48 protein-coding genes and 1 riboswitch (1 of these 49 running past the window's edge) are annotated in these 56,549 nt (G+C 74.3%); of the genes, 26 read left to right on the forward strand and 22 right to left on the reverse strand.

The annotated features are described in order from the left end of the window. Positions 1-121 precede the first annotated feature (121 nt). The 6 genes from ACFV8H_RS02865 to ACFV8H_RS02890 all read left to right on the forward strand — a co-directional run bounded on the left by ACFV8H_RS02865 (position 122) and on the right by ACFV8H_RS02890 (position 5,600). Positions 122-1,078 carry an SCO1860 family LAETG-anchored protein gene (locus tag ACFV8H_RS02865; protein ID WP_380396248.1) on the forward strand — a complete coding sequence of 319 codons (957 nt, stop codon included), beginning with the start codon at positions 122-124 and terminating at the stop codon, positions 1,076-1,078. A 162-nt stretch (positions 1,079-1,240) separates the two neighbouring features. Next, complete coding sequence (glnII, locus tag ACFV8H_RS02870; protein ID WP_375894540.1) at positions 1,241-2,263, forward strand: glutamine synthetase GlnII; 1,023 nt, start codon at positions 1,241-1,243, stop codon at positions 2,261-2,263. 274 nt (positions 2,264-2,537) lie between these two features. Continuing rightward, entirely contained in the window at positions 2,538-3,644 is a 1,107-nt protein-coding gene (locus tag ACFV8H_RS02875) for an LLM class flavin-dependent oxidoreductase (RefSeq protein WP_380396249.1), read from the forward strand. A 41-nt stretch (positions 3,645-3,685) separates the two neighbouring features. Continuing rightward, entirely contained in the window at positions 3,686-4,222 is a 537-nt protein-coding gene (locus tag ACFV8H_RS02880) for a hypothetical protein (RefSeq protein WP_375894546.1), read from the forward strand. Then, on the forward strand, positions 4,219-4,767 hold the full coding sequence (locus ACFV8H_RS02885) for a hypothetical protein (RefSeq protein WP_380396250.1): 549 nt from the start codon (positions 4,219-4,221) through the stop codon (positions 4,765-4,767). Before ACFV8H_RS02880 ends, ACFV8H_RS02885 begins: the two co-directional genes overlap by 4 nt. Next, positions 4,761-5,600, forward strand: a complete 840-nt coding sequence (locus ACFV8H_RS02890) for an MOSC domain-containing protein (RefSeq protein WP_380396251.1) — start codon at positions 4,761-4,763, stop codon at positions 5,598-5,600. The genes ACFV8H_RS02885 and ACFV8H_RS02890 overlap by 7 nt, the downstream gene beginning before the upstream one ends. Here the strand turns inward: ACFV8H_RS02890 and cobC are convergent. Beyond that, positions 5,566-6,657, reverse strand: coding sequence for an Rv2231c family pyridoxal phosphate-dependent protein CobC (cobC, locus tag ACFV8H_RS02895; RefSeq protein WP_380396252.1), 1,092 nt, complete (start codon positions 6,655-6,657; stop codon positions 5,566-5,568). The two genes, ACFV8H_RS02890 and cobC, sit on opposite strands and share 35 nt — an antisense overlap. Continuing rightward, complete coding sequence (locus tag ACFV8H_RS02900; protein ID WP_380396253.1) at positions 6,654-8,078, reverse strand: cobalamin biosynthesis protein; 1,425 nt, start codon at positions 8,076-8,078, stop codon at positions 6,654-6,656. Before ACFV8H_RS02900 ends, cobC begins: the two co-directional genes overlap by 4 nt. A gap of 274 nt (positions 8,079-8,352) precedes the next feature. Between ACFV8H_RS02900 and ACFV8H_RS02905 the strand changes: the two genes are divergently transcribed. From ACFV8H_RS02905 to ACFV8H_RS02920, 4 genes are all read left to right on the forward strand, one after another. Then, positions 8,353-9,288, forward strand: a complete 936-nt coding sequence (locus ACFV8H_RS02905; RefSeq protein WP_380396254.1) for an alkaline phosphatase family protein — start codon at positions 8,353-8,355, stop codon at positions 9,286-9,288. Positions 9,289-9,293: 5 nt separating this feature from the next. Next, a complete protein-coding gene (locus ACFV8H_RS02910) occupies positions 9,294-10,625 on the forward strand; it encodes an MFS transporter (protein WP_380396255.1) in 1,332 nt (443 codons plus the stop codon). Between the two features lie 41 nt (positions 10,626-10,666). Then, positions 10,667-11,701, forward strand: coding sequence for a TolB family protein (locus tag ACFV8H_RS02915; RefSeq protein WP_380396342.1), 1,035 nt, complete (start codon positions 10,667-10,669; stop codon positions 11,699-11,701). A gap of 96 nt (positions 11,702-11,797) precedes the next feature. Continuing rightward, positions 11,798-12,712, forward strand: a complete 915-nt coding sequence (locus ACFV8H_RS02920) for a hypothetical protein (protein ID WP_380396256.1) — start codon at positions 11,798-11,800, stop codon at positions 12,710-12,712. 71 nt (positions 12,713-12,783) lie between these two features. Here the strand turns inward: ACFV8H_RS02920 and ACFV8H_RS02925 are convergent, their stop codons facing one another. After that, on the reverse strand, positions 12,784-13,743 hold the full coding sequence (locus ACFV8H_RS02925; RefSeq protein ID WP_380396257.1) for an EamA family transporter: 960 nt from the start codon (positions 13,741-13,743) through the stop codon (positions 12,784-12,786). Positions 13,744-13,881: 138 nt separating this feature from the next. Between ACFV8H_RS02925 and ACFV8H_RS02930 the strand changes: the two genes are divergently transcribed. Further along, positions 13,882-14,391 (forward strand): MarR family winged helix-turn-helix transcriptional regulator, encoded by a 510-nt coding sequence (locus ACFV8H_RS02930; protein ID WP_380396258.1) that lies wholly within the window; start codon positions 13,882-13,884, stop codon positions 14,389-14,391. A 76-nt stretch (positions 14,392-14,467) separates the two neighbouring features. Then, positions 14,468-14,920 (forward strand): hypothetical protein, encoded by a 453-nt coding sequence (locus ACFV8H_RS02935; RefSeq protein WP_380396259.1) that lies wholly within the window; start codon positions 14,468-14,470, stop codon positions 14,918-14,920. Between the two features lie 7 nt (positions 14,921-14,927). On the opposite strand, the gene ACFV8H_RS02940 is transcribed toward ACFV8H_RS02935, so the two are convergent. Further along, on the reverse strand, positions 14,928-15,584 hold the full coding sequence (locus tag ACFV8H_RS02940) for a class I SAM-dependent methyltransferase (RefSeq protein ID WP_380396260.1): 657 nt from the start codon (positions 15,582-15,584) through the stop codon (positions 14,928-14,930). A gap of 231 nt (positions 15,585-15,815) precedes the next feature. Beyond that, on the reverse strand, positions 15,816-17,003 hold the full coding sequence (locus ACFV8H_RS02945; RefSeq protein ID WP_380396261.1) for an FAD-dependent monooxygenase: 1,188 nt from the start codon (positions 17,001-17,003) through the stop codon (positions 15,816-15,818). Positions 17,004-17,144: 141 nt separating this feature from the next. Here ACFV8H_RS02945 and ACFV8H_RS02950 point away from each other — a divergent pair, with 141 nt between their 5' ends. After that, entirely contained in the window at positions 17,145-17,762 is a 618-nt protein-coding gene (locus ACFV8H_RS02950) for a TetR/AcrR family transcriptional regulator (protein ID WP_380396262.1), read from the forward strand. A 59-nt stretch (positions 17,763-17,821) separates the two neighbouring features. Next, complete coding sequence (locus tag ACFV8H_RS02955) at positions 17,822-19,498, forward strand: serine/threonine-protein kinase (RefSeq protein WP_380396263.1); 1,677 nt, start codon at positions 17,822-17,824, stop codon at positions 19,496-19,498. A 7-nt stretch (positions 19,499-19,505) separates the two neighbouring features. Here ACFV8H_RS02955 and ACFV8H_RS02960 read toward each other — a convergent pair whose 3' ends face one another. After that, positions 19,506-19,982, reverse strand: coding sequence for an OsmC family protein (locus tag ACFV8H_RS02960; RefSeq protein ID WP_380396264.1), 477 nt, complete (start codon positions 19,980-19,982; stop codon positions 19,506-19,508). A 340-nt stretch (positions 19,983-20,322) separates the two neighbouring features. On the opposite strand from ACFV8H_RS02960, the gene ACFV8H_RS02965 reads away from it, so the two are divergent. Next, positions 20,323-20,838 (forward strand): hypothetical protein, encoded by a 516-nt coding sequence (locus ACFV8H_RS02965; protein ID WP_380396265.1) that lies wholly within the window; start codon positions 20,323-20,325, stop codon positions 20,836-20,838. 66 nt (positions 20,839-20,904) lie between these two features. Here the strand turns inward: ACFV8H_RS02965 and ACFV8H_RS02970 are convergent, their stop codons facing one another. The 6 genes from ACFV8H_RS02970 to ACFV8H_RS02995 are packed head-to-tail and all read right to left on the reverse strand — an operon-like array spanning position 20,905 to position 28,032. Beyond that, positions 20,905-21,447: a chloramphenicol phosphotransferase CPT family protein gene (locus ACFV8H_RS02970; RefSeq protein WP_380396266.1), complete on the reverse strand. Its 543-nt coding sequence runs from the start codon at positions 21,445-21,447 to the stop codon at positions 20,905-20,907. A gap of 25 nt (positions 21,448-21,472) precedes the next feature. Next, the gene (locus tag ACFV8H_RS02975; RefSeq protein WP_380396267.1) at positions 21,473-22,846 is read right to left on the reverse strand and encodes a cobyrinate a,c-diamide synthase; all 1,374 of its coding nucleotides are present in this window, start codon (positions 22,844-22,846) and stop codon (positions 21,473-21,475) included. Positions 22,847-22,850: 4 nt separating this feature from the next. After that, positions 22,851-23,456, reverse strand: coding sequence for a cob(I)yrinic acid a,c-diamide adenosyltransferase (gene cobO, locus ACFV8H_RS02980; RefSeq protein ID WP_380396268.1), 606 nt, complete (start codon positions 23,454-23,456; stop codon positions 22,851-22,853). A 6-nt stretch (positions 23,457-23,462) separates the two neighbouring features. Next, the gene (locus ACFV8H_RS02985; protein ID WP_380396269.1) at positions 23,463-25,559 is read right to left on the reverse strand and encodes a putative cobaltochelatase; all 2,097 of its coding nucleotides are present in this window, start codon (positions 25,557-25,559) and stop codon (positions 23,463-23,465) included. Continuing rightward, complete coding sequence (locus ACFV8H_RS02990) at positions 25,556-27,070, reverse strand: cobyric acid synthase (RefSeq protein ID WP_380396270.1); 1,515 nt, start codon at positions 27,068-27,070, stop codon at positions 25,556-25,558. The genes ACFV8H_RS02985 and ACFV8H_RS02990 overlap by 4 nt, the downstream gene beginning before the upstream one ends. Further along, the gene (locus ACFV8H_RS02995; protein ID WP_380396271.1) at positions 27,067-28,032 is read right to left on the reverse strand and encodes a cobalamin biosynthesis protein; all 966 of its coding nucleotides are present in this window, start codon (positions 28,030-28,032) and stop codon (positions 27,067-27,069) included. Before ACFV8H_RS02995 ends, ACFV8H_RS02990 begins: the two co-directional genes overlap by 4 nt. A gap of 98 nt (positions 28,033-28,130) precedes the next feature. Further along, positions 28,131-28,262, reverse strand: a riboswitch (cobalamin riboswitch). A 193-nt stretch (positions 28,263-28,455) separates the two neighbouring features. Here ACFV8H_RS02995 and ACFV8H_RS03000 point away from each other — a divergent pair. From ACFV8H_RS03000 to ACFV8H_RS03010, 3 genes are all read left to right on the forward strand, one after another. Next, complete coding sequence (locus ACFV8H_RS03000; RefSeq protein ID WP_380396272.1) at positions 28,456-29,148, forward strand: transcriptional regulator; 693 nt, start codon at positions 28,456-28,458, stop codon at positions 29,146-29,148. Positions 29,149-29,590: 442 nt separating this feature from the next. Further along, positions 29,591-30,709 (forward strand): alpha/beta hydrolase family protein, encoded by a 1,119-nt coding sequence (locus ACFV8H_RS03005; RefSeq protein WP_380396273.1) that lies wholly within the window; start codon positions 29,591-29,593, stop codon positions 30,707-30,709. 620 nt (positions 30,710-31,329) lie between these two features. Beyond that, positions 31,330-32,655 carry a hypothetical protein gene (locus tag ACFV8H_RS03010; protein ID WP_375897403.1) on the forward strand — a complete coding sequence of 442 codons (1,326 nt, stop codon included), beginning with the start codon at positions 31,330-31,332 and terminating at the stop codon, positions 32,653-32,655. 267 nt (positions 32,656-32,922) lie between these two features. On the opposite strand, the gene ACFV8H_RS03015 is transcribed toward ACFV8H_RS03010, so the two are convergent. The 9 genes from ACFV8H_RS03015 to ACFV8H_RS03055 form a co-directional block, all read right to left on the reverse strand. Next, the gene (locus ACFV8H_RS03015; RefSeq protein ID WP_375894011.1) at positions 32,923-33,801 is read right to left on the reverse strand and encodes a CDP-alcohol phosphatidyltransferase family protein; all 879 of its coding nucleotides are present in this window, start codon (positions 33,799-33,801) and stop codon (positions 32,923-32,925) included. Continuing rightward, positions 33,788-34,480, reverse strand: coding sequence for a phosphatidylserine decarboxylase (locus ACFV8H_RS03020; protein WP_375894008.1), 693 nt, complete (start codon positions 34,478-34,480; stop codon positions 33,788-33,790). The genes ACFV8H_RS03015 and ACFV8H_RS03020 overlap by 14 nt, the downstream gene beginning before the upstream one ends. Positions 34,481-34,999: 519 nt before the next feature. Then, positions 35,000-36,202 (reverse strand): acyl-CoA dehydrogenase family protein, encoded by a 1,203-nt coding sequence (locus tag ACFV8H_RS03025; RefSeq protein ID WP_380396274.1) that lies wholly within the window; start codon positions 36,200-36,202, stop codon positions 35,000-35,002. A gap of 147 nt (positions 36,203-36,349) precedes the next feature. Then, entirely contained in the window at positions 36,350-36,853 is a 504-nt protein-coding gene (locus ACFV8H_RS03030) for a MaoC family dehydratase (protein WP_380396275.1), read from the reverse strand. A 4-nt stretch (positions 36,854-36,857) separates the two neighbouring features. Next, on the reverse strand, positions 36,858-37,838 hold the full coding sequence (locus ACFV8H_RS03035; protein ID WP_380396276.1) for an HpcH/HpaI aldolase/citrate lyase family protein: 981 nt from the start codon (positions 37,836-37,838) through the stop codon (positions 36,858-36,860). Positions 37,839-37,880: 42 nt separating this feature from the next. Beyond that, entirely contained in the window at positions 37,881-39,929 is a 2,049-nt protein-coding gene (locus ACFV8H_RS03040; RefSeq protein WP_380396277.1) for a protein meaA, read from the reverse strand. Positions 39,930-39,939: 10 nt separating this feature from the next. Then, the gene (gene ccrA / locus ACFV8H_RS03045) at positions 39,940-41,277 is read right to left on the reverse strand and encodes a crotonyl-CoA carboxylase/reductase (RefSeq protein WP_375893996.1); all 1,338 of its coding nucleotides are present in this window, start codon (positions 41,275-41,277) and stop codon (positions 39,940-39,942) included. Between the two features lie 381 nt (positions 41,278-41,658). Next, on the reverse strand, positions 41,659-42,579 hold the full coding sequence (locus ACFV8H_RS03050) for a TetR family transcriptional regulator (RefSeq protein ID WP_380396278.1): 921 nt from the start codon (positions 42,577-42,579) through the stop codon (positions 41,659-41,661). A 257-nt stretch (positions 42,580-42,836) separates the two neighbouring features. Next, positions 42,837-44,612, reverse strand: coding sequence for a 3-hydroxyacyl-CoA dehydrogenase family protein (locus ACFV8H_RS03055; RefSeq protein WP_380396279.1), 1,776 nt, complete (start codon positions 44,610-44,612; stop codon positions 42,837-42,839). Positions 44,613-45,158: 546 nt separating this feature from the next. Between ACFV8H_RS03055 and ACFV8H_RS03060 the strand changes: the two genes are divergently transcribed. From ACFV8H_RS03060 to ACFV8H_RS03070, 3 genes are all read left to right on the forward strand, one after another. Beyond that, positions 45,159-46,598, forward strand: a complete 1,440-nt coding sequence (locus tag ACFV8H_RS03060; RefSeq protein ID WP_380396280.1) for a glutamine synthetase — start codon at positions 45,159-45,161, stop codon at positions 46,596-46,598. Between the two features lies 1 nt (position 46,599). Beyond that, the gene (locus ACFV8H_RS03065) at positions 46,600-47,796 is read left to right on the forward strand and encodes an amidohydrolase family protein (protein WP_380396281.1); all 1,197 of its coding nucleotides are present in this window, start codon (positions 46,600-46,602) and stop codon (positions 47,794-47,796) included. Positions 47,797-48,043: 247 nt separating this feature from the next. After that, positions 48,044-49,648, forward strand: a complete 1,605-nt coding sequence (locus tag ACFV8H_RS03070) for a S8 family serine peptidase (protein ID WP_380396282.1) — start codon at positions 48,044-48,046, stop codon at positions 49,646-49,648. A 43-nt stretch (positions 49,649-49,691) separates the two neighbouring features. Here the strand turns inward: ACFV8H_RS03070 and ACFV8H_RS03075 are convergent, their stop codons facing one another. Then, on the reverse strand, positions 49,692-50,594 hold the full coding sequence (locus ACFV8H_RS03075; protein WP_380396283.1) for a HipA family kinase: 903 nt from the start codon (positions 50,592-50,594) through the stop codon (positions 49,692-49,694). Between the two features lie 90 nt (positions 50,595-50,684). Here ACFV8H_RS03075 and ACFV8H_RS03080 point away from each other — a divergent pair, with 90 nt between their 5' ends. From ACFV8H_RS03080 to ACFV8H_RS03100, 5 genes are all read left to right on the forward strand, one after another. Continuing rightward, positions 50,685-51,125 carry an SRPBCC family protein gene (locus ACFV8H_RS03080; RefSeq protein ID WP_380396284.1) on the forward strand — a complete coding sequence of 147 codons (441 nt, stop codon included), beginning with the start codon at positions 50,685-50,687 and terminating at the stop codon, positions 51,123-51,125. A gap of 156 nt (positions 51,126-51,281) precedes the next feature. Continuing rightward, complete coding sequence (locus ACFV8H_RS03085; RefSeq protein ID WP_380396285.1) at positions 51,282-52,436, forward strand: glycosyltransferase; 1,155 nt, start codon at positions 51,282-51,284, stop codon at positions 52,434-52,436. A 393-nt stretch (positions 52,437-52,829) separates the two neighbouring features. Then, the gene (locus tag ACFV8H_RS03090; protein ID WP_380396286.1) at positions 52,830-54,353 is read left to right on the forward strand and encodes a sugar transferase; all 1,524 of its coding nucleotides are present in this window, start codon (positions 52,830-52,832) and stop codon (positions 54,351-54,353) included. 6 nt (positions 54,354-54,359) lie between these two features. Further along, positions 54,360-55,676 (forward strand): O-antigen ligase family protein, encoded by a 1,317-nt coding sequence (locus ACFV8H_RS03095; protein WP_380396287.1) that lies wholly within the window; start codon positions 54,360-54,362, stop codon positions 55,674-55,676. Beyond that, positions 55,673-56,549: the 5' portion of a lipid II flippase MurJ gene (locus tag ACFV8H_RS03100; RefSeq protein ID WP_380396288.1), read on the forward strand. It continues 890 nt past the right edge of the window; 877 of the gene's 1,767 nt are visible here — the first part of the coding sequence; the start codon lies at positions 55,673-55,675; its stop codon lies beyond the right edge, outside the window. The genes ACFV8H_RS03095 and ACFV8H_RS03100 overlap by 4 nt, the downstream gene beginning before the upstream one ends.

Raw genomic sequence — 56,549 nt, forward strand, 5'->3', positions numbered from 1 at the left:
CGTTCCGTGAGGCTCATGTGACGGATCGTTTGAGAAGACTGGCGGCTCATCGTTTCACCTGTGTGGGGGTTCCGCCATGTCTTCCCGGCCGTCTCGCCGAATCGTTTCCGCTTCCGCCGCCGTGGCGGTGAGCACACTGCTCACCGCCGGGCCCGTCCAGGCCGCGCCGGCCACGACCGGGTCGACCGCCTCCGCGCCGGCCACGACCGCGCCCTCGTCGGGCAGGGCCCGTGCCGTCACCGCCGAGGTCGCCCTGGACGTCAGCTTCCTGAACAAGGCGGTCGACGTCCCGGTGGACATCGCGCTCAACAAGGTGGAGACGCCCGAGCAGAGGGACGGCTCGGTGCTGACCGCCAAGGTCGCGGGCGTCGACCAGAACGGCCCGGTCGAGCTGGTCAAGGCGGACATCGGCAAGTCCGTCACCCGGGTCGACGCCAAGGGCGCCACTGCCTCCGTCAAGCTGGTCAACGCCGACGTGCACGCCCCCGGCCTGCCCGCCACCGCGCTGCTCGGCCTGGAGGCGATGAGCGCCGAGGCCACCTGCCCGGTCGACGGGCAGCCGACCGCGAACGTGGTCGCCCCCGCCAAGCTGACCGTGCTGGGCAAGCCCGTCACCGTCGGGCTGTACGGCCCGACCAAGGTGGACGTGCCGCTGGTCGGCAGCGTGTCGGTGGAGTTCTCCAAGAAGAGCACCACCACGACCACCGCCGCCGCCTCGGCCCTGGAGATGCAGGTGGAGGTGAACCCGCTCAACCTGAACGTCGCCAAGGTCACCGGGAAGATCACCGTCGCCTCGGTGAGCTGCGAGAAGCCGTCCGGCCCGGCCGCCACCGGCACCCCGAGTACGCCGAGCGCCGTGCCGACGTCCGCGCCCGCCGCCCAGCCGGTCGCGGACGCCGGCACCTCACGCGCCGCCGTGCCGCAGGCGGCGGTGGAGAAGCCCGAGCGGCTCGCCACCACCGGCGGCAGCAGCGCCACCGGGCCGCTGGCCGCCGGGGCCGCCGCCCTGGTCGCGGGCGGTGCGGCCGCGCTGTGGGCCACCCGGCGCCGCCGGGCCGCGCACGCCCGTCGCGGCTGAGCACCCGCAGCGGTGCGGGGTGCCACGCCCGGCACTCCCGCACCGTGACCGTGCCGATGCGGACGGTTGGTTCACATGCGCGTTACACGAGAGGAACAACCGGGAAACGGCGACTTGCGACGCTACGCGGGCATCCACCACCCAGCAATCGAGGGAAACGCCGTGGCAATCAAGGCCGAGTACATCTGGATCGACGGCACCAAGCCGACCGCGAAGCTCCGTTCCAAGACTCGCGTCCTGCCCAACGCCGACAAGATCCCGACCTGGGGCTTCGACGGTTCCTCGACCAACCAGGCCGAGGGCCACGCCTCGGACCGCGTGCTGGACCCGGTGAAGGTCACCAAGGACCCGATCCGTGGTGGCGACAACATCCTCGTCCTGTGCGAGGTCCTGGAGACGGACGGTACCCCGCACGAGTCCAACACCCGCGCCCTGCTGCGCGAGGTCGAGGAGAAGTACACCGTGCAGGAGTCGATCTTCGGCATCGAGCAGGAGTACACCTTCTTCAAGGGCTCCCGCCCGCTGGGCTTCCCCGAGGGCGGCTTCCCGGCCCCGCAGGGCGGCTACTACTGCGGCGTCGGCGCCGAGGAGGTCTTCGGCCGCGAGATCGTCGAGCTGCACCTGGACCGCTGCATGGACGCCGGCCTGGCGATCTGCGGCATCAACGCCGAGGTCATGCCCGGCCAGTGGGAGTTCCAGATCGGCCCGGTCGACGCCCTGACCGTCTCGGACGACCTGTGGATCGCCCGCTACCTGCTCTACCGCACCGCCGAGGAGTTCGGCATCGACGCCACCCTGGACGCCAAGCCGGCCCGGGGCGACTGGAACGGCGCGGGCGCCCACACCAACTTCTCCACCAAGGCGATGCGCGAGGGCTACGACGCCATCATCACCGCCTGCGAGTCGCTCGGCGCCTCCCAGGAGATCGTGATGGACCACGTCACCCAGTACGGCGCCGACATCGAGTCCCGCCTGACCGGCAAGCACGAGACCGCCCCGTGGAACGTCTACAGCTACGGCGTCTCCAACCGCGGCGCGTCCGTCCGCATCCCGTGGCAGGTCGAGGTGGAGCAGAAGGGCTACATCGAGGACCGTCGCCCGAACGCGAACGTCGACCCGTACGTCGTCACCCGCCTGCTGATCAACACCTGCTGCGCGGCCCTGGAGAAGGCCGGCCAGGTCTGATCCCCGCCCCTGGCGTGCACCGTCCGTAGGCCCTTCCCCGCCCGGGGGAGGGCCTACGGGCTTTGCTCTGCCCGGTGTTCGCCGGGTCGGGCATAATCGAGCGCATGACCGCTCCCCGCCCCCGCCTCCTCGTGCGCCGACTGCACGTGGACCTGGCGCGGGTGTGGGCGGCCGGCTGTCGTCGTCGGTGAGTTCTCAGCAGCAGGACCGAAGCAGGACCGAAGCAGGACCGACCGACCCCAGACCGCACCGGCCGCAGGAGTGTGTCCGTTCCATGGCTCTCACCTTCCACTGGTTCCTCCCCACCAACGGCGACAGCCGGCAGATCGTCGGCGGCGGGCACGGCTCGACGCCCGGTACGGCCGGCTCCGATCGGCCGCCGAGCATCGGCTACCTGGGCCAGATCGCCCGCAGCGCCGAGCAGTTGGGCTTCGAGGGGGCGCTCACGCCGACCGGTGCCTGGTGCGAGGACGCCTGGCTGACCACCGCGATGCTGACCCAGGTGACCGAGCGGTTGAAGTACCTGGTGGCGTTCCGGCCCGGGCAGCTCAGCCCCACCCTGGCGGCGCAGATGGCCGCGACCTACCAGCGGCAGTCCGGCGGGCGGCTGCTGCTCAACGTGGTGACCGGCGGCGAGTCCGCCGAGCAGCGCGCCTACGGGGACTTCCTGGACAAGGACGCCCGCTACGCCCGCACCGGGGAGTTCCTGGACCTCACCCGGCGGCTCTGGGCGGGGGAGACCGTCGACCACGACGGCCCCCACCTGCGGGTCGAGCGGGCGCGCCTGACCCGGCTGCCCGACCCGGTGCCACCGGTGTACTTCGGCGGCTCCTCCCCGGCGGCCGGCGAGGTCGCGGCCCGCTCCGCCGACGTCTACCTGACCTGGGGCGAACCGCCCGTCCAGGTCCGGGAGAAGATCCGGTGGATCCGTGAGCTGGCCGCCGCCCGGGGCAGGGCGGTGCGGTTCGGGATCCGCCTGCACGTGATCACCCGGGACAGCTCCGCCCAGGCCTGGGCGGAGACCGAACGGCTGCTCGCCGGCATGGACCCCGGGCGGGTCCGGGAGACCCAGCGGGCCCTCGCCGAGAGCGAGTCGGAGGGGCAGCGGCGGATGCTCGCGCTGCACGGCGGCTCGGCGCAGCGGCTGGAGGTGCACCCGGGGCTGTGGGCCGGCATCGGGCTGCTCCGCGGCGGGGCGGGCACCGCGCTGGTGGGCAGCCACCGGGAGGTCGCCGACCTGATCACCGAGTACCACGAGCTGGGGATCGACGAGTTCGTGCTGTCGGGCATGCCGCACCTGGAGGAGGCCTACTGGTTCGGCGAGGGGGTGCTGCCGCTGCTGGCCGCCCGCGGCCTGTGGCGCCGACCGCAGGCGGGGTAAACCACTGGTCAATCCCGGTCGCCCGCCGGAGAATTCACGGCATGACTCGACAGCCGCTGCTCCTCCTCGACGTGGACGGACCCCTCAACCCCTACGCCGCGCCGAGGCTGCGGCGGCCGGACGGCTACCGGACGCACGAGCTGATGCCCACCTGGTGGGCCGATCGGCAGACCCGGCGCTCCGCCGACGGCGAGGCGAAGCCGCTGCGGGTGTGGCTGAACCCGGCGCACGGGCCGGAACTGCTGGCGCTACCGTACGAGTTGGTGTGGGCGACGACCTGGATGGACGAGGCGAACGCCCTGATCGGCCCGCGCCTCGGGCTGCCCGAACTCCCCTACGTCCGCTGGACGGAGCTGTTCGGCGAGGACCCGGACGGGCTGCACTGGAAGACGAAGGACGTGGTGGCCTGGGCCGCCGGTCGGCCGTTCGTCTGGGTCGACGACGAACTCGGGCCGCAGGACGCCGAGTGGATCGCGGCGCACCACCCGGGCCCGGCGCTCACCCTGCACGTCAACCCCCGGGTCGGCATGCTCGCCGGCGACTTCGCGACCCTGCGGGACTGGGCGGCCGCCGCATGACCGGGTCGCCGTTGCTCCTGATCGACGTGGACGGGCCGCTCAACCCCTACGCCGCACCGGACTCCCGCTGCCCCGAGGGCTACGGCACCCACCGGCTGCTGCCCGAGTCCTGGGTCGCGCGGCACGCTCCGCAGCCGCGCGAGCAGGTCGAGCCGCTGCGGGTGTGGCTGAACCCGGCGCACGGGCCGGAACTGCTGTCGCTGCCGTACGAGTTGGTGTGGGCGACCACCTGGATGGACGAGGCGAACACCTTCATCGGCCCGTGCCTCGGACTGCCCGAACTCCCGTACATCCGCTGGAGCAACCTGTTCGGCGAGGACGGGGAGGACCCGGACGGGCTGCACTGGAAGACCAGGGACCTGGTGGCCTGGGCCGCCGGGCGGCCCTTCGTCTGGCTGGACGACGAACTCGGGCCCCAGGACATCGAGTGGATCGCGGCGCACCACCCGGCCGAGGCGCTGCCGCTCTGGGTCGACCCCCGGGCGGGGCTGCGGGAGCTGCACTTCGCGGCGCTGCGGGAGTGGGCGGAGGACGCGGCGTGCTGACCGGCGGATCCGCGGGCGAGCTGGTCGGCCGGGTCGAGCGGCTGCGGCGCTACCCGGTCAAGTCGCTGCTGGGGGAGGACCTCCCGGCGGCCGAGGTGTCCACGCGGGGGCTGGCCGGGGACCGGGCGCGCGCCCTGCTCGACCTGGAGACCGGACGGGTGGCCAGCGCCAAGAACCCCCACCGCTGGGCCGGACTGCTCGACTACTCGGCGACGGCCACGGCGGACGGCCGGGTGGCGGTGACCGGCCCGGACGGGCGCGCCGCGGGCGAGGCGGAGCTGTCCGAGGCCTTCGGCCGCAAGCTCGCCCTGATCGCCGAGCGCCCGCCCGGCGCGGAGGTCGAGCGGGCCGTCCCGGAGGAGGTGCTGGCGCGCGGGATCGAGGCGGAAGTGCCGGTGACCGTCAATGAGTTGGGGCGGGCCGCACCGGACGGCGGGTTCTTCGACTTCGCCCCGCTGCACCTGATCACCAGCTCCACACTGCTTGCCTTCGGCGTCGAGGCGGAGCGTTACCGGCCGAACCTGGTGCTCCGCACCGAGGGCGAGGGCTTCGTCGAGAACGCCTGGGTGGGGCGGGAGTTGACCGTCGGGGAGAGCCTGCGGCTGCGCATCGTGGCACCCACCCCGCGCTGCGCCGTCCCCACCCTGCGGCACGGCCCGCTGCCGCGCCGGACGGAGGCGCTGCGGGGCCCGGCCGCACGCAACCGGCTGGTCCCGCTGGCGGGCATGCCGGCCCTGCCCTGCGCGGGGGTGTACGCCCAGGTGCTGGCGCCGGGGGCGATCCGCACCGGCGACCCGGTCAGGCTGGACGCAGCGCCGCCTCCAGGGCGTTGAGGAAGCGGTCGGTGGTCTCCTCGTCCCGGACGGCGATCCGCAGCCAGTCCTCGCCCAGGCCGGGGAAGGTGTCCCCGCGCCGGACGGCGAAGCCGAGCTCGCGCAGCCGCGCCCGGACCGCCGCCGCGCCCGGCAGCCGGACCAGGACGAAGGAGGCGGCCGGCTCGCCGTGCAGCCGTACGGTCGGGAAGGCGGCCAGCCCCTTCACCAAGTAGTCGCGCCACAGGGTGAGTTCGGCGGCGGCCCGGTCCGCCTCGGCGAGCGCCGCCGGGCCGCTGCACACCTCGGCGGCGGCCAGCGCCGGGGTGGAGACCGGCCAGAGCGGCTGGGCGGCGCCGAGGGCGGCGATCAGCGGCGCCGGCCCGAGCGCGTAGCCGATCCGCAGTCCGGCCAGGCCCCAAGTCTTGGTGAGGCTGCGCAGGACGACGACCCGGCCGGGGAGGTCCCGGGCGGCGGCGAGGGACTCGCGCTCCCCGGGCACGGTGTCCATGAACGCCTCGTCCACCACCAGGGTGCGCCCGGGGCGGGCGAGTGCGGCGACGGCCCCGGCGGGGTGCAGGACGGAGGTCGGGTTGGTCGGGTTGCCGAGGACGACCAGGTCCGCCTGCTCGGGGACGGCGCCCAGCCGGAACCCGTCCCCGGGGGAGAGCAGCACCCGGTGCACCCGGTGCCCGGCGTCCCGCAGTGCGGCCTCCGGCTCGGTGAACTGGGGGTGCACCACGACGATGTGACGTGCCGTCAGGACCCGGGCGAGCAGTACGAAGGCCTCCGCGGCCCCCGAGGTGAGCAGCACCTCCTCGACCGGGCGCCCGTGCCGGGCGGCCACCGCCGCGCGGGCGGCGCCCTGGTCGGGGTAGGCGGCGAGGGTGCCGAGGGTGGCGGCCAGGTGCTCGCGCAGCCAGGCGGGCGGCGTGCCGGTGCGGACGTTCACGGCGAGGTCGATCAGGCCGCTCCCGTCGGCGCGCACCTCGGCGTCGCCGTGGTGGCGCAGGTCGGGCTCGGCGGCGTCCGGGTGCGTGGCGGCCGGGTGCGTGGCGGCCGGGTCGGTGGCGGTCATGCGGGGACCCCGTCCGTGTCGGCGGGCAGGCCGGGCACCCGTAGGAGCTCGTACGCCCCGGCGGGCACGGTGAGCCCGGCGCCGTCGCCCAGGGCGACCAGGGCGACGGCGTGCCCGTGCGCGGCGAGGGTGGCGGCCGCCCCGGCCGGGTCGACCACCCGGCCGGCCCGGTCGGTCGCCACCCCGGCCCGGTCCAGCACCGCGCCACGGGTGCTCCGCACCGTCCCGGGCTCCGGCAGCACGACCTGTCGCGTCCCCGGCCGGAGTAGCGCGGCCACCGCCTCGACGGCCTCCGGTCGGCCCACCACCACCGAGGCGCGACGCAGTTCGGTCAGCGCGCGCGGCACCAGCAGGTCGTGGGCGCCCGGCCCGAGGCCGATCAGCGCCAGCCGGCCGCGCACCGCCGCCCGGGCGATCGCGATCGTGGCCGTGGCCGACTTCCGCTTGGGGACGACGAGTTCGCCGCCGTCGGCGCCGGCCAGGGCCGCCGCCTCGGCGACGCTCGCGGTGCCGACGGCCGTGCCGACCGCCGCGGACGGATTCGGCACGGTGAGCCGGGCCAGGGCCTCGGCCGGGTGCTCGTCGACCGGCACGTTCAGGCAGCGCGCGGCCCAGAGCACCGCCGGGTGGTCGGCCTTGCCCGTCACGGTGGCGATCCGGGCGATCGCCGAGCGCAGGTAGCCGGTCTCCTTGAGCACGTCCGTCAGCAGGCGCATGGCGTCGGCCGATCCGGTGCCGCTGCCCGCGCCGATGCCGACGACCAGGGTGCGCGGGACGACCAGGAGGTCGTCGCCGTCCGGGTCCTCGCGGTCGGTGACCCGCAGGACGGGGGCGTCCTCGGGCGCGTCCGGCCGCACGTTCGGGGGCAGTGCGGGCAGCGGGTACGCCACCTCGGTGACCAGTCGGACCGGCCGTCCGTCCGCCGCCGCCTCCGCCGCCTCGCCGGCACCGGCCCGGCGGTACCGGACGGCGTGCGGGGTGAGCACGTCGAGCGGGTTCCCGGGGTCGGACGGGTTCCCGGAGTCGAGCGGGCTCCCGGGACCGGACGGGCTCCCGGGACCGGGCTGCGGGCCGGTGAACACCGGGGTGACGCCGAGGGCGCCGGCCACCTCCTCGGCCAGCTCCGCCGCGGAGTCGGAGTGGGTCAGCGGGATCACCCAGCGCCGGCCCGGGTCCACGCAGAGCACCTCGGCGCCGCGCGGGACGTCGACGCGGGGGTCGGTCAGCAGGCCGACGACGGCGGCGAGCGATCCGACGGCGATCACCTGGCGGTGGCGGTCGAGGGCGAACTGCATCGCCTCCGGCCCCTGGAAGCAGTTGCCGCGCGAGGCCCGGTAGGCGTGGCTGCTCTCCGGCCAGAGCTCCTGCAGCTCGTCGGTCAGCGGGCGGCCCGGCCCGTAGATGGCGACCAGTCCGATCACGTACCGCACTCCTTGCCGTCCCCGGCCCGGTGCTCGCGGGCCCCCGTGATCCCACCACGGGCGGTGGAGGGGGGTCAATCGCGGCGGGTGTGACCTGCGCCGTGGTTCCCGGCATCTGCCCTGCACGGTGTGGTCCGGCGTCCGGTTGCTCCGTACCGGGACCGCCTCGCAGCTGTTCGTCTGTTCTTCACTTCTCTTGTGCGGTACACGACACGCCGCGATCCTACTGTTCTCGGCGCTCCCGCCCCGGAAGCCCCGACCCCCGGAGGACCCCATGGCCTTCGCACGACCCCGCACCCCCGGCACCCCCACGGCCGGCCCGCGCCCCGCCCGTCGCCGCAGGCTCCGCCCGATCACCGCCCTCGCCACCGGCCTCGGCCTGGTCGCCGGCTCGCTCGGCCTGTGGGCCGCGAGCGGCGACGCGGCCGCCGACACCGCCGCCGCCCTGCCCTCGCCCGACCACATCGTGGTCGTGATGATGGAGAACCACGCCTACTCGCAGGTGATCGGCAGCTCCAACGCGCCGTACTTCAACACCACCCTGGCGGCCGGCGGCGCGACGCTGACCCAGTCCTACGCGCTCACCCACCCCAGCCAGCCCAACTACTACATGCTGTTCTCCGGCAGCGCCCAGGGCATCACGGACGACAGCTGCGTGGACGTCGGCGCGATGCAGCAGCCCAACCTCGCCTCCGAGCTGCTCGCCGCCAACCAGACCTGGGCCAGCTACAACGAGGGCCTGCCCTCGGTCGGCGCCACCGACTGCCGGGTCGACAACTACGCCCAGAAGCACAACCCGTGGTTCGGCTTCGGCAACGTGCCCACCTCCACCGCCTACGGCATGGACGCCTTCCCGACCGACTTCACCACCCTGCCGAAGGTCTCCTTCGTCACCCCGGACCTCTGCGACGACATGCACGACTGTTCGGTCGGCACCGGCGACACCTGGCTGCAGAACAACCTCGACGCCTACGCCCAGTGGGCCAAGAGCAACAACAGCCTGCTGGTGGTGACCTTCGACGAGGACAACAAGCTGTCGGGCAACCGCATCCCGACCGTCGTCTACGGCGCCCACGTCGCCCCCGGCAGCTCCACCGCCACCCGGTACAACCACTACGACGTGCTGCACACCCTGGAGGACCTGGCCGGCGTCAACGCCCACGCCGGCAACTCCGCCGGGGCCTCCGACATCACCGGCATCTGGAACTGACGCCCGTGTACGTCGCGGACTCCCGCAGCTCGAAGGCCCCCGTCGCACCGGCCACCGGCCAGGTGCGGCGGGGCGCCGCCCTGCGCTCGGTGCCGGGGGCGGTCCTCGCCCTCGGCGCGGTCAGCATGGTCACCGACGTCTCCTCGGAGATGGTCAACGCCGTGCTGCCGCTCTACCTGCTCACCGGACTCGGCCTCTCCCCGCTCGGCTTCGGCCTGCTCGACGGCATCCAGAACGGGTTCAGCGCCCTGGTCCGGCTGGTCGGCGGCCACCTCGCCGACCGCCGCGGCCGCGACGGGGCCGCCCGGCACAAGGCCGTCGCGGCCGTCGGCTACGGGCTCTCCGCGGCGTGCCGGCCCCTGCTGCTGTTCGTCCACACCGTGCCGCTGATCGGCGCCGTCATCGCCGTCGACCGCACCGGCAAGGGCCTGCGCACCGCCCCCCGGGACGCGATGATCTCGCTGGCCACCGAACCCGCCCACCGCGGCCGGGCGTTCGGCGTGCACCGGGCGATGGACACCGCGGGCGCCCTGCTCGGCCCGCTCACCGCCTTCCTGGTGCTGCGGCTGGCCGGCAGCCCGCTGCTCGCCGACGGCGGCGAACGGCACGGCTACGACGCGGTGTTCACGGTCAGCGCCTGCGTCGCGGCGCTCGGCGTGCTGATCCTGCTGCTGTTCGTGCCGAACCGGCAGACCGGCGAGGCGCCGTCGACCGCCACCCCCTCGCTGCGCAGCAGCCTCACCCTGCTGCGCCTGCCCGGACTGCGCAGGCTCACCCTGTGCGCCGTCCTGCTCGGGCTCACCACGGTCAGCGACTCCTTCCTCTACCTGCTGATCCAGCGCCGGCTCGGCCTGTCCGTCACCCTGTTCCCGCTGCTGCCGCTCGGCACCGCGGCCGCCTTCCTGCTGCTCGCCGTCCCGTTCGGCGCGCTCGCCGACCGGATCGGGCGCCGCCGCCTCTTCCTGCTCGGCCACGGGGTCCTGCTGCTCGGGTACGGGCTGCTGCTCTCGCCGCTGCGCGGACTGCCCGCCGTGCTCTGCGTACTGCTGCTGCACGGCTCCTTCTACGCGGCCACCGACGGCGTGCTCGCCGCCGCCGCGGCCGACGCCGTCCCCGCCGAACAGCGCGGCGCCGGGCTCGCCCTGGTCGGCACCGGGCAGGCGCTGGCCCGGTTCGCCTGCTCGCTGCTGTTCGGCGCGCTGTGGAGCGCGGTGGGCGGGTCGACCGCACTCGCCTGGTCCGCGGGCGCCCTGGCGCTGTGCGTGGCCGGCGCGGCGGTGGTGCTGCGCCGTTCGGAACCCGTCGTCGTGGAGCAGAGCGTGGAGGAGAGTCCGTGAACCCGCAGAACGTGAACCCGCAGAACGTGAACCCGCAGAACGTGAACCCGCAGAACAACCGCAGCCGGGTGCTCGTGCTGCTGATCGCCGTCCTGGTGCTCGGTGCGGTCGGCACCGGCGCCGTCCTCTACGCCGCCGACCGCAGCTCCGAACGGGACCGCGCCCAGGCCGGCGGACCGACCGTCGAACCCGGCCCGGTCTCACTCCAAGTGCCCACCAGCGGAAGACAGTTGCTCTTCCGCAACATGGCCTGGGGGCCGCACCGGGACGAGATCACCAGCGTCCCCGCCGACCACCCCGACGGCCCGCGGACCGCCTCCGGCACCCAGTGCCTGCGCTTCCACGCCGCCGCGGGCACCGGCATCTGCCTCCAGGCCCAGCACGGCGCGCTCGACGACACCTACCGCGCCGTCGTCCTGGACGACCACCTGCACGAGCGGCGCTCCTTCCCCGCCGCCGGCATCCCCACCCGCTCCCGGGTCTCGCCGTCCGGACACCTCGCCGCCTGGACCGTCTTCGTCAGCGGGGACTCCTACGCGGGCTCGGACTTCTCCACCCGCACCTCGATCGTCGACGTGCGGGACTGGAACCTGCGGGAGAACCTGGAGGACTTCGCCGTCGTCAAGGACGGCCACCCGTACCAGGCGCACGACGTCAACATCTGGGGCGTCACCTTCGCCGACGACAACACCTTCTACGCCACCCTCGCCAGCTCCGGGCAGACCCACCTCGTCCGCGGCGACCTCGCCGCCCGCACCCTCACCACCCTGCACGACAACGTCGAGTGCCCCTCGCTCTCCCCGGACGGCACCCGCATCGCGTACAAGAAGCGCGTCCCCGGCCTGTCGCCCGACGCCCCCTGGCGGCTGTACGTCCTCGACCTCGCGACCGGCACCGAGACCGCCACCGCCGAACAGCGCAACATCGACGACCAGGCGCTCTGGTCCGACACCGGGACGCTGGTGTACGCCCTGCCCGGCGACTACGGCGCCGACCTGTGGACCGTCCCGGCCGACGGCTCCGGCGCCCCGCGGCTGGTCACCAAGGCCGCCGTCGCCCCCGCCTACCTGGGCTGAGGAACTCTCCGCTAGCGTCCCACGTCGAGCAGAGTGCGACGTCCCGACCCGAGGTGCCGGTCGGACGTCCTGATCGAAGCGGGGGAACGAGCAACCGTGGACGGCATCCCACCCGAGCGCGTGGTCACCGACTCCTGGCCCGCCCTGCACGGCCGACCGGTCCTGCGGCGCACCGTCGCCGTCGGACTCGTGCTGTGCGTGTCCGCCGGCGCCGCCCTGATGGTGCGCGGCGTCAACGCGCTCACCGTCGGCCGGGTCGGGCGGGAGACCGACCGGGACCGCGCCGAACGGCTGGCGGGCCTCCACCCCTCCCAGCACCCCGGCGCGGGCCGCTACTACGTCCCGGTCGGGGCCGTCTACACCCGCACCTCGGACGGCGCGCCCGTCGCCTACCTCCACTACCGCCTCGGCGGCGGCAAGGAGCCCGGCCTCGGCGACTTCCTGCGCACCTACGACCTCCCGGCACCCGGACCGGCCGCCCCGCTGCCGCCGGACCTCGCGGCCGCCCTCGGGGGCGACGAGCCGTCCGAGGCGCCGGAGCTGCCGGAGCCGGTGGGGTCGCCGGAGCCGGCGGCGGGGTCAGGGTCGGCGGGGTCGGCGGGGGAGTCGGGAGCGCCCTCGCCCGTGCCGTCGGGGTCCGCGTCGGCCTCCGCCCCCGCTGCCGTGGTGGCCCCCGGCCCGGGCGTCGCGCCGATGGCCGTCGCGGCGGATCCCGCCACGGCCGATCCCGACCCGGACGGCTCCGGGGGCGGCGTCCCGGACGCCGGTACGGACGGCAGGGCGGACGCAGGTCCGGACGACGGCGCCGAGGACGGCTCCGGCGGCGCGGGCGGTACCGCGCCCGTCCCCGAGGACAGCACCCCCGACCCGGTCCCCACCCCGACCTGGACGCCCACCACCAGCCCGTCCGCCGTCCCCACCCGGGCCCCGTCGGCCCGCCGGATCTACGTGGCCGCCGTCCCGGGCGGACTGCCGGGCGCCGCCGACATCTACATCCGCGCCACGGGCTGAGCCCGGGTATGCCCGTGCCCCGCCGGCCAGTGGCCGACGGGGCGGGGACGGGAGTCGGGGGGTGCGGGCCGTCAGCGGGCGACCGCCGGTGTCCGGCGCTCGGGGGTGGGGGCCGAGGCGGCTGCCGGTGCGGGGATTGGCGAGGTGGGTGTCGGCGCGGCCGCCGGAGTCGTCCGGCGGGCCGGGGCCTGGCCGATCAGCATCGCGCCGAGCGCCAGCACCAGCCCCAGCACCTGCCAGGGGGTGAGCGTCTGGCCGAGCACCACCAGGCCGCCGACGGTGGCCACCACCGGGTTGACCAGCCCCAGGAAGGACACCGGACCGGCGCCGAGCCGCTCGATGCCGCGGAACCACAGCACGTAGCCGAGCGCGGTGCTGAGCAGGCCGAGGTAGGCGAAGCCCGCCAGGTTGGCGGTGCTCAGGGCCGGCGGCGCGCCCTCGACCAGGGCCGCCAGCGGGACGAGGAAGACCGAGCCGGCCAGCAGCTGCCAGGCGGTGAGGTCGATCATGGTGGCGCCCTCCGGGCGGCCCCAGCGGCGGGTCAGCACGGTGCCCGTGGCCATCAGGCCGATCGCGGTGACCATCGCGGCGATGCCGATGCCGTCCAGCTTCGCGCCGCTCTTGAGCACCAGCAGCGCCACCCCGGCGACCCCGACCAGTCCGGCGAGCAGCGCCCGCCGCCCGGGCCGGACCCGGAGCACCCCGACCGAGAGCCCGGCGACCAGCAGCGGCTGGATCGCCCCGATGGTGGCCGCGACGCCGCCGGGCAGCCGGTAGGCGCCGACGAAGGTGAGCGGGAAGAACAGCCCGATGTTGAGCATCCCGAGCACCGCCGCGCGCCCCCACCAGCGCCCCTTGGGCAGCTTGCGGCCGATCAGCAGCAGGAGCAGCCCGGCGGGCAGCGCCCGCAGTGCGGCGAGCAGCAGCGGGCGGCCCTCGGGCAGCAGCTGGGTGGTGACCAGGTAGGTGGTGCCCCAGGCGGCCGGGGCGAGTGCGGCGGTGACGGCGATCCCTGCGCGCTTGCGGTCCATGGCGGTTCCCAATCCCCTCAACGTTGACTATCTGAACGTTGAGATATTTCTACGCCCGGGATCGGCGAACGTCAAGTATGTGAATGTTAAGATATCTGCACCGGCAGCAGCCCGGCCGTCCGAGGGAGATGACAGAGCATGCAGCAGCGCGACACAGTCGACGACATCGCCGAGCAGTGGGCCAGGAACCGCCCCGACCTGCCGCTGGAGGCGATGGCCCTGATCGGCCGACTGCGGAGGCTCAACGTCCGGGTCGACAACGCCCTGCGCGAGTACTTCCTCACCTGCGGGCTGGACCCCTCCGAGTTCGACGTCCTCGCCACCCTGCGCCGCTCCGGCGAGCCCTACGAACTCAACGCCCGCGCCCTGCTCAAGTCCGCCATGGTCACCTCCGGCGCCATCACCAACCGGGTCGACAAGCTCTCCGCCAAGGGCCTGGTCGAGCGCAACCCCTGCCCCACCGACCGCCGCGCCGTCCTGGTCCGCCTCACCCCGGCCGGCAAGGACCTCATCGACGCCGCCCTCCCCGGCCACATCCGCAACGAGGAGAGCCTCCTCACCGCCCTCGACGCCGACGAGCGCGCCCACCTCGACACCCTGCTCCGCAAGCTCCTCGTCGCCCACGGCGACACCGAGCCGCTGGGCTGACCGCCGGGTCGTTCGCGTGACCACCACCTCCCGGCCGCGTTAACCCATCGGGACGACGCGCCGGAGGAGAAGCCCGATGAAGCACAGGACCCCCAGGGACATCGCCGTCGACGACCAGCTGCGGGCCGCCGGGGCGGAGGGCGCCCAGTGGCTCGCCGCCGCCGGGTGGGGGCCGCCGGTGCAGGTGCCGCTGCAGAACGCGGCCAAGTGGCAGCGGGAGACCAGGGAGCGGATGCTCGCCGCGCAGGAGGACGAGTCCTGCACCTGGTGCGACCACCTGCTGCACGGCGGCCCGCAGCCCGTCGTCGTCCACGCCGAGCACCCCGCCCACCTGGTCTGCCGCGCCTGCTCGATCACCGCCCGCCCCCACCGCCGCTGCGCGGACTGCGGCGAGCCGGCCCGGTCGGCCTCCCTGCTCGACGGCCGCGAGGACGTCTGCATGGGCACGGTGGCGATCTACACCCGCCTCCGCTGCCCCGCCTGCCACCGCCGCGACCCGATCAATGGGACCTTCGGGAGCGGATGGTGACGAGCCGTCAAGTACTCGCGACCAGCGCGTAGCGCTCGTCGTGCACCGGGCCGCCCCACAGGTCCGCGTCCGCGCCGAGCGGCTCGACGCGCAGCTCCGCCACCAACGGGCGGACCGCCGCGGCCAGTTCGTCGGCACCCACGCCGCCGCCCCAGGGCAGCCGCTCCGCCCCGGCGACGTACAGGGTCGCCTGCTCGCCCGCCTCGCGCCAGCGCCCCTCGACCAGCACCAGCCGCCCGCCGGGGCGTAGCAGCCGCACCCAGGCGCGCAGCGCCCGTTCCGGGTCGGGCAGGGTCCAGATCAGGTGCCGCGACAGCAGTACGTCGAAGCCGCCCTCCCGCACCGGCGGCACGCCCGCGTCCCCCACCAGGAAGCGCCCGGCCAGCCCGGCCGCCGCCAGCTTCGCCCGGGCCCGCGCGACCATCCGCGGCGCCAGGTCCACCCCCGTCACCCGGTGCCCGTCCGCCGCCACCAACTCGGCCAACGACCCCGTCCCGCAGCCGACATCGAGCACCTCCACCGCCCCGCCCGGCAGCCACCCCCGCACCCGCCGCGCCCACGCCTCCCGCACCGCCGGCGCCCGCAAGCCGTGATCCGGCTCCTCGTCGAAGGCCGCCGCGGCCGCGTCCCAGTAGTCGGAGATGGCCCGCCCGGAGTCCGTCATGCCGCCCATCCTCCCGATCCCCACTGACAACCCGGCCCGGCTCCACCCGCCCCAGTCGTGGTCCCAGTCGCGGCGGTCGCCGTGGGCGGGCCGGAGTTCCATCGTGAACTTGGCTTATCGCGTGGGAAGTTCACGGTGGGCGGCGAGTTGCTGGTCCCGTGGCCACTGACGGTCCCGGGGTGGGCGTCGCGCGGTGCCGTGTCCGGTAGTCGTCCGGTGCCGCCGAGATCCTCAGGCCGCCGGGTGGAGGGCGGGGGGCTGCCAGTCGTAGATGGTGCCGGTGCGGCCGAGGAGGGTGCGGGTGGGGAGGAGGCCGGCCAGGGTGAGGGCGGTGGTGCGCAGGAGGGTGGTGGCGGGGGTGTGGAGGGCGACCAGGCTGCCGGTGCGGCGGGAGGCGGTGACGACGGCGGTGGTGCGGGGGAGGCGGGCGGCGGTGTAGGCGGGGAGGGCGGTGGCGGGGTCGTCGGCGGGGTCGTCGGCGGGGGTGAGCAGCGAGGCGAGGACGACGGCGTCCTCGACGGCCTGGCAGGCGCCCTGGCCGAGGAAGGGACACATCGCGTGGGCGGCGTCGCCGAGGAGGGCGACCCGGCCGTGGTGGTGGGCGGGCAGGGGGTCGGCGAGTTCCCGGACGTCGTTGCGGAGCAGCCGGTCGGGGCCGGCCAGGGCGAACAGCTGGGGGACGGGGGCGCACCAGTCGCCGAAGAGCCGCCGGAGTTCGGCCGCTTCGTCGGCGGCGCGGTCGCCGGCCGGGGCGAGGGCGGCGGCGTAGACGTAGACCCGGCCGTCGGCGAGCGGGACGATGCCGGCGAGGCGGCCGGGGCCCCAGACCTCGCCGGCGGCGGCCGGGGGACGGTCGGGGCTGACGATGGCGCGCCAGGTGGTGAAGCCGCTGTAGCGCGGGCCGGGGTGGTGGGGGAAGAGCAGGCCGCGGGTGGCGGAGTGGATGCCGTCGGCGGCGACGACCAGGGCGGCCTTCCGATCGCCCTCGCGGGTGCGGACGACGGCGGGCCGGTGGTGGTCGCCGGGGTCGGTGACGGTGGCGGGGGAGTCGGTGCGGACGGTGCCTTCGGGCAGCGCGTCGACCAGGGCGGCGATGACCTCGGCGCGGGCGACGGCGGCGACGGTGTCGCCGAAGCGGGCCCGGACGGCGGCGCTGGTGGTGCGGACGAGCCAGCGGCCGGAGGGGTGGCGGATGCCGACGGCGGGGTGGTCGGTGGCGCGGGCGCGCAGCCGGGGGCCGACGCCGAGGAGGTCGAGGGCGCGCAGGGCGTTGGGGGCGAGGGCGAGCCCGGCGCCGACGGGGTCCAGGTTCGCGGCGCGTTCGTGGACGGTGACGGGGACGCCCTGCCGGTGGAGGGCGAGGGCGGCGGTGAGGCCGCCGATGCCGCCGCCGATGACGATCGCCCGGTGCTGGCCCATGGGGGCTCCTGTTCTCCCACGATCTCGGCAACTACAGCTGTAGTGACCGCTTGCCCGGCACCGTACTACACATGTAGTGGGCGGTAAACTACGACTGTAGTGAGTTGGGGGAGCCCACCGGGAAAGGCCATGATCGGACCCATGACGCCCCCGCGCCCGACCTCCCGAGCCCTGACGCCCGCGCGCCCGACCCTGATCGCCGACGCCGCCGTCGGCCTGATCGCCGAGGCCGGCCTGCGCGGACTCACCCACCGCGCCGTGGACGACGCCGCCGGCCTGCCCGCCGGCTCGACCTCCAACCTGGCCCGGACCAGGGCCGCCCTGCTGGAGCTGGTGCTCACCCGGATCGTCGAGCGGGAGACCGCCGACTACCCGGTCTTCGCCGAGGGCGAGCGGCCCCGGGCGGCCGCACCGGCCCGCGCACTGCTGGCCGAGGTCGGCGCCGAGGTGCTGTTCCAGGCGCTCACCAGCGGCCGCAGGCTCACTCTGGCCCGCCTCGAACTCGCCCTGGAGGCCACCCGCAGGCCCGAACTGCGCGTCGTCTACGACCGGTTGGGCGCCCGCTTCGCCGAACTCGGCGCCGACCTGCTCGCCGCCGCCGGCTCCACCGACCCCGAGGGCGACGCCCGCCGGCTGATCCGCTGGTGCGACGGAGTGCTGTTCAACGCCACTGCGGGCAGCGGGCACTGGCACGTGCCGATGCCGGAGGAGCTGCGCGCGGAGATCGACCGCTACCTCACCGCGTTGCTGGACCGGTAGCTCCGCCCGCGGGCCGCATCGGCCCTATACTCCGTGTGCTCGATCAGCCAGGGGGAAGCATGCTGAGTGTGCTCGAAGTCGTCGCACTGCTCATGATCGGTGCGGCGCTGCTGCTACGGCTGGCGACGCTGCCGGTGCTGGTGCGTGCCCAAACGGCCGCGCGCCGAAGGGCGTTGGCCGCCACCGGTGCGGACGCGGGCGGGGGTGCGCCGGGCGGGGTCGGCGCGACCGTCGGCGAGCTGGTGCTGGGCCTGCTGGGCATCGCCGGGGTGGTGGTGTCACTGTCCTACAACGTCGTGGGCAACATGACGCACATCGGGCTGGGCGAGCCGTTCGACCCCGTCAACTCGAGGTACCTCGGCTACTCGGTGGGTCTGCACTTCGACACGGCGCAGACCGTGTACATCGCCGTGTTCGTCGTCTGCCTGCTGCTCTGCCTCCTGCTGTGCTACCTGACCCAGCGCAGGCTGCTGACCGCGGACCTGCCTCCGCAGATCTGGTCGGCGGGCGCGACCCAGGCCCGGGTCGTCGGCCTGCTGGTCCTCCGCGCGGCGCTCGCGGTGTTCGTCCTGCCGGCCGGTCTGGTCCTCCCGGCCCTGGTGTTCCACGTCGTCGCCTTCTCCGTGAGCGGCCGGCCCAAGGCGGTCGGTGCGCAGCCGGGGAGTGCTCCGGAGGCCGGGGCCGCCCAGGCGTTCCAGGCGTACCTGGACGCGCAGAACCCGTACGCGCCCACCGCCCAGCCGCCGCAGGGCCCCTACGTCCCCCCGCAGTTCACCCCGCCGGTCCCGACCGCCCCGCCGGTCCCGACCGCCCCGCCGGTCCCGCCCGCCCCGCCCGTCGGCAGTCCGCTGGGCGCGCACGAGCCCCGGACGATCGGCGGCTACCAGCTGCTCGGCCGGATCGGCTCCGGCGGCATGGGCACGGTCTACCTCGCCCAGCGCCAGGGCTCCGCCACCCAGGTCGCGCTCAAGACCATCAACCCCGAACTCCTCGCCGAGGGCGACCTGTTGCGCCGCTTCCAGCGCGAGGCCGAGGTGCTGGCGATGGTCCCCGGCGCCTACACCGCCCGGGTGCTCGACACCGGTGTGGACGCCGGACGCCCGTACCTGGCCATGGAGTTGCTGGACGGGCGCCCGCTCGACGCCCATCTGCGCGAGCAGGGCCCGATCCGCTCCGCCGAGGCGCTGAACGCCCTGGCCCTGGCGCTGGCCGTGGCGCTCTCCGGGGTGCACCGGCTCGGACTGGTGCACCGGGACCTCAAGCCCGCCAACATCATGCTGACCACGGCCGGCCCGCGCCTGCTGGACTTCGGCATCGCGGCGATCGTGGACGGCACCCGGCTGACCGCCACCGGCGGCGGCCCGGGCACCCTGACGTACATGGCGCCGGAGCAGTTCGGCGACGAGCGGCCCGGCCCGGCGGCCGACGTGTGGGCCTGGGCGTGCTGCGTGGTCTGTGCGGCGTACGGCTTCAGTCCGTTCGCGGCGACCAACACGGGCGCGGTGATCCGCCGGATCGTGGAGAGCGGGCCCGAGCCCGCCGCCCTGGCGGCGGTCCAGGCCCTCGACCCGAGGCTCGCGGCCGTCGTCGCCCGTGCGCTGGCCATCGACCCGGCCGCCCGCCCGGCGGACGGCACGGCGCTGCTGGCGGCGCTCGCGGTGGCCCGGTCGACCACGCCGGACCAGGCGGCCGTCCACGAGCAGATCACCCGCGGCTGGCGCACCCTCACGCTCTGACCTGCGGCTACCCCGCGGCCCCCACCGTCACCTCGGCCTCGTGCCGCACCGGGAAGTTCACCGAGTTGGCGATGAAGCAGCCCCGGTTCGCCGCCCCGTGCAGGCCGAGGGCCCGCTCCACCATCCCCGGCTCGGCGACCTCGACGCGCGGGTGCAGCACCACCGAGGTGAAGCGCACGCCCTCCTGGGTCACGGTCATGGTGCCCGCCGGCCGGTCCGCGTACGAGGTCACCACGACCCCGTTCACCGCGCACTGGTGCAGGTACGACAGCAGGTGGCACTGGGCGAGCGAGACCAGCAGCAGTTGCTCCGGGTTCCAGCGGGCCGGGTCGCCGTGGAAGGCGGGGTCGGCGGAGCCGAGGATGCCCGGCAGGCCCTCGACCGACACCTCGACGTCGCGGGAGTAGGCCCGGTAGTCGCTGGTGCCGGTGCCCCGGTTGCCGGTCCAGTGGAGCTCGGCGGTGTACTCGTACTGCCTGGCCATGGGGGTGCCTCCGCGGGAAGGGGGTGTCCCCGGACAGTCAACCGCAACGGGCCGCCCGCGCGCGGCCTCCCGTGCGGCGGACGTCGCCGGGCCATGGGCCATGCGTGCCCGGTCGACGCCGCCGACCGGGTGACCTCCGGTCGCCCGTCCGGGTGGTGGCCTGGACGGTCGCGCGGTACAGAACATCCGCTCACGAACGACTGCCGCCGTGCCCCACCGGGGAAGCGGCCGGTTTCACCCGGATCGACACGCGCGATCACGGATCGTCGCCGTCCGCCCGTCGGCGTGATGGGATGCCCCCGGCCACGAGGCCACCCCGGAACCGATCTCGGAGACTCCGTTGCAGCGACCCATCACCCTCAAGCGTTCCCTCGCCCTCGCCTCCGCAGCGCTCACCGTCGGCGTGGTCACCGCGCTGAGCATGCCGGCCGTGGCCGACACCCAGCCCCAGGCCGGCACCCACCACGCGACCAGGGCGGCCGTGGTGCCGGACATGACCTTCGACAGCACGGGCACCGCCGACCTCGGCAACGCCCCGCAGGGGCTCGGCAAGGCCTTCGGCGGCAGGGCCGCGATGAAGGACGTCGACGGCAAGACCATCGGCACCGCCTACGCCAACTGCGGCAAGGACGCGACCGGCACGACCGCGGACGAGGTGCTGTGCACGAGCGTCTTCAAGTTCAGCGACGGAGCCCAGATCGCCGCCGACGGGGTCATCCCGGTCCCACGTTCGGGGGCCGAGCTCAAGGAGTTCGACGCCATCGTCACCGGCGGCACCCTCAGGTACGAGGGCATCACCGGCGTCGCCCGCTTCACCCCCCGCTCGGTCGGGGTCTACGCCGTCACCTTCAGCTGACCGCGCGAACCCCGCCTCGCACCCCTCGACCCCACGCCGGGCCGGGGGGTGCGCCGTGTGCGGGCGTCAGCCGCCCGCCAGGACGCGCTCGACGATCAGCCCGGCGCAGTCCTCCACCGAGGCCTGCGAACTGTCGACCACCAGGTCGTACGCCACGCCCTCGTGCACCGACTCCGCCTGCACGGCGGCCATCCCGGCGACCCGGTCGCCGCGCGCGGCCTCCCGGGCCGCGGCCACCGCCGGGTCGCAGCGCACGCCGACCCAGAGCACCTCCAGGCCGTCCAGCGCCGCGCGCCACCGCCGCTGGGAGGCGACCCCGCCGAGGAACACCTCGTCGACCAGGACCGGCGCTCCGGCCCGGGCCATCGCGGCCACGCCGAGCGTCCAGGCGGCGTCCAGCCGGGCGAAGGCCGGCCCGACCTCCACCGTGCCGTCCCCGTCCGTCAGGCCGCCGATGCCCTCCTCGCCGCCGAGCAGCCACGGCGGCAGCGCCTCCACCATGGTGTCCGCGCCGAGGTGCAGCCACGGCTCCGGGAGCAGCTCCTGCAAGCGCCGGGCGATGCTCGACTTCCCGGAACTGGAACCGCCGTTGAGTACGATCACATCCATGCGCGCATCCTAGGGAGCAGAGCCCTCAGGATGCCCCCGAATCGAACGCCGCCGCCGCTCCCGCGAACGACTTCGCCACCCCGGGTGCCCCGGCCCAGTGCAGGTGCAGGTACGAGGCGTGGACGTTGCCGCCCGCGAACCCCTCCGTCCGCGGCCCGGTCGGCAGGCGCCAGCCCCAGGCGGGGTGTTCGCCGGCGCCCGGTTCGCAGACCGTCCGGTGGAACTCGTGCCCGCGCAGCCGGGTGCCCGCCCGGGCGAGCGGGGAGTCGTGCAGGGCGACGGCCTCCCGGTAGCCGAGGGTGAGCCGTTCGGTCATCCGGGCGTCGGTGTCCAGCACGCCGCACATCGGCAGGCCGTCCAACTCACGCCCCAAGTACAGCAGTCCGGCGCACTCGGCGGCGATCGGGCCGCCCGCCGCCGCGAAGTCGGCGATGGCGCGCCGCAGTTCGGCGTTCCGGCTCAACTCCCTTACGTACAGCTCGGGGAAGCCGCCGCCGATGACCAGTCCGGCGGTGCCCGCGGGCAGGGCGGTGGCGTGCAGCGGGTCGAAGGGGACGACCTCGGCGCCCGCCGCGCCGAGCAGTTCGGCGTTCTCGGCGTACGAGAAGGAGAACGCCGCACCGCCGGCCACCGCGATCCGCGGCCGCCCGCCGACCGGCGCCACCTCCGCCGAAGCATCCCACGGCTCGGCGTCCAACTCCGGTGCGGTACGGGCGAGTTCCAGCACCGCGTCCAGGTCGACGGACGAGGCGACCAACTCGCCCATGTCCGCAACCGCCTTGAGCGCCTCCGCCGAGCGCTCCACCGCCGGGATCAGCCCGAGATGCCGGGACGGTGTGGCCACGGCCGCCGAGCGGCGCAGCGCGCCCAGCACGGGCACCCCGGAGCCCTCCTCCAGGGCCTCGCGCAGCAGGTGCTCGTGCCGGTCGGAGGCGACCCGGTTGAGGATCACCCCGGCGAGCCGTACCTGCGGGTCCCAGGAGGCGAAGCCGTGCACCAGCGCGGCCACCGAGCGGGACTGCGAGGAGCCGTCCACCACCAGTACCACGGGGGCCCGCAGCAGCTTGGCGACGTGTGCGGTGGAGGCCAGCTCCCCGCGCCCGGAGGCCCCGTCGAACAGGCCCATGACGCCCTCGACCACCGCGACGTCCGCCCCCGCCGCGCCGTGCAGGAACAGCGGCGCGATCCGCTCCGGCCCGCACATGAAGGCGTCCAGGTTGCGGCCCGGGCGCCCGGCGGCGAGCGCGTGGTAGCCCGGGTCGATGTAGTCGGGGCCGACCTTGTGCGGCGACACCGCCAGCCCGCGCGCGGCGAGCGCCGCGATCAGGCCGGTGGCGACGGTGGTCTTGCCGGCACCCGAGGAGGGCGCGGCGACCACGATGCGGGGGACGTTGTTCAAGAGGTCACCACTCGATACCGCGCTGGCCCTTGCGGCCGGCGTCCATGGGGTGCTTGACCTTGGTCATCTCGGTGACCAGGTCGGCGACTCCGGTCAGCGCCTCGGGCGCGTACCGGCCGGTGATGACGACGTGCTGGCTGCCCGGACGGTCCTTGAGTACCGCGACGACCTCCTCCGGGTCGATCCACCCCCAGTGCATCGGGTAGGTGAACTCGTCCAGGACGTAGAAGCGGTAGGTCTCGGCGGCGAGGTCGCGCTTGACCTGCTCCCAGCCCTCCTTCGCCGCCTCCTCGCTGGTCATCTCCTGCTCGGCGGAGCGCTGGATCCAGGACCAGCCGGAGCCCATCTTGTGCCAGTCGACGGTGCCGCCCTCGCCGGAGGCGCCGAGCACGCGCAGCGCGTTCTCCTCGCCGACCTTCCACTTGGCGGACTTCACGAACTGGAACACCCCGACCGACCAGCCCTGGTTCCAGGCCCGCAGCGCCATGCCGAAGGCGGCCGTGGACTTGCCCTTCCCGGGGCCGGTGTGCACGGCGGTGATCGGCTGGGTACGGCGCTGACGGGTCGTCAGGCCGTCGTCGGGAACGCTCTCGGGGACACCCTTGGGCATGTCGGCTCAGGCCGCCTTTCGGATCGAGGTGGAGACGGGTCGGTTCGCGCGGACGAGCGAGGCCACGCCCTCCGCGCGCAGCTCGTCCAGGCTGACGGCGCTGCCGCCGAGCAGCCCGGCCAGGGTGCGGGCCAGGCCCAGCCGGACCGGCCCGGACTCGCAGTCCAGCACCACGCTCGCGGTGCCCTGGGCGGCGAACAGGGTGGCCGCCCGCTGGGAGCGGGCCAGCGCGTCCCGCCCGCCGGTGGCCCGGCCGTCGGTCACCACGACCAGCAGCGGGCGCCGGTTCGGGTCGCGCAGCCGCTCGACCCGCAGCACCTCGTGGGCGCGCAGCAGGCCGGCCGCCAGCGGGGTGCGCCCGCCGGTGGGCAGGGTCTCCAGCCGGGCGGCGCCGACCTCCACCGAGGAGGTGGGCGGCAGCGCCAGTTCGGCGTCCGCGCCGCGGAAGGTGATCATGCCGATCTTGTCCCGGCGCTGGTAGGCGTCCATCAGCAGCGACAGCACCGCGCCCTTGACGGCGGTCATCCGCTGCCGGGCGGCCATCGAGCCGGAGGCGTCCACCACGAACAGCACCAGGTTGGACTCCCGCCCCTGGCGCACCTGCTCGCGGAAGTCGTCCTTGTGCAGCACCAGCGCCCGGCCGGCCCGCCCGCGCGCCACCTGGTGCGGTGCGGCGGCCTGGAGGGTCGCGGTCAGGTGCAGCCGGCTGAGCGCGCCCTGCGGGCGGCGGGCCCGGACGGTGTGCCCGCCGGTGGTCTCGGCGGGGGAGCGCCGGCCCTGGGCGCCGTGGCCGGTGCCCTGCACGGTGAACAGCCGCGTCCGGTACGGGTCCCCGGCCGCGACCGGCGCCGACTCCCGGGCGGGGGAGGGGTGTTGGGCCGGTACGGGCTGCGGCTCGGGCAGCTCGGTGTCCGTGGCCGCGGGCTCCGGGGCCGCGCCGTCGGCCGGCTCGGGCGCACCGCCGCCGTCGGGGCCGCCGTCGGGGCCGCCGTCACCCGGGCCACCGTCACCACCGCCGTCCGGGCCGTCGCCCTCGGGCTCCGGCCCATCGCCCTCGGGCTCCGGCCCATCGCCCTCCGGCTCCTCCGGCCGGGCGTGCTCCTCCAGCGTGCGGTCCAGCTGCTCCTCGTCCAACCCCGGGGCGTCGAAGGGGTTGCGGCGGCGCCGGTGCGGCAGGGCCAGCTGGGCGGCCTTGCGGACGTCCTCCTCCAGCACCTCCGTCCGCCCGGCCCAGGCGGCCAGCGCGACCGCGGTGCGGGCCATCACGATGTCCGCGCGCAGCCCGTCCACCTCGAACGCGGCGCACACCGCCGTGATCTGACGCAGCGCCACATCCGTCAGCTCGACCTTCGGGAGCAACTCCCGGGCCGCGGTGATGTGTTCGGCCAGCTCCCGCTCCTCCGCCGCGAACCGGTCGGCGAAACCGGCCGGATCGGCGTCGTAGGCGAGGCGGCGCCGGACCACCTCGGCGCGCTCGGCCGGCTCCCGGGTGGCGGCGATCTCGACGGTCAGGCCGAAGCGGTCGAGCAGCTGCGGCCGCAGCTCGCCCTCCTCCGGGTTCATGGTGCCGACCAGCAGGAACCGCGCCGCGTGCCGCACCGACACGCCCTCGCGCTCGACGTAGGAGCGGCCCATCGCGGCGGCGTCCAGCAGCAGGTCCACCACGTGGTCCTGGAGCAGGTTCACCTCGTCGATGTACAGCACCCCGCGGTGCGCCTTGGCGAGCAGGCCGGGCTCGTACGCCTTGACGCCCTCGGCCAGCGCGCGCTCCAGGTCGAGCGAGCCGACGATCCGGTCCTCGGCCACGCCGACCGGCAACTCGACCAGCTGGGACGGCCGTTCGTGACTCCCGAACGTGGCGTGCGGGCCGTCCGGGCACTGCGGGTCCGGCCCGGCCGGGTCGCAGGCGAACCGGCAGCCGTCCACGACGGCGATGGCGGGCAGCAGCCCGGCCAGCGCGCGCACCATGGTCGACTTGGCGGTGCCCTTCTCGCCGCGCACCAGCACGCCGCCCACGGCCGGGGAGACCGCGTTCAGCAGCAGCCCGAGCCGCAGGTCGGCCATCCCGACGATCGCGGTGAACGGATAGCGGACCTCACTCATGCGTCACTCCCAGGTGCTCCGGGCAGGAGGAACGGCAGCGATCCGGCCGCCGGCACCCCGCCCTCGATCAGCTTCCACAACGCGTCGGTGTCCGCGTGCTCCTCGATCAGGTCGCCCAGCCGGTCCAACCGGGCCTCGCGCGCCACGGCGAACGAGGTGTCCGGCGCTGCTACGAACGCCCGGCCGGCCAAGTCGGCGACCTCGCGCAGGAGTTCACGGCGGAAGCCGTCGTTCTCCAGCGCGCCGTGCCAGGTGGTGCCCCAGACCGAGCCGACCCGGCAACCGTCCAGGAAGGGAACGCCCCCCTCGACGGCCACCACCCCGTGATGGATCTCGTACCCCTCCACCCGCTGCCCGTACGCCTCGCCGACCGGCCGCGCCAGCACCTTCTCGACGCCGAAGCGCACCCGGGTCGGCAGCAGCCCGAGCCCGTCGACCACACCGGCCTTCGACTCGACCTCGTCCTCGATCGAGTGCGCCAGCATCTGGTAGCCGCCGCACACCCCGAGCACCGGCAGCCCGGCCGCCGCCCGCGCCTTCAACGCCGACTCCAGGCCGCGCTCGCGCAGCCAGGCGAGGTCCGCCACGGTCGCCCGGGTGCCGGGCAGTACCACCAGGTCGGCGTCGGCCAGCTCCTCCGGCCGGGTCGCCCAGCGCACCAGCACGCCCGGCTCCTGGGCCAGCGCGTCCAGGTCGGTGAAGTTCGACAAGCGCGGGAAGCGCACCACGGCGACCCGCAGCACGTCCGCCCCCAGCGGCCCGCGCCCGTCCACCCGGTCCACCACGGTGGACAGGTCCAGCGAGTCCTCGGCGTCCAGCCACAGGCCCGGCAGCATCGGCAGCGTGCCCAGCACCGGACGGCCGGTCAGCTCGTGCAGCATCTCCAGCCCGGGCGCCAGCAGCCGGGCGTCACCGCGGAACTTGTTGACGAACCAGCCGGCCACGTGCCGCTGGTCCTCCGCCGACAGCAGCGCCAGCGTCCCGTACATCGCCGCGAACACCCCGCCGCGGTCGATGTCCCCGACCACCACCACCGGCAGCGCGGCGGCCGTGGCCAGGCCCATGTTGGCGATGTCCCGGTCGCGCAGGTTGATCTCGGCGGGGGAGCCGGCGCCCTCGCACACCACCACGTCGTAGCGGGCGCGCAGATCGGCCAGGCACTCCAGCGCGCGCTCCAGCAGGACGGGCTTGCGCTCCCGGTAGTCCAGCGCGCCCACCTCGGCCACCGGCCTGCCCAGCAGCACCACCTGGCTGCGGCCGTCCGCGCCCGGCTTGAGCAGCACCGGGTTCATCGCCGCCTCCGGCTCCACCCGGGCGGCCTGCGCCTGCATCGCCTGGGCGCGGCCGATCTCGGCCCCGTCGGCGGTGACGAAGGAGTTCAGCGACATGTTCTGCGCCTTGAACGGCGCCACCCGCACGCCCTGGCGGGCCAGCCAACGGCAGATCCCGGCCGTCACCACGCTCTTGCCCGCGTCCGAGGTCGTCCCCGCGACCAGCAGTGCGTTGGTCATGCCCCACCCTTCTTCCTCATCAGCATCCGCAGCAGGACGTGCCCCGCGACCGTCGTACCCAGCGCCAGCGCGCCCACCCGCCGGGACAGCGCGCAGGCCCGCTCGATGTCGTCCACCGTCACCGGCCGCAACTCCGCACCCAGGACGGGCCGGTGCTCCACCCGCTCCCCGTACTGCAAGGTCCCGCCCAGCCGGACCCCGACCGCCCCCGCGAAAGCCGACTCGGCCTGGCCCGCGTTCGGGCTCGGGTGCGCGGAGCCGTCCCGGCGCCAGACCCGCCAGGCGGTCCGGGGCTCGGGCGCGGCGGCCACCGTCAGCAGGGCCGTCAGCCGGGCACCCGGCCAGCCCGCCACGTCGTCCAGCCGGGCCGAGGCCCAGCCGAACCGGGCGTAGCGGGGCGAACGGTGGCCCACCATGGCGTCCAGGGTGTTCACCGCGCGGAACGCCAGCAGCCCCGGCGTGCCCGCCAGGGCGCCCCAGGCCAGTGCGTTCACCACGGCATCCGCCGTGTTCTCCGCCACCGACTCGACCACGGCCCGGGCGATCTGCTGCCCGTCCAGCGCGCTCGGATCCCGCCCGCACAGGTGCGGCAGCCGCTCCCGGGCCGCCGTCAGGTCGCCCGCGGCCAGCGAGCGTCCGATGGTGCGGGCCTCCCGGGTCAGCGAGGTGCCGCCGAGCACCGTCCAGGTCGCCGCCGCCGCCAACGCGGCCCGGCCCACCGGACGGCGCCCGACCGTACGGTCCAGGGCGAGCGCGCCGGCCGCGACCGCGCCCACGCACACCGCGGTGTACCCGGCACCGGCCGCCCGGTCGTCGCGCCACAGCCGCCGCTCCAGCCGCCCCGCAGCCGTACCGAACAGGGCGACGGGGTGGCCGCGGCGCGGGTCGGCGTACCTGGCGTCGGCGGCGTAGCCCGCGACGGCGCCCAGTGCGAAGGCCGCGGCCCGGGTCAGCGGGCGCACAACATCGAAAAGCCGGGGATCCAACCGGGCGGGGCAGCCTGCATCGCGTGGGTGTCCTCACTCAGGGTCCGCGCCCTGGATCGACGTACCGGGGGCGAGAGTCTCCTGGCTTCCGGGTCCGACGCACCCCCGGGCCTTCCAACGGCCCCTGACGGTCCGCCGTGGCACTTTCCGAGCGTGCTCCCCGGTGACAGTGGCGGGACCGCGCCGGACTCGCACCGGCTTCCTCTCCATGCCTCCGTTTGGCCCCAGGATCCCATCACGCGCCCGAACCGGGAGTCAACCGAGGTCACGGAGGGGTTGGTCACACGACGCAGCCGCCCCCGCCCTGTGCGATCGCCCAGCGCCACCAAGAGCCCGGAGCCCCCGCTTCGTGCGTTCGGCGGCTGGGGCCGCGCCGCAGGCCACGCCTACGGTTCGGCCATGCGCCGCAGAAAGCCCCCCGTCGCCGCCCCCGCCCCGGTGCCGTTCTCGCCGGAGGCCGCCCGGGCCCATCGAACCGGCCTCGGGCTGACCCCCGAGCAGGTCGCCGAGGGCATGGCCGCACACGGCGTCCGACTGCTGCCCGGCCACGTCCTCGCCTGGGAGGACGGCGTGCTGCGCCCCGGCGAGACCGAATTCATCGCCCTGGCCCGCGCCCTCTGGTGCCCGGCCGCCGCCCTGATGCCCGGCCGCCCGGCGAGCCTGCGCGACCACCGCCTCGCCCGGGAACTCCCCCCGGAAACCGTCGCCGAACGGGTCGGCATCCCCCTGCCCACCTACCGCCAGGCCGAACTGACCGGCGACTGGGACGGCGACCCGGACCAGACCCACGCCCTCGCCCAGGTCCTCGGCCTGCGCCTCACCGAACTCGTCGAGGCCACCGGCCGCCGCGAGGCCCTCGACGCCCTGCTCCGCCAATGCGTGGCCGGCCGCTGGCAACCCCACCTCCGCCCGATCGCCCGCCTCGTCCCCGTCCCCGAACCCGACCTCGCCGCCGTCCTCCCCGTCCTCCACCAGGAACACCACATCCCCTCCCACTGGGGCACCACCACCCAACCCACCACCCCCACCCCACCCCTCACCCCCCGCTTCTGGCACCTCCTCAGCACCCACCACCCCACCATCCCCGTCTGACCACCCCCAAGCGGAGCCCACAGAGCGGCGCCCCACCCACGGGCGCGCAGGGCAAAGCCCGCGCGCCCGCACCAAGAACCCGCACCACCCCACCCACCGCACCCCCTCCCCACCCCCTCACCCGTCCAAGGCGAGAGGGACGCGCTGCGGGAGGGGGCGGTGGAGGGGGTGGGTGCGGAGAGGGGCGTAACGGGTGATTTTCAGACCGCCCACGGCGAGCACCCCGTGCGATCAGGGTCGGCGGTCGGAAAATCACCCAGCCCCCGGAGCGCCCACCCCCGGAACCGCCCCCGGACCAACCCACCCTCCCGAGAGCCCACCCCCAACCAAAGCCCCGCGCAGCGGGACCCCCAGACGGCCCCGCCCAGTGGCCGCCCCGCCTGCCCCCTTGTGGACTGGTCCTCGAACACCGTCCGGGTCCGTGAACAGAGCGGGGATCGATATGCGTTGGGGAACCGCAGCCGTCGTGGCGGCCGCCGCCGCCGGGGCCGCCGTCCTGGTCGTCGGCCGTCGGGCCTCCGAGCGCTTGGTCCGCCCTGGTGCGGGCCCGGCCGCCGGCGGCCCGGATTCGGGGCCGGTGCTGGTGCAGAGCCTCGCGGCGGGGCGGGTGACGTTCAGTCGGCGTCTGGAGAGCCTGCGGCCCGGTCGCTGGGCGGTGGAGTGGGCGGACGGCGGGCACGCGGTGGTGGAGGAGGTCCTGCACAGTGACGCGCAGGGCGTCACCCGCCGGCTGGTCCGGGCGGACCGGGGCACCCTGACGCCCGGCACCGAGGTCCGCTTCACTCCGCGCGTGCACCTGGGCGATCCGACCTCGGCGCTCGGCCTGGCCTTCACCGAGACCGTGGCCGACGGCGAGCTCGGCCCGCTGCCGGTCTGGCTGCTCGGCGGCAAGCGCGGCACCTGGGTGATCCTGGTGCACGGCCCGGAGGCGGACCGCCAGCAGACCCTCCCGGTGCTGCCGGCCCTGCACCGTCTGGGTCTGCCGGCGCTGGTGGTCACCTACCGCGGCGACGAGGGCGCCCCGGCGTCCCCGGACGGCTACAGCCACTTCGGCGAGACGGAGTGGCGGGACGTCGAGTCGGCGATGCGGCTGGCCCTGGACCACGGCGCGGGCCGGGTGATCCTGTACGGCTGGTCGGTGGGTGCGACGACGGTGCTGCAGACGGCGGCGCGTTCGGCCTGGGCGCACGCGATCAGGGGGATCGTGCTGGACTCGCCGGTCCTGGACCTGCCCGCGGCCGCCCGTCGGGACGCGGCCCGGGCGGGTTTCACCGGGGTCTCCGCCGAGCTCGGCGCGCTGGCGGCGGAGGGCCGTACCGGCGTCGACCTGGCGGACTCCTCCCGCCTGGCGGAGGGCGCGGACCTGCGGGTCCCGACCCTGGTGCTGCACAGTCCGGACGACACGCTCGCGCCGATCGGCACGGTGGAGCGCCTGGCCGCGGCCCGCCACGACGTGGTGAACCTCCAGCGCTTCCCGGGTGCCGAGCACGCGGCCCTCTGGAACTCGGCGCCGGACCACTACACCGAACTCCTCCGCCGCTGGCTGACCCCTCTCCTCTGACCCCTCCCCTCCGGCCCCTCCCCTCCGGCCCACCCCCCTCCGGCCCCACCACCCTGACCCGCCCTCAGGGGCAAACCTTGCTCCCGAAAACCCACCCCAAGCCCATCAGCAGCTCCCTTCCCCCCTCACCCCCCTGCACCGGAAGTCGACCCCGCCGACTTCCGGTGTCGCCGCGTCCCCCCGCAGGCACATGCCACCTGGCCGGATCGCGGCCCTCCGTTTCCACCGCTCCCCACCCCTCCCACCCCCGCGAAACCACCCACAGACCCCGTCCCCACACGCAGCGTGACGCCCCGCCGCCCCCTGGCATGACCCCGCCACACGTTTCCGGCCAGGCGGTTTGCCTCTGTTGCCCGATCTTGCGGAGGTGCCGCCCCCGGTCGAGCGGTCGTACGGGCAACCGGATGTGACAGAAGGCCGGTACAAGGGGAAGACTGCTCGACGTGACGTCTCGGAACCCGCGCGACCGTGATGCCCCGCTCCCGCCGACGATCGGTACCGGTGCGACGGTGACCCGTCTCCCAGGTACGGCCCAACGGCCTTCCGGCGGCAGGCCGGGCGGGGCCGCCGTACCCCGGCGCCGTGGGCCCGCGCCGGCCCCCGGCCGGGGCCGGGTTCCGGTGCCGGAGGGCTTCCCCGCGCCGGCCGAGCTGGCGCCGCTGGCCCGTCGGATGCTGGTGGACGCCGTCCGGATCGCCCGCTGGGCCGGGGAGCTGGCGGAGGTCGACAAGCGCGGCGAGCTGCTCCCGGACGACGCCCGCGACGCCGGCCGGGCGCTGGCCATGACGGTCGGCGCGGCGGTCAAGGCCTGGGGTCAGGCCCTGCTGGTGGGCCTGGTGGAGGCCCGGGACGGCGGAGCGGGCCCCGGTTGGCGCCTGCACGCCTGGGAGCACGACGACGAGGCCGTGGTGCGCGGCTGGTCCGGGCTGTTCGACGCCTGGACGCTGCTCGCCCCGGTGCCGCCCGCCGCGCTGCGCGGGGTGTTCGCGGTCCTGGCCGGCCAGGCCGTGGACCAGGCCCCGCAGTTGCTGTCCTTCCTGCACCTGGTGGACGGCCCGGTGGCCGAGAGCGAGCTGCTGGAGCTGCTGCGCCGTGGCCTGGACGAGCGCCGGGTCGGCGCCGGGCTGGGCAACCCGGGCCTGTCGCCGGTGCCGCACGCCGCCTCGGCGGTGTCCGCCGTCCGCGGCACCTGCCGGGCGCCGCAGATCGACACCCCGGCCGCCGTCTCCGACGTGGCCGCGGTGCTGGACTGGATGCTGGACGGCCTGACGGCGGTCGGCGCCGTGGTGCGCCGCGACGACGCCGCCGAGCTGTCCCCGCTGGGCCACTGGGCGGTGCGGGCGAAGCTGGAGGAGATCTGCACCGTCGCCCAGACCGCGGCCGGGCACATCGAGCAGAGCGCCTTCGAGCTGCTGAACGCCTGCGCGGACTACTCGCCGGGCCCGGCCCGGGCGGAGTTCCGCGCCTGGGTGGCGGCCCGCCCGGCGGACCGCGCGGTGGCCGAGCTGCTGGACGCGGCCCAGGGTGACGACGCGCTGGTGCGCGGTCTGGCCTTCGAGGCGCTGCGGGTGGCGGGCGGTCCGGCCGAGCAGGCGGTGCGGGCGGCGGTGGACGAGCCGGTGCTGCGCCCGTACGCGCTGCTCTGGCTGGCCGAGCGTTCGGACGAGGGGGTCGCCCCGGCGGATGTGCTGGGCGCCGAGGACGCGGCCTGGCTGTGGGTGGACACGGCGGCGGCGGTGCTGGACCACGGCGAGACGGAGCTGCTGGTGGGGCACGTCGAGGGCGCCTCGGCGGGTGACCCGGTGCGGCTGTTCGCCCGGGCCCGGCAGTCCGGGCACCCGCGGGCGGCCTCGGTGCTGACGGCGGTCTCCGGCGTCCACCCGGACCCGGGCGTGGCCCGGGCGGCCCGCCGCTCGGCGTTCAGCGTCCACACCGGCGGGGCCTAGGCCCTGTCCGGCCGATCTTGCCGGGCCCGCGACGCCGGGCATCCCGCCTGGACGCACCGGCGAATCGCCCAAGTACGCCCAGTACGAGGACGATCCGCCGGCACGCCCAGCCGGGCGCCCAACGCCGCGGGCTGATCCGCCAAGATCGGCCGGACAGGGCCTAGCCGGCACACACCGGCGGCGCCTGGCCGGCACACCGGCACGAGCACGACGGAAGGGCCCGGAACCATCAGGTTCCGGGCCCTTCTCCGTACGTCGTACAGCGGCTCAGCCGAGCCGCGACTCCGCCCGCCGGGCGCGGACGTCGCCGACCTTCTGCCCGACCTTGCGCCGGATGACGAGCAGCGGCGCCATCGCGGCGAGCGTGATCTGGGCGAAGGCCCCGACGTGCATCAGGGTGTCGCCACCGGGCAGCCCGGTCGCCCAGGCGGCCAGGCAGCCGATCGCCACGACGACCCAGCAGAGCGTGGCGGTGGCCAGCAGCCCCTGGGGCTTCGGGTACTCGATCCGGCTGACCATGAGGTACGCGGCGCCGAAGATGGCGAGCAGACCGGGCAGGAACGGCGGGTCGAGCAGCACGATGGCGATGACCGTCATCGCGCCCATCGGGCAGGGCATGCCCTGGAACACCCCGGGCCGCATCTTGACGGTCGAGAAGCGGGCCAGCCGCAGGACCACCGCGAGCAGCACGGTCAGCGCGATCAGCGCCGAGAGCTTGGTGTTGGAGCCCTGGGAGACCATGCCCCAGACCGCGACGAAGTAGGCCGGCGCGATGCCGAAGCTGATCAGGTCGGCCAGGTTGTCGAGTTCCGCTCCGAGGGCGGAGGAGCGGAGCTTCCGCGCCACCAGGCCGTCGAAGAGGTCGCACATCGAGCCGATCAGCAGCAGCGTCACCGCGGTGGCGGCGCTGTGCCGGTCCGGAGCGGCGTCCGGGTTGGTGATGTGCGGGACCAGGACCCCGGTGGTGATCGAGTAGATCGCCAGGAAGCCGCAGACGGCGTTCCCCAGGGTCAGGAAGTCGGCGGTGGACAGGTGCTGCGGGGAGCGCGGGGCGCGCAGCTCACGGTCGCGCGCCCAGCGGCGACGGCGCAGGGCCGTCTCCTCGTCGTCCAGGCCGACGATTGTTTCAGGATCAGTCACGGTCAAGGCGCGTCACCCCGGCTGTGGTCTTCTGGCCGACCTCGACGCCGACCTCGACGCCGGCCGGCAGGTAGGTGTCGACCCGGGAGCCGAACCGGATCAGGCCGATCCGGTCGCCCTGCTCGACCTTGGTTCCGGCGGCCACGTACGGCACGATCCGGCGGGCCACGGCCCCCGCGATCTGCACCATCTCGATGTCGCCGAGCTCGGTGTCGAAGTGCCAGACGACCCGCTCGTTCTGGTCGCTGTCCTTGTTGAAGGCCGGCACGAAGCCGCCCGCGACGTGCTCGACCGACGTCACCGTGCCCGGCAGGGGCGCGCGGTTGACGTGGACGTTGAGCGGGCTCATGAAGATCGCGACCCGGGTGCGGCCGTCCGGCCAGGCGTCGATGCTCTGGACCACGCCGTCGGCGGGGGAGATGACTCTGCCGGTGCCGATCTCACGCTCGGGGTCGCGGAAGAACCACAGCATGCCCGCGCCGAGCGCACAGGCCGGTACCGCCGCCAGGGCCCACTTGCCGTTGCGCCGGGTGAGGGCGGTGGTCACGGCGGCCGTGGCGAGGGTGGGGACGAACCAGGGGGTGGCTCCGCGCGCGATGGTCACGCGGGGTCGCCGACCGGCCGCCGGGGCTGCGAGGGCATCGCGGTCCGTGACGGAGGTGTGAGGGGACGGGCTGATGGGCATCGAAAACCTTTGTCGCGGGGGATCATGGCCGCTGGACGGGGGCCACCGCGGGATCGGTAATAGAAGGGACGGCTTGCTGTCCCGGTGGATGCTATCGGGAGCACACGGTGGGTGGGCAACCCGCCTGCTCGTTCATGTGTCCGGTGGGAGCGCGTGCGCGCGTCCTGCCTCTACGACCGTAGCTCGCCCCGGTCCGGTTCCCAAGGGACCGGACACGGCTGGTGACTCTTGTCTCAGCAGGGGTGCGGGCGGAACCCGGTGGGGGACACGGGCCGTACCGGGTGGAAGAAGGTGTACGGAAGCGGCCGCAGGGCGCGTCGCTGCAGCTGTACGCCCTGCGGCCGCTTTCCGGAGGCCGTGCCGGACCCAGGCGGACCAGGCCGGGCCGTGACGGGCACGGCACTCTGCCGGGACGGGCCCGCACGCCCGTCGACCGGCGGTTTCGGAGCGGGCCGCCCGTCAATGCGGGCGGCCTCGCAATCACTCGGCGGTCCCCGCGTTCGGGCGGGGGCCGGGCCGTCACTCGGCGATCTTGTACTCCTCCAGGAGCCGGCGCCCGACGATCATCTTCTGGATCTCCGCAGTTCCTTCACCGATGAGCAGCATCGGGGCCTCGCGGTAGAGGCGCTCGATCTCGTACTCCTTCGAGAAGCCGTAGCCGCCGTGGATCCGGAAGGCGTCCTCGACGACCTCCTTGCAGTACTCGGAGGCCAGGTACTTGGCCATGCCCGCCTCCAGGTCGTTGCGCTCGCCGCTGTCCTTCTTGCGGGCGGCCATGACCATCATCTGGTGGGCGGCCTCGACCTTGGTGGCCATCTCGGCGAGCTTGAACTGGATCGCCTGGTGCTCGGCGATCTTCTTGCCGAAGGTGGAGCGCTGCTGGGCGTAGGAGATGCCGAGCTCGAAGGCGCGGCGGGCGACGCCGCAGCCGCGGGCGGCGACGTTGACGCGGCCGACCTCGACGCCGTCCATCATCTGGTAGAAGCCGCGGCCCGGGACGCCGCCGAGGATGCGGTTGGCCGGAATCCGCACGTCCTGGAGCACCAGCTCGGTGGTGTCGACGCCCTTGTAGCCCATCTTCTCGATCTTCCCGGGCACGGTGAGGCCGGGGACGGTCGGGTTCGGGCCGAAACCGGCCGTCTTCTCGATCAGGAAGGTGGTCATGTTCTTGTACGGGGAGCTGCCGCCCTCGTCGGTCTTGCACAGGACCGCGACCAGGGTGGAGGTGCCGCCGTTGGTGAGCCACATCTTCTGGCCGTTGAGGACGTAGAACTCGCCGTCCTTGACGCCCTTGGTGGAGATGGCGGAAACGTCGGAGCCGAGTCCGGGCTCGGACATCGAGAAGGCGCCGCGGATTTCGCCGGCCGCCATCTTCGGCAGGAAGTGGTCCTTCTGCTCCTGGGTGCCGTGGGCGTTGATCATGTGCGCCACGATGAAGTGGGTGTTGACGATGCCGGAGACCGACATCCAGCCGCGGGCGATCTCCTCGACCACCAGGGCGTAGGTGAGCAGGGACTCGCCGAGGCCGCCGTACTCCTCGGGGATCGTGAGGCCGAACAGCCCGAGCTGCTTCATGCCCTCGACGATCGCGGTCGGGTACTCGTCCTTGTGCTCCAGCTCGGTCGCGACCGGAATGATCTCCTTGTCGACGAAATCCCGCACGGTGGCGAGGATGTCCCGCTGGATCTCGGTGAGGCCGTCGGTCTGTGCGAGGCGTCCCATCGTGCGGCTCCGGAATGTCTGAAAACGGGCGGGGGGGGGATTTCCGGGGGCCCTGCCGGCGTGGCTGCGGCAGCAGGGCCCCCGACCGGGTGGGGGTCGGCCGATGACGGCGGCCTACCCGTCCGGGGTCTCTGGGAGGGGGGTGGTTCAGGAGAGCGGCTCGGGGCGCCCCGGCTGCTCGCCGCCGCGCTCCTTGATGTACGTCTCGGTCGGCACCATCACCTTGCGGCGGAAGACGCAGACGACGGTGCCGTCCTGCTTGTAGCCCTTGGTCTCGACGTGGACGATGCCGCGGTCGTTCTTCGACTTGGACGGCCACTTGTCCAGGACGGTCGTCTCGCCGTAGAGGGTGTCGCCGTGGAAGGTCGGCGCGATGTGGCGCAGCGACTCGATCTCCAGGTTGGCGATCGCCTTGCCGGAGACGTCCGGGACGGACATACCGAGCAGCAGCGAGTAGATGTAGTTGCCCACCACGACGTTCTTGCCGAAGTCGGTCGTCTTCTCGGCGTAGTTGGTGTCCAGGTGGAGCGGGTGGTGGTTCATGGTGAGCAGGCAGAACAGGTGGTCGTCGTACTCGGTGACCGTCTTGCCGGGCCAGTGCTTGTAGACCGCGCCGACCTCGAACTCCTCGTAGGTGCGTCCGAACTGCATGGCCTCAGGCCTCCGCCTTCTTGTCAGATCCGGGCTGTTCGAACTTGGTGGTGCGCTGCATGCCGGCGGCCCGGCCCTTGCCGGAGACGACCAGGGCCATCTTGCGGCTGGCCTCGTCGATCATCTCGTCGCCGAGCATCGCGGAGCCCTTGGCGCCGCCGGCCTCGGAGGTGCAGTAGTCGTACGCGTCGAGGATCAGCTCGGCGTGGTCGTAGTCCTCCTGGGAGGGGGAGTAGACCTCGTTGGCGATGGCGACCTGGTCCGGGTGCAGCACCCACTTGCCGTCGAAGCCGAGGGCGGCGGAGCGGCCGGCGACCTCGCGGTAGCCGTCGGCGTTGCGGATCTGGAGGTACGGGCCGTCGATCGCCTGGAGGTCGTTGGCGCGGGCGGCCATCAGGATGCGCATCAGGATGTAGTGGTAGGCGTCGGCGTTGTAGCCGGGCGGCTGCTCGCCGACCACCAGGGACTTCATGTTGATGGAGGCCATGAAGTCGGCGGGGCCGAAGATGATGGTCTCCAGCCGGGGCGAGGCCTCGGCGATGGCGTCGACGTTGATCAGGCCCTTGGCGTTCTCGATCTGCGCCTCGATGCCGATCCTGCCGACCTCGAAGCCCATGGTCTTCTCGATCTGGGTGAGCAGCAGGTCGAGCGCCTTGACCTGCTCGGCGTCCTGGACCTTGGGCAGCATGATGCAGTCGAGGTTGGGGCCGGCGCCCTCGACGACGGTGATCACGTCGCGGTAGGTCCAGTGGGTGGTCCAGTCGTTGACGCGGACGACGCGGGTCTTGCCGCCCCAGTCGCCGTTGTTCAGCGCGTCGACGATGTGGTGGCGGGCGCTCTCCTTCACCAGCGGGGCGCAGGCGTCCTCCAGGTCGAGGAAGACCTGGTCGGCCGGGAGGCCCTGGGCCTTCTCCAGGAAGCGCGGGTTGCTGCCCGGTACGGCGAGGCAGGAGCGGCGCGGGCGAAGGCGGTTCGAAGCAGTCATGAGGGTGGTTCGTTCCTTCCCAGTGGTCAGCTGGTCAGCTGGTCAGTTCGTGGCCGCGGTCGGTGCGGACGTCCACGGCTGGAGCCGGTTGGCCAGCCGGATCTCGTCCACGATCCGGCCGATGATGGTGGTGATGCCGAAGTCCTTCGGGGTGAACACGGCGGCGACGCCGGCGGCCTTGAGGGCCTCGCCGTCCGCTGCCGGGATGATGCCACCCACGATCACCGGGACATCCTCCACCCCGGCGCGGCGCAGCCGCTTCAGGACGTCGGGCACCAGCTCGGTGTGCGCGCCGGAGAGGATGGACAGGCCCACGCAGTGCACGTCCTCCGCCACGGCGGCGGAGACGATCTGCTCCGGGGTGAGCCGGATGCCCTGGTAGACCACCTCGAACCCGGCGTCGCGGGCCCGGACGGCGATCTGCTCGGCGCCGTTGGAGTGGCCGTCCAGGCCGGGCTTGCCGACCAGCAGGCGCAGCTTGCCGGCGCCCAGCTCCTCGGCGGTGGCGGCGACGGCGGCGCGGACCTGCTCCAGCTCCCCGCCCGGCTCGGCGGCGACCGCGACGGGCGCGCCGCCCACGCCGGTGGGGGCGCGGTACTCGCCGAACACCTCGCGCAGGGCGAAGGACCACTCGCCGGTGGTGACTCCGGCGCGGGCGCAGGCGAGGGTGGCCGGCATCAGGTTGGCCTCGGTGGCGGCGACGGCCTTGAGCTCGGCCAGCGCCTCCTGGGCGGCGGCCTCGTCGCGGGCGCCGCGCCAGGCCTCCAGGGAGGCGAGCACGGACTGCTCGGAGGCCGGGTCGACGACCATGATCGCGGTGTCGAGGTCGGCGGTGAGCGGGCTGGGCTCGGTGGTGTCGAAGCAGTTGACCCCGATGATCTTGTCCTCGCCGGACTCGATCCGGGCCCGGCGGGCGGCGTGCGAGGCGACCAGGTTGGACTTGAGGTAGCCGGACTCGACGGCCGGAATGATGCCCCGGTTGCCGGCCTTGACGCCCATCTCCAGCACCTTGGCGATCTCCGCCTCGGCGCCGGCCAGCAGCGCCGCGGTCTTGGTCTCGATCACCTCGGAGCCGTTGAAGAGGTCCCCGTACTCCAGCAGGTCCGACTCGTAGGCCAGCACCTGCTGGATCCGCAGCGACCACTGCTGGTCCCACGGCCGCGGCAGCCCCAACGCCTCGTTCCAGGCCGGGAGTTGGACGGCCCGGGCGCGGGCGTCCTTGGACAGGGTGACGGCCAGCATCTCCAGCACGATCCGCTGGACGTTGTTCTCCGGCTGGGCCTCGGTCAGCCCGAGGGAGTTGACCTGGACGCCGTAGCGGAACCGGCGCTGCTTGGGGTCGGTGACCCCGTAGCGCTCCAGCGTGACCTTCTCCCAGAGCTGGGCGAAGGCGCGCATCTTGCACATCTCCTCGACGAAGCGCACGCCGGCGTTGACGAAGAAGGAGATCCGGGCGACCACGTCGCCCATCCGCTCGGCGGGCACCTGCCCGGAGTCGCGGACGGCGTCGAGCACCGAGATGGCGGTGCACATCGCGTACGCGATCTCCTGGACGGGCGTGGCCCCGGCCTCCTGGAGGTGGTAGCTGCAGATGTTGATCGGGTTCCACTTGGGGATGTTGCCGACCGTGTAGGCGATCATGTCGGTGATCAGGCGCACCGACGGGCCGGGCGGGAAGACGTGCGTCCCGCGCGACAGGTACTCCTTGACGATGTCGTTCTGGGTGGTGCCGGTGAGCTTGGCGACGTCGGCGCCCTGCTCCTCGGCGACCACCTGGTAGAGCGCCAGCAGCCACATCGCGGTGGCGTTGATCGTCATGGAGGTGTTGGTCTGTTCGAGCGGGATGCCGTCGAACAGGGTGCGCATGTCGCCGACGTGGCCGACCGGGACGCCGACCCGGCCCACCTCACCGCGGGCGAGGATGTGGTCGGAGTCGTAGCCGGTCTGGGTCGGCAGGTCGAAGGCGACGGACAGGCCGGTCTGGCCCTTCGCCAGGTTCCGCCGGTAGAGCGCGTTGGAGTCGCTCGCGGTGGAGTGGCCGGCGTAGGTGCGCATCAGCCACGGGCGGTCGCGCTTCTGGGGCTCTGTCATCGGATCGGCCTCAGATGTTCCGGAAGCGGTTGATCGCGTCGAGGTGGGTGGCGCGCAGCTCGGCGTCTCGCACGCCCAGGCCCTCCTCGGGGGCCAGGCAGAGCACGCCGACCTTGCCCTGGTGCTTGTTGTGGTGCACGTCGAGGGCGGCCTGGCCGGTCTCCTCCAGGGAGTACACCTTGGAGAGGGTCGGGTGGATCTTGCCCTTGGCGACCAGGCGGTTGGCCTCGTAGGCCTCGCGGTAGTTGGCGAAGTGCGAGCCGACGATCCGCTTGAGCGACATCCACAGGTAGCGGTTGTCGTACTGGTGCATGAAGCCGGAGGTGGAGGCGCAGGTGACGATGGTGCCGCCCTTGCGGGTGACGTACACCGAGGCGCCGAAGGTCTCCCGGCCCGGGTGCTCGAAGACGATGTCGACGTCCTCGCCGCCGGTGAACTCGCGGATCTTGGAGCCCAGGCGCTTCCACTCGCGCGGGTCCTGGTTGTTCTCGTCCTTCCAGAACTTGTAGCCCTCGGCCGAGCGGTCGATGATCGCCTCGGCGCCCATGGCGCGGCAGATGTCGGCCTTGGACTCGCTGGAGACCACACAGATCGGGGTGGCGCCGCCGGCCAGCGCGTACTGGGTGGCGTACGAGCCGAGGCCGCCGCTGGCGCCCCAGATCAGCACGTTGTCGCCCTGCTTCATGCCGGCGCCGTTCTGCGACACCAGCTGGCGGTAGGCGGTGGAGTTGACCAGGCCGGGGGAGGCGGCCTCCTCCCAGGAGAGGTGCTTCGGCTTGGGCAGCAGCTGGTTGGTCTTCACCAGGGCGAGCTGGGCCAGGCCGCCGAAGTTGGTCTCGAAGCCCCAGATGCGCTGCTCCGGGTCCATCATCGTGTCGTTGTGGCCGTCCGGGGACTCCAGCTCGACCGAGAGGCAGTGGGCGACGACCTCGTCGCCGGGCTTCCAGGCGTTGACCCCGGCGCCGGTGCGCAGCACCACGCCCGCGAGGTCGGAGCCGAGCACGTGGTACGGCAGGTCGTGGCGCTTGGTGAGCGGCGACAGCCGGCCGTAGCGCTCCAGGAAGCCGAAGGTGGAGACCGGCTCGAAGATCGAGCTCCACACGGTGTTGTAGTTCACCGAGCTGGCCATGACCGCGACCAGGGCCTCGCCGGGGCCGAGCTCCGGGAGGGCGACCTCGTCGAGGTGGAGGGACTTTCGGGGGTCCTTGTCGCGGCTGTCGAGGCCCGCGAACATCTGCTCCTCGTCCTTGTGGAGCGTGACCGCCCGGTAGGACTCGGGGAGCTTGATCGCCGCGTAGTCGGCCGACGTGGCGTCGGAGCTGAGGATCGCGTCGAGGATTTCCTGCATGGCTGCCTCCGAAGGCGTACCTGTGTGAGGGTCACAGGGCGTCTGGGGGAGCCGGGAGCGGACACCGGCTTCGCTGAGGTGGGTGGTTGGCGGTCAGGCGGTCGCCCGGTGGTGGTCCGGGCGGGTCTGCACTGCTGGTCTGGCTCTGCTCCCGGGGTGTGGGAACGCCGGACGACGGCGCGCCGAGGTGGGGAGCCGCGGCGCCGCGACTGGTGAGTAACAAGGTAGTGGCACCCTGTGCCACTCGTAAAGACACCGGGTGTCAGGAATTCCGACACTCCGGAAGGGTGCGGAACGCGCGTAGTGCGGGTACGCCGAGGGCCCGTACCGATACCTCGGTACGGGCCCTCGCTGTGCCGCTGACCTGCTGTTATTCCCGCCTCAGTGGCCCCGGGCGCCACTCAGCGCGGCCCGGATGCTGTCCACCACGACCTCCAGCGGAGCGTCCGTGCGGGCGACTGTGATGAGCACCTCACCTCCGGGACTGGCACTCAGTGCGCTCTCCGCCACCCCATCCTCTGGCATCCCACTGGCACCCGGTGCCACCAACGAGCCCCGGCGTCTGGCACCCGGGGCACTGGCCGCCCAGAAGGTCCGCCGGATCACCTCGAAGGAGTGGTCCAGCTGCGCCTCGACGTCGCCCCGGCCGCCGGCCCGCAGCCAGCGCCGCAGCACGTGGTTGTGCGCCGCGACGACCGCCGCCGCCGACACCTCGGCCAGCATCGGGTCGTCCTCGCCGCCGCGCTGCCAGCCCGACGGAATGGACTCCCCGGTGTCGAAACGGCCCAGCAGGTAGCGGGTGAACAGCCGCTCGTACCGGGCCACCACGGCGATCTCGCGCTCGCGCAGCGCCGGGACCTGACGGATCAGCTGGTACCGCGCGACCGACACCCCCGGGGTGGAGGCGTACATCCGCAGCACCTCCTTGATGCCGCGGCACACCACGTCCAGCGGGTGCTCCTCCGGCTCGGCGCTGGCCAGCAGGTCGGCCACCCGCACCAGGGTGTCGTCGTGGTCGGGGAAGATCGCCTCCTCCTTCGACCGGAAGTACCGGAAGAAGGTGCGCCGGGCGACCCCGGCGGCCGCGGCGATCTGGTCGACCGTCGTCTCCTCGTAGCCCTGCGAGGCGAACAGCTCCATCGCGGCCGCGGCCAGGTCCTGGCGCATCTGCTGGCGCTGCGCCGCCGCCCGGCGGCTGCCCGGCCCGGCCTCCGTCCCGGCGCCCCCGGACGGGCCGGCCGTCCGTTCGGTGCCGCGCGGTCCGGCGGTGTGCTGAGGGGTGGCTGACTGAACCCGATCCATGTCCGGAACGCTACACGGCCCGGTCGGCGGGGCCGCGGCCGTTCCCCGGCGCACCGGCGTGACCGGGCCGGTCACGGCCGGTCTGGGCCAGCGCGCGGACACCGCCCCCGGGGTCCAGGCGGGGTGGCCGGCCGCCCCGGAGCCGTACGGCGCGGCACCGTTGCCGTAGGCCGCGCCGTTGCCCGGGGGCGGGGCGCCGGGGCCGTACGGCGCCGCTCCCGCGTCCGGCAGCCGGTCGCCCCCGGCCCGTGACGCGGTCACCGGCGCGCGTGGTCGCGGAAGCCGCGGCCGGTCTTGCGGCCCAGGCAGCCGGCCGCGACCAGGTGCTCCAGCAGGGGCGCCGCGGCCAGGCCCGGCTCGCGGAACTCCTGGTGCAGCACCTGCTCGATGGTCAGCGAGACGTCCAGGCCGACCACGTCCAGCAGCTCGAACGGGCCCATCGGGTAGCCGCAGCCCAGCTTCATCGCGGTGTCGATGTCGTCCACCGTCGCGTAGTGCTCCTGGAGCATCCGCACCGCGTCGTTCAGGTACGGGAACAGCAGGGCGTTGACGATGAAGCCGGCCCGGTCGCCGCACTCCACCGGGTGCTTGCGCACCTTCGCGGTCAGCTCCAGCACCGTCGCCGTGACGTCCGGGGCGGTCAGCACGGTGGAGACCACCTCGACCAGCTTCATGGCCGGCGCCGGGTTGAAGAAGTGCATGCCGATCACGTCCTGCGGCCGCGAGGTGGCGGTCGCGCAGCTGATCACCGGCAGCGAGGAGGTGGTGGTGGCGAGCACCGCGCCCGGGCGGACGATCTTGTCCAGGGTCGCGAACAGCTCCCGCTTGACCTCCAGGTCCTCGGCGACCGCCTCGACCACCAGGTCCACCTCGGCCAGCTCGGCGTACCGGCCGACCGGGGTGACCAGCGCCAGCGCGGCGTCCCGCTGCTCCGCGCTCAGCCGGCCCTTGGCGACCGAGCGCTCCAGCGACCTCGCCAGCTGCGCCTTGGCCCGCTCGGCCTTCTCCTGGCTGCGGGCGGCCAGCAGCACCGGGTGCCCGGCCTTGGCGAACACCTCGGCGATGCCGGTGGCCATCGTGCCCGAGCCGCAGACGCCGACGGTGCGCACCTCGCGGCCCGCCACCTTCGGCCGCGCCGGGCCGGTGGCCGCGTCCACGGCCCTGGAGGAGCCCGGCGCCTCGTAGGTGTAGAAGCCGCGCCCGGACTTGCGGCCCAGCAGCCCGGCCGAGACCAGCTGGCCGAGGATCGGCGCGGGCGCGTGCAGCCGGTCCCGGGACTGCTCGTACATCGCCTCCAGCACCGTCCGGGCGGTGTCCACGCCGATCAGGTCGAGCAGCGCCAGCGGGCCCATCGGCAGGCCGCAGCCGAGCCGCATCGCGGCGTCGATGTCCTCCCGGGAGGCGTACTTGGACTCGTACATCGAGGCGGCCTGGTTCAGGTACGCGAACAGCAGGCCGTTCACCACGAAGCCGGCCCGGTCGCCCGCCGCCACCGGCTCCTTGCCCAGGTCGCGGGCGAAGGCGGCGGCGTCCTCGGCGGTCTGCGGGGAGGTCAGCACGGTGCGGACCACCTCGACCAGCTTCATGGTGTGCACCGGGTTGAAGAAGTGCAGGCCGAGCACCCGCTCCGGGCGGGCGGTCGCGGCGGCGATCCGGGTCACCGACAGGGCGGTGGTGCCGGTGGCCAGCACCGTGCCCTCCGGGCAGATCCGGTCCAGCTCGGCGAAGACCTCCCGCTTCAACTCCAACTGCTCGGGGACCTCCTCGATCACCAGGTCCGCCTCGGCGGCGGCGGTCAGCGCGTGCCCGACCGAGATCCGGGCCAGCAGCGCGGTGCGCTCCCCGGCGGTGATCCGCTCCCGGTCGACCGCGTGCGCGGTCGCCTCCTCGATCCGGGCCAGCGCCCGGGCGGCCGAGTCCTCGGAGGCCTCGATGCCGATCACCCGGCGGCCGCTCCTGGCGACCGCCACCGCGACTCCGGCACCCATCGTGCCGAGGCCGACGACGGCCACGGTGGGGAAGGGACGCTCCATCAGTCCTGACTCCTATGTCATGAAGGGCCCGCGCGCGCTCCGGCGGGCGGGCCGCCGCGCCCGTCGACGAGGACGGGGGCGGCCGGCGCCGGAGGAGGGTTCGCGCGCGGGGGCTTGGGGAGATGACGGGGTTCCGGCAGGCCCGGGCAGCGGCCGGTCCGCTCCGGCCGAACTGCGGGGTGTGCCGTGGTGCTCAGGCGCTCGAAGGTGAAGGAAGCGGCACTGATACGAGGAGAGACCCGGCCCGCCGCGGTCCGCGGCACCGGCCGGTGAAGGCGCACCGCGCGGGCGCCGCAGACACGACGACCGCGACCTCCCGTCGGTGCGGCTCCCGAAGCCCGACGGTGGTGCGTCCGGCCACTGTAGCGAAGCTACTGGCGAGTAGGAAGAGGGCGTCGGCGGAAAACCGTCCGGCTCCGGCCCGGCACGGCGGCGGGTCGGACCCGAACGACCTTTCCCCGAACGGGTGAAGAGGCGGACGGGCGTCCGTCCGTTCCACCCGATAGGGGAGTTAGCGGCCCCCGGTCCGCGGGGCAGCATGGCGGCATGAGCACCGTCACCGCCGCCCAGGCCGCCGACCCCGTCGGGCCGCTCGGCCCCGGCGCCCTCGCGGCCGCCGTCGCGCTGCCCCCGCGGGCCGAGCGCGCCGAGCGGGCCGAGCGCGCCGTCGACCGGCTGCGCACCGCCGCCGTCGAGGCGGTCGCCGTGACGTGGGTGGACAACGCGGGCATCGCCCGGGTCAAGGGCGTGCCGCTCGACGGCCTGGTGCACGCGGCCCAGTGGGGCGTCGGCGCGGCGCCCTGCTTCGACGTGTTCCTCGCCGACGACACCATCACCACCAGCCCGCTGATCGGCGGCCCCACCGGGGACTTGAGGCTCTACCCCGACCTCGACCGGATCGTCCCGCTGGCCGCCCAGCCCGGCTGGGCCTGGGCCCCGGCGGACCGCCACACCCAGGCCGGCACCCCGCACCCCGGCTGCCAGCGCCTGTTCGCCCGCCGGGCGGAGGCCGCGGCCTCCGCCCGCGGGTTGAGCCTCAAGGCGGGCATCGAGGTCGAGTGGGTGGTCGCCCTGGCGGGGGCCCCGCAGGAGCCGCCGCAGTACCCCACGCACGGCCCCGCGTACGGCATGCACCGGCTCACCGACCTCTCCGACTACCTGCGGGACGTCCTGCGCGCCCTCCGCGCCCAGGGCCTGGGCGTGCTGCAGATCCACCCCGAGTACTCCCCGGGCCAGTTCGAGGTCTCGGTCGCCCCCGAGGGCCCGGTCGGCGCCGCCGACACCTCCGTCCTGGTCCGGCACACCGTCCGCGCCGTCTCCGCCCGGCACGGCCTGCGGGCCTCCTTCGCCCCCGTGGTCGAGGCCGACGGGGTCGGCAACGGCGGCCACCTCCACCTCAGCCTCTGGCGGGACGGCCGCAACCTCGGGCACGGCGGCGCCGGCCCGCACGGGCTGACGGCCGAGGCCGAGGGCTTCCTCGCCGGGGTGCTCCGGGCGCTGCCCGAACTCCTGGTGCTGGGCTGCTCCAGCCCCGCCGGGTACCTGCGGCTGGTGCCCCGGCACTGGGCCGGGGCGTACCAGTGCTGGGGCCTGGAGAACCGGGAGGCCGCGCTGCGCCTGGTCACCGGCTCCACCGGGGAGCGCGCCGCCGCCGCGAACGCGGAGGTCAAGTGCTTCGACGCGAGCGCCAACCCGTACCTCGCGGTCGGCGCGGTGATCGCCGCCGGCCTCGCCGGCCTGGACGAACGCCGCGCCCTGCCCCCGGAGTTCACCGGCGATCCGGCCGCCGCCGAGCCGGGCACGGTGCCCCGGCTGCCGCAGGGCCCGGCCGAGGCGCTCGCCGCGTACGAGCGCTCGGCGGTGCTGCGCGAGGCGCTCGGCGAACCGCTGCACCAGGCGGTGGCGGCGGTGCGCCGGGCCGAGGCCGAGCAGTACGCGGCCGTCGGCGCGGAGGAGTTGATCGCGGCGACGCGCTGGCGGTACTGAGGTGGCCCGGCCGGAGGACGCGGAAGGGCGGCTCGGGGCCCTGGAGGTCGGGGCTCTGGACGTCGGGGCCCGGGAGGTCGGGGGCCTTGAGATCGGGGCCCTGGTCGACCACCACTGCCACAGCGTGGTGGCGGCCGAGCTCGCCGACGACGCCCTGGCCGGACTGCTCACCGAGTCCGACCGTCCGCCCGCGCCCGGCTGCTCGCCCTTCGACAGCGCGATCGGCCTCGCCGTCCGGCGGTGGTGCCCGCCCGTGCTCGGCCTGCCGGCGCACGCCCCGGCCGCCGACTACCTGGCCCGGCGGCGCGAGTTGGGCGCGGCGGAGGCCACCCGCCGGCTGCTCGCGGCCGCCGGACTGGACACCTGCCTGGTGGACACCGGGCTGACCGTCGCCGTGGGCCGCGCACTGCTGCCGCTGCCCGAACTCGCCGAGGCCACCGGGGCGGTGGTGCGCGAGGTGGTCCGGCTGGAGTCGGTGGCCGAGCGGGTGCCGGTCGGCGCGGCGGACTGGCCGCGGGCCGTCGGCGAGGCCCTGGCGCGGGCCGCCGCCGGTGCCGTCGCGGTCAAGTCGGTGGTCGCCTACCGGCACGGCCTGGCCGTCCCCGCCGAACGGCCCGCCCGCCCGGCCGTGGTGGCCGCCGCCGGCGCCCGGCTGCGCGCCGGGGGCGGGCGGCTGACCGACCCGGTCCTGCTGCACCACCTGCTCTGGACGGCCGTGGACGTCTGCGCCGAGCTGCGCCTGCCCCTCCAGCTCCACACCGGTTTCGGCGATCCCGACCTCACCCTGCACCACGCCGACCCGTCCCTGCTGACCGACTTCGTCCGCGCCGCCGAGCCCAGCGGCGTCCCGCTGGTGCTGCTGCACGGCTATCCGTACCACCGGCAGGCCGGCTGGCTGGCCCAGGCCTTTCCGACGGTGTACGCCGATCTGGGGCTGACGGCCTCCTACACCGGGCCGCGGGTGGCGGCGGTGCTCGGCGAGATGTCGGAACTGGTGCCGTTCGGAAAACTGTTGTTCTCCACCGACGCCTACGGACTTCCCGAACTGTTCTCGGTGGGCGCCGCACAGTTCCGGCACGGACTGGGCATGCTCCTCGCCGACTGGCGGGCGGACGGCGCCTGTTCGGCCGCGGACGCGCAGCGTGTGGCCCGACTGGTCGCGGCCGACAACGCGCGCCGCCTGTACGCGCTCGGCTGAGCGCCCGGCTGTGTCTTCGCGCACATGCCAAATCGGCCCAGTCGTCGACGAACCATCACTTTTTAACAATCTTGAACCCTGTTCCGCCTGTTGACCGGTGGAGCGCGAACCTCCGTTGTTGGTCTAGATGTGACGATTAGATGACTACCTCTTGCGCTTTTCAGCGAATATTCATTAACGTCCCGGTCATCCCAGCGCACCTGCCACACCGCAGCTGCCGGATGACGACTCGGGAGGGCCAACCCCAATGAGAGTTCCTCGGATCAGCCGGACCCGCTACGCGGCTGTGGGCCTGGTGCTCGCGACCGCCGGAGCCCTCGCGCTCCCGGCCGGCACCGCCGTCGCGGCGCCCACCGGCGACTCGACGACCGGTCCGCTGCTCAGCTACGTCGTCAACACCAAGGCCAACCACGGCCAGGTGCAGAAGGTGGAGAAGGCCGTCACCGCCCTCGGTGGCACGGTGGTCCAGTCGTACGACCAGGTCGGCGTCATCGTCGCCCGCTCCAACGACACCAAGTTCGCGGAGAAGCTGCGTCTGGCCAAGGGCGTCGACTCGGTCGGCGCCAGCCGCACCAAGGGCATCCTCGCCGCCGACCAGACCAAGGCCGAGGTCGCCGCCGAGCCGACCGGTGCCGCCGCCGCCGCGAACGGCCAGGAGCCGTACGAGCCCAACCAGTGGGACATGCGCCAGATCGGCGTCGACAAGGCGCACAAGATCTCGCTGGGCAGCCGCAACGTCACCGTCGGCGTGCTGGACTCCGGCATCGACGCCACCCACGAGGACCTGGCCGCCAACGTGGACGCCTCGCAGTCGGTCTCCTGCATCGACGGCAGGACGAACACCGACTGGAAGGCGTGGCAGCCGACCACCAGCGACCACGGTACCCACGTCGCCGGCACGATCGCCGCCGCCAAGAACGGCAAGGGCATCGTCGGCATCGCCCCGAACGTCAAGCTGGCCGCGGTCAAGGTCGTCGACGACGGTGGCTTCATCTACCCGGAGAACGCGGTCTGCGGCTTCGTCTGGGCCGGCGAGCACGGCTTCAAGGTGACGAACAACAGCTACTACGTCGACCCGTGGATGTTCAACTGCCCGAACGACAAGGACCAGGCCGCGATCTCGGACGCCGTCCGCAAGGCCGTCGCCTTCTCGCAGCGCAAGGGCGTCCTGAACGTCGCCGCCGCCGGTAACGAGAACATCGACCTGGCGCACAAGACCACCGACGTCTCCAGCCCGGACGACACCAAGCCCGGCACCCGCCCGGTCTCCAACGACTGCCTGTCGCTGCCGACCGAGCTGCCCGGCGTGATCGCGGTCTCCGCGGTCGGCGTCAACGGCGACAAGTCGTACTACTCCAGCTACGGCAAGGGCGTCGTCACCGTCGCCGCGCCGGGTGGTGACGCCCGCTACCAGATCCCGGACACCCCGGACAAGAACGGTCGCATCCTGTCGACCATCCCGGGCAACAAGTACGGGTACATGCAGGGCACCTCGATGGCCACCCCGCACGTCACCGGCGTGGTCGCGCTGCTCGCCAGCACCTTCCCGTGGGCCAGCCCGGACGAGCTCACCGAGCTGCTGACCAACCAGGCCGAGTCCCACGCCTGCCCGACCGGCGTCTACAACCCGGGCAACACGGGCCAGTTCAAGGCCACCTGCGAGGGCGGCGAGGACGACAACGGCTTCTACGGCGCGGGCATCATCAACGCCGAGCACTGGGTCGTGGGGTGGGGCTGCCGCGCTCACCCCCGGGCGCTCAACCCCGCGCGGGGACCCCCGACCGCCGGGGGGGGGGGGGGGCCCCGGCCCCCCCCCCCCCAGCGGCGTTCCGGCCCCGCGGCCGAGCCGTGACCCGGCCCCGGCGGCCCCGCGCGCACCCGGCGTTCCGGCCGCGCTACTCCCCGGCCTCGACGTGGTGCTCCCAGACCGTCTCCACCGACGGCTTGCCGTGCAGGTCCGGCACCTCCTGCAGCCAGGCCGGCCGCCCGGCCCGGGTGCGGGCCGCGCGGCGCAGCTCCGCCTCGCGCAGCTGCGCGGGCGTGGCGAAGCCCTCCGGCAGCCACTGCGCGGAGAGCACCGCCCGGGCGGCCAGGTGGGTGACGTACGCGTGCCGGACGGCGTCCGCCGAGTCGAAGCCGGGCTCGTCGGCCAGCCACTCGTCCGGGACCAGCGCCACCACCTGCTCCAGCAGGTCGACGGTGACCAGCGGCCCGAGGTCCTCGTCGGCCAGCCGGACGTCCGGGGCGCAGCCGCCCAGCGCGTGCGCGCTGAGGTCGTACCGCTTGCCGACGGACGCCCCGGCGGTGGCCCAGCGGTGGTGGAAGATCAGCGCGGCGCCGTTGTCGATCAGCCAGAGCCGTTGGTGCCAGACCATCAGGTTGGGGTTGTGCACGGTGCGGTCGACGTTGCCGGTGAGCGCGTCCAGCCAGACCACCCGCCCCGCCTCGGCGGAGTCCACCGGGATCGCCCCGGGCCGGTAGTCGGCGGCCCCGGGCAGCAGGTCCATCCCGAGGTTGAGCCCGGCGCTGGCCTTGAGCAGGTCCTGGATCTCGGTGTCCGGTTCGTCGGCGGCCACCGCCGGATCGAAGTCCACCAGCCGCAGCTCCGGCACCCGCAGTCCGAGCCGCCGGGCCAGCTCGCCGACGATCACCTCGGCCACCAGCGCCTTGCGGCCCTGGGCGGCGCCGGTGAACTTGACCACGTACGTTCCCAGGTCGTCGGTCTCCACGACGCCCGGCACCGAGCCCCCGGCCCGCAGCGGGTCCACGTAGCGCAGCGCAGTCACCAGATCGAGCACACCCGCCACCCTATCCCGCCGTGCCACGTGATTGGCTTGCCGCTGAGACCGGTACGCAGAGCGGTACCCACCACACGAGGAGAGCAAGGCATGGGACAGGTGCAGGCCACCACCGAGCGGATCTACGACGCCGCGCCCGAGCGGGTGTACGAGGCGCTGGCCGACTACCAGGTGACCCGCCCGAAGCTGCTGCCCGCGCAGTACAGCGAGTACGAGGTCCGGGTCGGCGGGACCGGCGCCGGCACCCAGGTGCACTGGAAGCTGCAGGCCACCGAGAAGCGGGTGCGCGACTGCCTGTTCACCGTCTCGGCGCCGCAGCCGGACCAGCTGGTGGAGAAGGACGCCAACTCCAGCATGGTGATCACCTGGACCGTCGCGGCCGCCGGCGAGGGCCGCACCAGGGTCACCGTCACCGCCACCTGGCAGGGCGCCACCGGCATCGGCGGCTTCTTCGAGCGCACCTTCGCCCCCAAGGGCCTGAACCGGATCCACGACCAGGTGCTGGCCAACCTGGCCGCCGAGGTGCGCTGACCCGGGGTTCCCGCCCGGCCCGGGTGAATCGCCCGGAGTTTCGAGCGGCTCGTCCGCCCGTACGAGCCGAAAGCCGTACGGGTGGACGGCCCACCACCTGCGGGTGACGGGGGCCGCCCCGCACGGGGGAGCCATCCTAGGCTCGCCGCCGTGCATATGACGATCCTTCACATTTCACAGCCGGTGGACGGCGGAGTCGCCCGCGTCGTCGTCGATCTGGTCCGGGGGCAGCGCGAGGCCGGGCACCGGGTGCTGGTCGCCTGCCCGCGCGGCGGGAGGCTGGCCGAGGAGGCCGCCGCGGTCGGCGCGCTGGTCCAGGACTGGCCCGCGGACCGCTCGCCCGGCCCGGGCACCGCCGCCGAGGCCTGGCGGCTGCGCCGGATCGTCCGGGCCGCCGGACCGGACGTGGTCCACCTGCACAGTGCCAAGGCCGGGCTGGCCGGCCGGCTGGCCGTGCGCGGCGCGGTGCCGACCGTCTTCCAGCCGCACGCCTGGTCCTTCGCCGCCGTGGACGGCGCGATGGCCGCCGCGACCCTGCGCTGGGAGCGCTTCGCGAGCCGCTGGGCGCACCGGCTGCTGTGCGTCAGCGTCCAGGAGCGGGCCGACGGCGTGGCCGCGGGGGTGCACGCCGACTGGGCGGTGGTGCCCAACGGCGTCGACGTCCGCCACTACGCGCCGGCCGACCGCCGGGCCGCCCGGATCGCGCTCGGGCTGGACCTGGACGCCCCGCTCGCGGTCTGCGTCGGGCGGCTGTGCCGGCAGAAGGGCCAGGACGTGCTGCTGGCCGCCTGGCCGGAGGTGCTGCGCCGGGTGCCGCAGGCCCGGCTGGCGCTGGTCGGCGGCGGACCGGACGAGCAGCGGCTGGCGGAGGCGGTCCGGGAGTCGGCCGAGCCGTGCCGGGTCCGGCTGGTCGGGGACGTACCGGATCCGCGCCCGTGGCTGGCGGCGGCCGACCTGGTGGTGCTGCCCTCGCGCTGGGAGGGGATGGCGCTGGCGCCGCTGGAGGCGATGGCGGCGGCCCGGCCGGTGCTGCTGACGGACGTGCCGGGGGCCCGGGAGTGCCTGCCGCCGGCGGAGCGCGCGCAGTCGGTGCTGCCGCCCGAGGACGCGGACGCGCTCGCCACTCGGATGGCCGAAGCGCTGTCCGACCCGATCGAGTGCGAGCGACGCGGTGCCCGGCTGCGCGAGCACGTGACGGCCCGGCACGACGTCCGCACGGTGGTCGAACAGGTGGACGTCCTGTACCGCCACCTGCTGGGGGCCGGACCGGCGGCCGGACGGCGCAGGACCCGTGTCCCAGAGCGGATCTGATCGTTTCACATGCCGTGAATCCCCGCCGTTCCGGCGCCGGCGCATTCGCACCCTCAACCGGAAATGGAAGAGGCGTTAAATCCGAAATACCTATTAATGGGCGGCTGGAATGAAACGGCAAGTCAACTTCCGGCGCACATGCCTTGGTTCGGTATTGTCGGATTTTGCCTGCTTCGTTTCGATTTCACCCCGGGAATTCCTGTCCGGGCCCTTCGCAGCCGCGTCCGTGGTGACCAGCCCTTCCGCGATCGGCCCCCTCGCCGGAGAACCGAAAGCCGCCAGCGATGGCAGGTGCTGTCAGGACCGCGCCCACCGGGCCGGGACGGCCGCCCCGTGCCGATCGGTGCCGGGGCACCGCCACCCCGGGCACACAGCAGGGGAGTTCGTGCGCTGATGACCATTGACCACGACAGCGTGCCGCGATCCGGCGGGCCCCTGTCCGGACCGCGACTGCGCGGCACCGGGCTGCTCGACCGGCCGACCCGTACGGCGTACACCCGGGCGGTGGCGTCGCCCCGCCGGCACCGCCGGGCCTGCCGCTCCCGGCTCGCCCTGCCGCTCGCGCTGGTCCAGGTCGACGCGATCGCGCTCTGCACCGGCACCGGCATCGCCAACCGGGCGATCGACCCGACCGCCCCGCTCGCCCCGCTGCTCGGCGCCGCCGCCGTCCTGCCCCTGCTCCTGCTGCTCAACCTGGCCGGCGGCCTCTACCGCACCCGGCTCACCCTGTCGGTCCTGGACGAACTCCCCGCCCTGGCCGTCCGCGCCGTGGTCGCCACCGCCTTCGCCGTCACCCTGGCCGGCTGCCTGGACGGGCGCTGGCCCGACTGCGGCCCGGCCACCCCGGCCCGGCTCACCGTCCTGCTCGGCGCCCAACTGCTGATCGCGACCCTCGGCCGCGCCGTCCTCTACCACCTGGTCCGGCGGATCCGCCGCGGCCGCCCCGCCCCCGTCCTGGTGCTCGGCGCCGGCCGGCTCGGCCGCAAGGTCGCCGCCGCGCTCAGCCAGCACGGCGAGTACGGCATGCGCCCGGTCGGCTTCCTGGACGCCGACCCGCCGCTGCTGGCCGACGACACCGACCCGCCCGTGCTCGGCGGCCGCGAGGTGCTGGAGCGCGAGGTCCGCCGGCACCGGATCCACCACGTGATCGCCACCGCCGGCGCCGCCGACGAGGCCGAGACCGCCGCCGCCCTGCGCGACGCCGTCCGGCTCGGCTGCCAGGTCTGGCTGGTGCCCGCGCTGCGCGAGCACGGCTCGCTGCCCACCGCCCCGATCGCCGGCGGCGACCACCTGTGGGGCTTCCCCTGCCTGCGCCTCGGCAGCCCGGCCATGCGCCGCCCCGGCTGGGCCGCCAAGCGCGCCCTGGACGTCACCGCCGCCGGGTTCGGCCTGCTGCTGCTCGCCCCTGTCCTGGCCCTGTGCGCCCTCGCCGTCCGCTTCGACACCGGCCCCGGCGTGCTCTTCCGCCAGCAGCGCACCGGCCTGGACGGCCGGGTCTTCACCGTCCTCAAGTTCCGCACCCTGCGCCCCAGCAACGAGCACGAGTCGGCGACCCGCTGGAACATCTCCCAGGACCACCGGATGGGCGCCGTCGGCCGCCTGCTGCGCAAGAGCTCGCTGGACGAGCTGCCGCAGCTCTGGAACATCCTGCGCGGCGACATGAGCCTGGTCGGCCCGCGCCCCGAACGCCCGTACTTCGTCATGCGGTTCAGCCAGGCCTACCCCGAGTACGGCGACCGGCACCGCGTCCCGGTCGGCCTCACCGGCCTCGCCCAGGTCAACGGCCTGCGCGGGGACACCTCGATCGAGGAGCGGGCCCGCTTCGACAACCGCTACATCGAGAGCTGGAGCCTCTGGCAGGACGTCAAGATCCTGTGCCGCACGGCGGCCCTGATGCTCCACCCGGACGGGAGCTGACCCCGCGTGGCCCTGACCTTCCCGGTCCTTCCCCGGCCCGCCTTACGGCGGGCCCTGCCGGCCCTCGCGGACCGGTCCAGTCTGCTCGCCGCGGCCACCGTCCTGCTGGTGTGCGTGCCCGCGGGGGAGAAGGACGTCACCGCGGCCGTCCACGTCACCGCCGCCGACGTCGCCTCGCTCGCCCTGGTCGCCGTCACCGCGCTCAACCTGCTGCGCGGGCGCCTGCCCGCGATCAGCCGCACCAGCTGCGCGCTGTTCGGCGGCATCGTGGTCGCCGCCGCCGTCGCCACCCTCGGCTCGATCGACCCGGCCACCAGCCTCACCGGCTTCGTCCGGCTCACCCAGGTGTTCGTCCTGGTGCCGGCCGCCGTGCTCTGCTCGCTGCGCGACCGCACCGACCAGCGGCTCGTCCTCGGCTCCTTCGTGCTGGCCGCGCTGATCCAGGGCGTGGTCGGGGCGAACCAGTACCTCACCCGCACCGGCGCCTCCTACACCGGCCAGCCGATCCGGGCCGTCGGCACCTTCGGCGCGCTGGACATCATGGCGATGTCCACCGTGGTCAGCTACGGCCTGCTCGCCGCCCTCGCCCTCGCCCTCGGCGAGCGAGGCCCCGGCGGCGACGTACGACTGCGCCGGGTGATGTTCGCCGCCGCCGCCTTCCTCGCCTTCCCGCTCGCCGTCTCGTTCAGCCGCGGCAGCTGGATCGCCACCGGCGCCGCCGTCACCGTGCTCCTGCTGCGCGCCGACGCCCGGCTGCTGGTGCGCAGCGCCGTGCTGGGCCTGGCCGCCGCCGTCGTCCTGGTCGGCGGGCTCGGGCTCGGGGCCTCCGGCGTCACCGAGCGGCTCAGCTCGATCGGCTCCGTCTCCGCCGCGCCCGACCAGTCCGTCTCCGACCGCTACGACCTGTGGGCCACCGCCGGGCGGATCTGGCAGGACCACCCCGTCCACGGCGCCGGGCCGAAGGCCTTCCCCGAGCTGCGCGACAGCCACGCCCCGCTGCGGCTCTCCTCGGGCAGCGACGCCGCCGACTCCACCATCGGCTTCCAGCGCGAACCGCTGCTCTCCCCGCACAACATGTACTTCCTGGTGCTCAGCGAACAGGGCCTGATCGGCATCACCGCCTACGCCGCGCTCTTCCTCGGCCTGCTGCTCGGCTGCCTGCGGCGCCGCCACACGACCTCGCTCGCCGCGCTCGCGCTGCTCACCTGGGTGCTGGTCGACTTCCTGTACGCCGACATCGGCGGCACCACCACCGTGCTGACCTCCGTCGTCCTCGGCCTCGCGGCCCGCGCCGCCGTCCAGGAGCGGGCGATGCCCCGGTGACCACCGACCAGCCCGCGCTCGCCCCCGCCCTCCCGGCCCCGCGCAGTGCCCCCGCCGGGCCGCCCGCCGCCGAGCCGCCCGCGGCCGGGCCGCAGCGGCCGCCCCGGGGCGGCTTCCTCGTCAAGGCCTTCGGCGTCACCGCGGTGCTCAGCGCCGCCGGCTCGGGCCTCGGCCTGCTGCGCGACCTCCTGCTGGCCCGCTACTTCGGCGCGAGCCAGGGCACCGACGCCTTCCTGGTCGCCTGGACCGTGCCCGAGACGGCCGCACCGCTGCTGATCGAGGACGCCATGTCCTTCCTGATGGTGCCCGCCTTCGCCCTCGCCCTGGTGCTGCGCGAGGAGGACCCGGACGCCCCCGACCCGGTCCGCCAGCTGGTCCGCGCCACCCTGCCCTGGCTGCTGCTGGCCCTCAGCGGGCTCGCCCTGGCCGCCGCCCTCGGCGCCCCCCAGCTGGTGGACCTGCTCGCCCCCGGCCTGCCCGACCCGGGCCTGGCCGTCGCCTGCACCCGGATCACCGCGATCACCGTGCTGCCCTTCGGCGTGGCCGGCTACCTGGCCGCCGCGCTGCGCGCCCACCACAGCTTCACCGCCCCCGCGGGCATCTACGTCGCCTACAACCTCGGCATCCTGGCCCTGCTGTTCGGCTTCCACGGCGTCCTCGGGGTCCGCTCCGCCGCCCTCGGCGTGGCGCTCGGCAGCCTGCTGATGGCCGTCCTGCTGGTCGGCCCGTTCCTGCGGCACCTGCGGACCGGGCCGGCCGCGGCCGGCCGCACCCGGCGCAGCCGCAACGCGCTGGTGCTGATGCCGCTGGCCCTGCTGCCGGTGGCCGCCTTCACGCTGACCAGGCAGTCCCAGGTCTTCGTCGAGCGCTACC

Origin of the sequence: Kitasatospora sp. NPDC059827 (genome assembly GCF_042731675.1) — a bacterium.
In the GTDB taxonomy this organism is placed as follows: domain Bacteria; phylum Actinomycetota; class Actinomycetes; order Streptomycetales; family Streptomycetaceae; genus Kitasatospora.

What these genes read in the sequence shown, in the direction of transcription:
- ACFV8H_RS03085 (WP_380396285.1), top strand. Translation starts at nt 51,282, where the DNA reads ATGACGATCCTTCACATTTCACAGCCGGTGGACGGCGGAGTCGCCCGC.
- ACFV8H_RS02955 (WP_380396263.1), top strand. Translation starts at nt 17,822, where the DNA reads ATGCTGAGTGTGCTCGAAGTCGTCGCACTGCTCATGATCGGTGCGGCG.
- ACFV8H_RS02935 (WP_380396259.1), top strand. Translation starts at nt 14,468, where the DNA reads ATGAAGCACAGGACCCCCAGGGACATCGCCGTCGACGACCAGCTGCGG.
- ACFV8H_RS02950 (WP_380396262.1), top strand. Translation starts at nt 17,145, where the DNA reads ATGACGCCCCCGCGCCCGACCTCCCGAGCCCTGACGCCCGCGCGCCCG.
- ACFV8H_RS03030 (WP_380396275.1), bottom strand. Translation starts at nt 36,853, where the DNA reads ATGCAGTTCGGACGCACCTACGAGGAGTTCGAGGTCGGCGCGGTCTAC.
- ccrA (WP_375893996.1), bottom strand. Translation starts at nt 41,277, where the DNA reads ATGCAGGAAATCCTCGACGCGATCCTCAGCTCCGACGCCACGTCGGCC.
- ACFV8H_RS03035 (WP_380396276.1), bottom strand. Translation starts at nt 37,838, where the DNA reads ATGACTGCTTCGAACCGCCTTCGCCCGCGCCGCTCCTGCCTCGCCGTA.
- ACFV8H_RS03060 (WP_380396280.1), top strand. Translation starts at nt 45,159, where the DNA reads ATGAGCACCGTCACCGCCGCCCAGGCCGCCGACCCCGTCGGGCCGCTC.
- ACFV8H_RS02970 (WP_380396266.1), bottom strand. Translation starts at nt 21,447, where the DNA reads ATGGATGTGATCGTACTCAACGGCGGTTCCAGTTCCGGGAAGTCGAGC.
- ACFV8H_RS03020 (WP_375894008.1), bottom strand. Translation starts at nt 34,480, where the DNA reads ATGCCCATCAGCCCGTCCCCTCACACCTCCGTCACGGACCGCGATGCC.
- ACFV8H_RS03050 (WP_380396278.1), bottom strand. Translation starts at nt 42,579, where the DNA reads ATGGATCGGGTTCAGTCAGCCACCCCTCAGCACACCGCCGGACCGCGC.
- ACFV8H_RS03080 (WP_380396284.1), top strand. Translation starts at nt 50,685, where the DNA reads ATGGGACAGGTGCAGGCCACCACCGAGCGGATCTACGACGCCGCGCCC.
- ACFV8H_RS02985 (WP_380396269.1), bottom strand. Translation starts at nt 25,559, where the DNA reads ATGAGTGAGGTCCGCTATCCGTTCACCGCGATCGTCGGGATGGCCGAC.
- ACFV8H_RS03090 (WP_380396286.1), top strand. Translation starts at nt 52,830, where the DNA reads ATGACCATTGACCACGACAGCGTGCCGCGATCCGGCGGGCCCCTGTCC.
- ACFV8H_RS02990 (WP_380396270.1), bottom strand. Translation starts at nt 27,070, where the DNA reads ATGACCAACGCACTGCTGGTCGCGGGGACGACCTCGGACGCGGGCAAG.
- ACFV8H_RS03000 (WP_380396272.1), top strand. Translation starts at nt 28,456, where the DNA reads ATGCGCCGCAGAAAGCCCCCCGTCGCCGCCCCCGCCCCGGTGCCGTTC.
- ACFV8H_RS02875 (WP_380396249.1), top strand. Translation starts at nt 2,538, where the DNA reads ATGGCTCTCACCTTCCACTGGTTCCTCCCCACCAACGGCGACAGCCGG.
- ACFV8H_RS03070 (WP_380396282.1), top strand. Translation starts at nt 48,044, where the DNA reads ATGAGAGTTCCTCGGATCAGCCGGACCCGCTACGCGGCTGTGGGCCTG.
- ACFV8H_RS02885 (WP_380396250.1), top strand. Translation starts at nt 4,219, where the DNA reads ATGACCGGGTCGCCGTTGCTCCTGATCGACGTGGACGGGCCGCTCAAC.
- ACFV8H_RS02930 (WP_380396258.1), top strand. Translation starts at nt 13,882, where the DNA reads ATGCAGCAGCGCGACACAGTCGACGACATCGCCGAGCAGTGGGCCAGG.
- ACFV8H_RS03055 (WP_380396279.1), bottom strand. Translation starts at nt 44,612, where the DNA reads ATGGAGCGTCCCTTCCCCACCGTGGCCGTCGTCGGCCTCGGCACGATG.
- ACFV8H_RS03025 (WP_380396274.1), bottom strand. Translation starts at nt 36,202, where the DNA reads ATGGGACGCCTCGCACAGACCGACGGCCTCACCGAGATCCAGCGGGAC.
- ACFV8H_RS02880 (WP_375894546.1), top strand. Translation starts at nt 3,686, where the DNA reads ATGACTCGACAGCCGCTGCTCCTCCTCGACGTGGACGGACCCCTCAAC.
- ACFV8H_RS02945 (WP_380396261.1), bottom strand. Translation starts at nt 17,003, where the DNA reads ATGGGCCAGCACCGGGCGATCGTCATCGGCGGCGGCATCGGCGGCCTC.
- ACFV8H_RS02960 (WP_380396264.1), bottom strand. Translation starts at nt 19,982, where the DNA reads ATGGCCAGGCAGTACGAGTACACCGCCGAGCTCCACTGGACCGGCAAC.
- ACFV8H_RS02905 (WP_380396254.1), top strand. Translation starts at nt 8,353, where the DNA reads ATGGCCTTCGCACGACCCCGCACCCCCGGCACCCCCACGGCCGGCCCG.
- ACFV8H_RS03040 (WP_380396277.1), bottom strand. Translation starts at nt 39,929, where the DNA reads ATGACAGAGCCCCAGAAGCGCGACCGCCCGTGGCTGATGCGCACCTAC.
- ACFV8H_RS03005 (WP_380396273.1), top strand. Translation starts at nt 29,591, where the DNA reads ATGCGTTGGGGAACCGCAGCCGTCGTGGCGGCCGCCGCCGCCGGGGCC.
- ACFV8H_RS02940 (WP_380396260.1), bottom strand. Translation starts at nt 15,584, where the DNA reads ATGACGGACTCCGGGCGGGCCATCTCCGACTACTGGGACGCGGCCGCG.
- cobO (WP_380396268.1), bottom strand. Translation starts at nt 23,456, where the DNA reads ATGCCCAAGGGTGTCCCCGAGAGCGTTCCCGACGACGGCCTGACGACC.
- ACFV8H_RS02925 (WP_380396257.1), bottom strand. Translation starts at nt 13,743, where the DNA reads ATGGACCGCAAGCGCGCAGGGATCGCCGTCACCGCCGCACTCGCCCCG.
- cobC (WP_380396252.1), bottom strand. Translation starts at nt 6,657, where the DNA reads ATGACCGCCACCGACCCGGCCGCCACGCACCCGGCCGCCACGCACCCG.